Annotated in this window: 42 protein-coding genes (1 of these 42 only partly in view); 2 read left to right on the plus strand and 40 right to left on the minus strand. The window is 47.6% G+C overall.

The genetic code is table 11. The features are described 5' to 3' along the window. Window positions 1-17: 17 nt before the first annotated feature. The 3 genes from L6H65_RS14975 to L6H65_RS14985 form a co-directional block, all read right to left on the minus strand. The gene (locus L6H65_RS14975) at window positions 18-512 is read right to left on the minus strand and encodes an MFS transporter (protein WP_236343409.1); all 495 of its coding nucleotides are present in this window, start codon (window positions 510-512) and stop codon (window positions 18-20) included. Continuing rightward, complete coding sequence (locus L6H65_RS14980; RefSeq protein ID WP_236343410.1) at window positions 488-955, minus strand: MFS transporter; 468 nt, start codon at window positions 953-955, stop codon at window positions 488-490. Before L6H65_RS14980 ends, L6H65_RS14975 begins: the two co-directional genes overlap by 25 nt. A gap of 193 nt (window positions 956-1,148) precedes the next feature. Continuing rightward, on the minus strand, window positions 1,149-2,024 hold the full coding sequence (locus L6H65_RS14985; protein WP_236343411.1) for an AraC family transcriptional regulator: 876 nt from the start codon (window positions 2,022-2,024) through the stop codon (window positions 1,149-1,151). Between the two features lie 145 nt (window positions 2,025-2,169). Here L6H65_RS14985 and L6H65_RS14990 point away from each other — a divergent pair, with 145 nt between their 5' ends. Then, a complete protein-coding gene (locus tag L6H65_RS14990) occupies window positions 2,170-4,233 on the plus strand; it encodes a glycoside hydrolase family 31 protein (protein WP_236343412.1) in 2,064 nt (687 codons plus the stop codon). Window positions 4,234-4,859: 626 nt separating this feature from the next. Here L6H65_RS14990 and L6H65_RS14995 read toward each other — a convergent pair. The 23 genes from L6H65_RS14995 to L6H65_RS15105 form a co-directional block, all read right to left on the minus strand. After that, window positions 4,860-6,194 carry an ABC transporter substrate-binding protein gene (locus tag L6H65_RS14995; RefSeq protein WP_236343413.1) on the minus strand — a complete coding sequence of 445 codons (1,335 nt, stop codon included), beginning with the start codon at window positions 6,192-6,194 and terminating at the stop codon, window positions 4,860-4,862. 54 nt (window positions 6,195-6,248) lie between these two features. Beyond that, window positions 6,249-7,829 (minus strand): response regulator, encoded by a 1,581-nt coding sequence (locus L6H65_RS15000; protein WP_236343414.1) that lies wholly within the window; start codon window positions 7,827-7,829, stop codon window positions 6,249-6,251. Further along, window positions 7,807-9,546: a sensor histidine kinase gene (locus L6H65_RS15005; RefSeq protein ID WP_236343415.1), complete on the minus strand. Its 1,740-nt coding sequence runs from the start codon at window positions 9,544-9,546 to the stop codon at window positions 7,807-7,809. The genes L6H65_RS15000 and L6H65_RS15005 overlap by 23 nt, the downstream gene beginning before the upstream one ends. Window positions 9,547-9,789: 243 nt before the next feature. Next, window positions 9,790-10,461: a bifunctional 2-keto-4-hydroxyglutarate aldolase/2-keto-3-deoxy-6-phosphogluconate aldolase gene (locus L6H65_RS15010; RefSeq protein WP_236343416.1), complete on the minus strand. Its 672-nt coding sequence runs from the start codon at window positions 10,459-10,461 to the stop codon at window positions 9,790-9,792. A 37-nt stretch (window positions 10,462-10,498) separates the two neighbouring features. Then, window positions 10,499-11,473, minus strand: a complete 975-nt coding sequence (locus L6H65_RS15015; RefSeq protein ID WP_236343417.1) for a sugar kinase — start codon at window positions 11,471-11,473, stop codon at window positions 10,499-10,501. After that, window positions 11,473-12,222: a 2-dehydro-3-deoxy-D-gluconate 5-dehydrogenase KduD gene (gene kduD / locus L6H65_RS15020; protein ID WP_236343418.1), complete on the minus strand. Its 750-nt coding sequence runs from the start codon at window positions 12,220-12,222 to the stop codon at window positions 11,473-11,475. The genes L6H65_RS15015 and kduD overlap by 1 nt, the downstream gene beginning before the upstream one ends. A 41-nt stretch (window positions 12,223-12,263) precedes the next feature. Then, window positions 12,264-13,097, minus strand: coding sequence for a 5-dehydro-4-deoxy-D-glucuronate isomerase (gene kduI / locus L6H65_RS15025; protein ID WP_236343419.1), 834 nt, complete (start codon window positions 13,095-13,097; stop codon window positions 12,264-12,266). Between the two features lie 67 nt (window positions 13,098-13,164). Next, window positions 13,165-14,772, minus strand: a complete 1,608-nt coding sequence (locus L6H65_RS15030; protein WP_236343420.1) for a glycoside hydrolase family 43 protein — start codon at window positions 14,770-14,772, stop codon at window positions 13,165-13,167. A 43-nt stretch (window positions 14,773-14,815) separates the two neighbouring features. Further along, window positions 14,816-15,970 (minus strand): AGE family epimerase/isomerase, encoded by a 1,155-nt coding sequence (locus L6H65_RS15035; protein WP_236343421.1) that lies wholly within the window; start codon window positions 15,968-15,970, stop codon window positions 14,816-14,818. A 51-nt stretch (window positions 15,971-16,021) separates the two neighbouring features. Next, complete coding sequence (locus tag L6H65_RS15040) at window positions 16,022-17,971, minus strand: beta-L-arabinofuranosidase domain-containing protein (RefSeq protein WP_236343422.1); 1,950 nt, start codon at window positions 17,969-17,971, stop codon at window positions 16,022-16,024. A gap of 33 nt (window positions 17,972-18,004) precedes the next feature. Next, window positions 18,005-21,106, minus strand: coding sequence for a glycoside hydrolase family 2 TIM barrel-domain containing protein (locus L6H65_RS15045; protein ID WP_236343423.1), 3,102 nt, complete (start codon window positions 21,104-21,106; stop codon window positions 18,005-18,007). A gap of 154 nt (window positions 21,107-21,260) precedes the next feature. Next, a complete protein-coding gene (locus L6H65_RS15050) occupies window positions 21,261-22,097 on the minus strand; it encodes a carbohydrate ABC transporter permease (protein WP_236343424.1) in 837 nt (278 codons plus the stop codon). A gap of 1 nt (window position 22,098) precedes the next feature. Then, window positions 22,099-23,004: a carbohydrate ABC transporter permease gene (locus tag L6H65_RS15055; RefSeq protein ID WP_236343425.1), complete on the minus strand. Its 906-nt coding sequence runs from the start codon at window positions 23,002-23,004 to the stop codon at window positions 22,099-22,101. A gap of 112 nt (window positions 23,005-23,116) precedes the next feature. Beyond that, window positions 23,117-24,451: an ABC transporter substrate-binding protein gene (locus tag L6H65_RS15060; RefSeq protein ID WP_236343426.1), complete on the minus strand. Its 1,335-nt coding sequence runs from the start codon at window positions 24,449-24,451 to the stop codon at window positions 23,117-23,119. Window positions 24,452-24,594: 143 nt separating this feature from the next. After that, window positions 24,595-25,635, minus strand: a complete 1,041-nt coding sequence (locus L6H65_RS15065; protein ID WP_236343427.1) for a dienelactone hydrolase family protein — start codon at window positions 25,633-25,635, stop codon at window positions 24,595-24,597. 72 nt (window positions 25,636-25,707) lie between these two features. After that, window positions 25,708-27,051, minus strand: coding sequence for an extracellular solute-binding protein (locus tag L6H65_RS15070; RefSeq protein WP_236343428.1), 1,344 nt, complete (start codon window positions 27,049-27,051; stop codon window positions 25,708-25,710). Between the two features lie 19 nt (window positions 27,052-27,070). Further along, the gene (locus L6H65_RS15075) at window positions 27,071-27,268 is read right to left on the minus strand and encodes a hypothetical protein (RefSeq protein ID WP_236343429.1); all 198 of its coding nucleotides are present in this window, start codon (window positions 27,266-27,268) and stop codon (window positions 27,071-27,073) included. Between the two features lie 69 nt (window positions 27,269-27,337). Beyond that, on the minus strand, window positions 27,338-28,228 hold the full coding sequence (locus L6H65_RS15080; RefSeq protein ID WP_236343430.1) for a carbohydrate ABC transporter permease: 891 nt from the start codon (window positions 28,226-28,228) through the stop codon (window positions 27,338-27,340). A 32-nt stretch (window positions 28,229-28,260) separates the two neighbouring features. After that, the gene (locus L6H65_RS15085) at window positions 28,261-29,190 is read right to left on the minus strand and encodes an ABC transporter permease (RefSeq protein WP_236343431.1); all 930 of its coding nucleotides are present in this window, start codon (window positions 29,188-29,190) and stop codon (window positions 28,261-28,263) included. A 102-nt stretch (window positions 29,191-29,292) separates the two neighbouring features. Beyond that, window positions 29,293-30,597 (minus strand): ABC transporter substrate-binding protein, encoded by a 1,305-nt coding sequence (locus L6H65_RS15090; RefSeq protein WP_236343432.1) that lies wholly within the window; start codon window positions 30,595-30,597, stop codon window positions 29,293-29,295. A 19-nt stretch (window positions 30,598-30,616) separates the two neighbouring features. Further along, entirely contained in the window at window positions 30,617-32,194 is a 1,578-nt protein-coding gene (locus tag L6H65_RS15095; RefSeq protein ID WP_236343433.1) for a response regulator transcription factor, read from the minus strand. Then, a complete protein-coding gene (locus tag L6H65_RS15100) occupies window positions 32,172-33,968 on the minus strand; it encodes a sensor histidine kinase (protein WP_236343434.1) in 1,797 nt (598 codons plus the stop codon). Before L6H65_RS15100 ends, L6H65_RS15095 begins: the two co-directional genes overlap by 23 nt. Window positions 33,969-34,193: 225 nt before the next feature. After that, window positions 34,194-34,964, minus strand: a complete 771-nt coding sequence (locus tag L6H65_RS15105) for a hydroxypyruvate isomerase family protein (RefSeq protein ID WP_236343435.1) — start codon at window positions 34,962-34,964, stop codon at window positions 34,194-34,196. A 264-nt stretch (window positions 34,965-35,228) separates the two neighbouring features. On the opposite strand from L6H65_RS15105, the gene L6H65_RS15110 reads away from it, so the two are divergent. Then, complete coding sequence (locus L6H65_RS15110; RefSeq protein WP_236343436.1) at window positions 35,229-35,981, plus strand: excalibur calcium-binding domain-containing protein; 753 nt, start codon at window positions 35,229-35,231, stop codon at window positions 35,979-35,981. Between the two features lie 462 nt (window positions 35,982-36,443). Here L6H65_RS15110 and L6H65_RS15115 read toward each other — a convergent pair whose 3' ends face one another. The 14 genes from L6H65_RS15115 to cdaA all read right to left on the minus strand — a co-directional run. Further along, window positions 36,444-38,477 carry a Piwi domain-containing protein gene (locus tag L6H65_RS15115; RefSeq protein WP_236343437.1) on the minus strand — a complete coding sequence of 678 codons (2,034 nt, stop codon included), beginning with the start codon at window positions 38,475-38,477 and terminating at the stop codon, window positions 36,444-36,446. 1,044 nt (window positions 38,478-39,521) lie between these two features. Continuing rightward, on the minus strand, window positions 39,522-40,373 hold the full coding sequence (locus L6H65_RS15120) for a DNA adenine methylase (RefSeq protein WP_236343438.1): 852 nt from the start codon (window positions 40,371-40,373) through the stop codon (window positions 39,522-39,524). Between the two features lie 59 nt (window positions 40,374-40,432). After that, entirely contained in the window at window positions 40,433-42,298 is a 1,866-nt protein-coding gene (locus L6H65_RS15125) for a hypothetical protein (RefSeq protein WP_236343439.1), read from the minus strand. Window positions 42,299-42,969: 671 nt separating this feature from the next. Further along, complete coding sequence (locus tag L6H65_RS15130; RefSeq protein ID WP_236343440.1) at window positions 42,970-44,580, minus strand: Tn7-like element transposition protein TnsE; 1,611 nt, start codon at window positions 44,578-44,580, stop codon at window positions 42,970-42,972. Continuing rightward, window positions 44,568-46,343: a TnsD family Tn7-like transposition protein gene (locus L6H65_RS15135; RefSeq protein ID WP_290370434.1), complete on the minus strand. Its 1,776-nt coding sequence runs from the start codon at window positions 46,341-46,343 to the stop codon at window positions 44,568-44,570. The genes L6H65_RS15130 and L6H65_RS15135 overlap by 13 nt, the downstream gene beginning before the upstream one ends. A 10-nt stretch (window positions 46,344-46,353) precedes the next feature. Beyond that, window positions 46,354-48,024: an ATP-binding protein gene (locus tag L6H65_RS15140; protein WP_236343441.1), complete on the minus strand. Its 1,671-nt coding sequence runs from the start codon at window positions 48,022-48,024 to the stop codon at window positions 46,354-46,356. Further along, window positions 48,021-50,216 (minus strand): TnsB C-terminal domain-containing protein, encoded by a 2,196-nt coding sequence (locus tag L6H65_RS15145; protein WP_236343442.1) that lies wholly within the window; start codon window positions 50,214-50,216, stop codon window positions 48,021-48,023. Before L6H65_RS15145 ends, L6H65_RS15140 begins: the two co-directional genes overlap by 4 nt. A gap of 5 nt (window positions 50,217-50,221) precedes the next feature. Continuing rightward, the gene (locus L6H65_RS15150) at window positions 50,222-51,049 is read right to left on the minus strand and encodes a TnsA endonuclease N-terminal domain-containing protein (RefSeq protein ID WP_236343443.1); all 828 of its coding nucleotides are present in this window, start codon (window positions 51,047-51,049) and stop codon (window positions 50,222-50,224) included. A gap of 422 nt (window positions 51,050-51,471) precedes the next feature. After that, on the minus strand, window positions 51,472-51,816 hold the full coding sequence (locus tag L6H65_RS15155) for a helix-turn-helix domain-containing protein (RefSeq protein WP_236343444.1): 345 nt from the start codon (window positions 51,814-51,816) through the stop codon (window positions 51,472-51,474). 216 nt (window positions 51,817-52,032) lie between these two features. After that, entirely contained in the window at window positions 52,033-53,865 is a 1,833-nt protein-coding gene (glmS, locus tag L6H65_RS15160; protein WP_236343445.1) for a glutamine--fructose-6-phosphate transaminase (isomerizing), read from the minus strand. A gap of 37 nt (window positions 53,866-53,902) precedes the next feature. Continuing rightward, window positions 53,903-54,214 carry a hypothetical protein gene (locus tag L6H65_RS15165; protein ID WP_236343446.1) on the minus strand — a complete coding sequence of 104 codons (312 nt, stop codon included), beginning with the start codon at window positions 54,212-54,214 and terminating at the stop codon, window positions 53,903-53,905. Between the two features lie 374 nt (window positions 54,215-54,588). Beyond that, a complete protein-coding gene (gene glmM / locus L6H65_RS15170; protein WP_236343447.1) occupies window positions 54,589-55,935 on the minus strand; it encodes a phosphoglucosamine mutase in 1,347 nt (448 codons plus the stop codon). Between the two features lie 132 nt (window positions 55,936-56,067). Further along, window positions 56,068-57,543: a CdaR family protein gene (locus L6H65_RS15175; RefSeq protein WP_236343448.1), complete on the minus strand. Its 1,476-nt coding sequence runs from the start codon at window positions 57,541-57,543 to the stop codon at window positions 56,068-56,070. Further along, a protein-coding gene (gene cdaA, locus L6H65_RS15180) for a diadenylate cyclase CdaA (RefSeq protein WP_236343449.1) crosses the window boundary here: on the minus strand, window positions 57,536-57,671 show its 3' portion. The gene runs 704 nt beyond the window's last position; the window shows 136 of its 840 coding nt (coding positions 705-840); its start codon lies beyond the right edge, outside the window — the gene reads right to left on this strand; the stop codon is at window positions 57,536-57,538. The genes L6H65_RS15175 and cdaA overlap by 8 nt, the downstream gene beginning before the upstream one ends.

Raw genomic sequence — 57,671 nt, forward strand, 5'->3', positions numbered from 1 at the left:
CCTTTTACCAGTTTCTATCAAGCAACATCGCGAATAGACTTCATAAAAACCGTGAACAGAATCGCTGCCGTCAATAGCAGCAAGCCGTTTACAAGCAGTACGTTGGAGGCGCTGTACACATCGGCCAAATACGAACACACCGCAATGCCGATCGGCGGAGCAACCGTTGTGATCGAGCTGATCATAGCGAACACCCGCCCCTGTATATGCTCGTCTATCCGCATTCGCAGCAGAGTGGTAGCGAGTACGGTGCAATACGAGAACAGGAAACCGTGAACCAGAATGAGGGGCATGCCAAGCCAAGCCGACGGGATAAAGGATAAGCTAATAAACACCGGGCCAAGAAGCAGCATTCCTCCTAAAATAACCAACCCTCTTTTTGTAAACCGCTGATCCCATTTCATAATCATTGCAGCGCCAACGATATAACCAATCGGGATACATGCCTCGAAGAGACCGAACTGGAAGCTTGTCGCATTCCATTCTTTCACCAGCATGACCTGCACCAGCATAAGCGAGGACGCTCCATACGGTTCTGCTCTATCGGACTGGGAAAATGGCCGGCAGCCATCACTAAAATCCCCGATAGCAGCAAAGTTGCCGCGCAAATGCAAACCGCTGCTCCGCCGCCAATCCAGGCGACAAGTATGCCGCCGATTGACATCCCCGCAATACGGGCAATATTATCAGCAATGCTTAGCATTCCGGAAGCTTTTTGAATATGCTGCTTGCCTACGATGTGAATAATGGAAGATTGCAAGGCTGGAGCCTGAAATAAAGTGATAAAAGAGGTTACTCCCGTAAGAATAAAAATAATAATAATCGTTGTCCCCGGCACAAATATACAAACTGCAATGCCTAGCACCGTAATCGCGCGCAGAAAGTCAGAGAGATACATAATCTTCCTGCGATCCATCCGATCAACAAAGGTACCTGCGAAAGACCCGAAAAACAACCCCGTTCTCACATTAAAGTGATCACGGGGTTGTTTCTGAAACCGATAACGGCTTATTGAAATGCATAGCCCTCATATTTGATTGTACACAAACTATTATACATCGCGAAAACTTCATTCGTAAATCGTTATCATTTATACACCGGAACGTCTACATCTTAGCCAAATCCGCTATTCTCGCGCTGTTCATTGCTCAGTCTGTTGTATGTTTATTCCGATATCGCAGCGGCGTCGTGCCCAGCACTTTTTTAAACAGGTTAATGAAATAGGAAGCATTATCAAAGCCTACTTGATTGCCGATATGCTCTACGGACAGGTCCGTCTTCTCCAGCAGCCGGCAGGCTTGCTTCACTCTTCTTGCAGTCAGGTACTCTGTAATGCTCGTTCCGGTCTCCTCGCGAAATATCCGGGATACATAGTTTCTCGATAAATGCAGCTCTTTGGCCAGCCTGTCCAAATCGAACTTTTCATGATAATGATTTTCCACCCAGCTCATAATCTTATCGGCGTAGCGGGAGGGGCGATTTCCTCTTGGCTGCTTGTCCTCGTCCGAGCGCAACGATCCATTGTCCGGCAAATAATTGATCATCTGCAGGAACAAAATCGCCAGCTCCTCGTCTTCCCCGCCCCTCCCCTGCTGCAGCGCCCTTTCATATTGGTCAAATATGAACTCCATTCCGCTGGCTCCGGATTCTAAATCATACACATGCGCTATATTTGAACGATTGCACAGCGTATGATACCGCAGCTTACGATAGGGGAACGGCTGTAATTGCTTGTCTATTAATCGCGGGTCCGCATAAAAGATGGAACGGATATACGGGCGCTCAGGAGCCACATCCGCATAAACTTGATGAAGCTGGTACGGCTGAAAGCAAAAAAACATGCCTCTTCTAATCTCGAACGTTTGCTGATTGACCACAATGGAGCCGGCTCCTTCGTGGACAAGCAGAAACTCCCAGCACTGATGCCAATGATAATAGCCTTTGAAATGGTCCTCAATATGAATGCGGTAATCCCACAGCACGGAATTGGGCTCTAAATTAACGGGCTCGAACAGTTTGCTCATAGTTCCTCCATGTTGGATAATAGACAAACATTTTTTGATACCCTAACACAATTTATCGGGTTAATAAATCGTTATACTGATAATAAATAACGTTAAACTTACTTGCAAGCACACATTGTAATTATACTCGGAAAAGAGGTTTGACATGGAAAACCTATTAAACGGCATTTGGAAATATCGTTACGGCGCCCCTGAACAGCATACGCCGCTTCTGTATCGGGAGAAAGCGATAAGCCATGAACCATTACAGCGTCTTCACTGTGAAGGAGTTGCTCCGTTCTCCGATGAGCAAATTATTGCGAAAGAAACTGCTCGCGGGATTACGGTCGAGCTTCCGCTGAAGAGTGAGGAGCATATTTACGGATTCGGGCTGCAACTGCACCGCGTCGATCATACAGGCCGCAAAAAGGTGCTTCGTGTGAACAGTGACCCCGTTGCGGATACAGGCGACAGCCATGCTCCGGTTCCCTTCTATGTCTCCACAGCCGGTTATGGCGTGTATGTGGACACATCCAGATACGCAACGTTCTACTGCGGCACAAACCTGCGCAAAGGCGACTCGGAGCATAAGAAGCTTGAGAACAAAGAGGTCGGCACTTCCGAAATTGAGCTGTACGGATATCAGGTTTCCGAGGGCGACCGCACAGTCGTGATCGATATTCCTGCTGCACGCGGAATCGATATTTACTTTTTTGAAGGTCCTGATCTGACAGCCGCTGTCCAGCGGTATAACCTGTTCTCGGGAGGCGGCTGTCTGCCGCCGCTATGGGGACTGGGCATGTGGTACCGGGCATATAGCGCCGCGAGTAAGGAGGATGTGACGCGGCTTGCGCATACTTTCCCGAACGATCAAATGCCAGTAGATGTATTCGGCTTTGAGCCCGGCTGGCAGTCCAGAGCTTATTCCTGCTCATTCGTATGGGATAACAATCGGTTTCCCGAACACGAATCCATGCTCGGCGAATTGTATGATCTGAACTATCGCGTTAACCTGTGGGAGCATGTTTTCGTACATCCAAGCTCTCCAATATACGAAGGGTTGAAAGAGTTTTCCGGCGATTACGAGGTTTGGGAAGGCCTTGTTCCCGATTTAGCCGAGCCGGAATCGAAAACTATTTTCTCCGAGCATCATCTTAAAGAATTCGCAGCCAAAGGAATATCCGGCTTTAAGCTCGATGAGTGCGACAGCTCTGATTTTGTCCATTCCAGCTGGTCTTTCCCGGATACGACTGAGTTCCCTTCCGGCATGGATGGGGAACAGATGCACAATCAATTAGGAACGCTGTATCAATCGGCCATTCTCGCTCCGTATGAAACGCTGGGCGTACGAACGTTGTCCCAGGTCCGCTCTTCTGGAGCATTGGCTTCGCCATATCCGTTCGTGCTGTATAGTGATCTATACGATCATAAAGTTTTTATTCGCGGCGTTGTAAATTGCGGATTCTCAGGACTGCTCTGGTCGCCGGAGGTGCGTCAGGCGGAGTCGGCCGAGGACTTGATTCGGAGAATACAAACGACAGTGTTCTCCCCGATGGCGCTGCTTAACTGCTGGAGAATTCCGAATCCGCCATGGATGCAGGTGGACCGTGAGAAAAATATTAACGGCGAATTTCTGGACAACTACGAACAGATTCGCGATATTTGCCGCTCCTTATTCGAAATTCGCATGTCGCTCATCCCGTATCTCTATACAGCGTATGCGCGCTACCATTATGAAGGGCGTCCGCCGTTCAGAGCGCTCGTCATGGATTATCCGAATGACCCGAACGTATATGAGATCGATGACGCCTATATGATGGGCGATTACATGCTGGTTGCGCCAATGGTTGAGGGTGAAACGGAACGAAGCGTTTATTTGCCAGTGGGGACCTGGCACTGCTTCTGGACGAACGAAACGTATGCCGGCAGTCAACATTATTGCGTATCGCCAGGACTGGAGCGCATTCCGGTATTCGTTAAAGACGGAACCCTGCTGCCTCTCGCCCAGCCGCTACAGCATGTTGCCGATGACGCAGTATTCGATATTTCGTTCCGCAGCTTCGGCGACAACGCCACAACGTGTATGCTCTACGAGGACGACGGCAAGACCTATGAATTCCGTGAAGGCTGCTACAATTGGGTTCAGGTGACTGCGCTGTCAGAAGGCAATTACGAAATCAATCGAACCGGAAACTATACGGGACAGCGTTACAGTTTTAACAAGGATTGAACATAACGGCAAGGGAATGTTTCTTCCGATCACTGTTGGGAATGTTTCTTCCGATCGCTGTTGTTCCCGGGATTCTTGAATTGGGGTTGTTGATGGTGGAATCCCGGGAACAAAGGCGAGCGCTTGCGCTTCTCCAGAAACATTCCCCTTATCTATATTATGAACCCCCAATCCCTTTAAACAGGCTGCCCATCGCGGCTATGCCGTAACGCGTTTTCTTTTGCAGGAAATGGCTTGCACCGGGAGTGGCAGCAACGGTTGAAGCATCATAGAAACATACCATAGTCGAATAACCGAGGTTGTTGAGGAAGTCCAATGGATGTGGACCAATAAACTCCAACTATACCTGCAAGAAGTCGCTCATAGCTGCAAAAATACATCTCCTGCATCAAATAGAGCTGCTCACAGACGGAGTAACTGCAAAAATACATTAAATATCGCCAAAACCTAGCGCATTCGATACTTTTCTGGTTTTTTGATGTACTTTTGCAAGTGAATGGCTTGAAATGGTCCATACTGGGCATGTTACCTGTATTTTTGCTGCAATGGAGGTGAAAGCAACGGCGGCTGGAGCAGCAATACGGTGGGAAATAACAAAACTGCCAACCCCTCTTCTATTATTGCGTTCACTGTTGAATGGCTTTCACCTGTTTGTCATATTCCGCGTCGGCCCGCTTCATATAATCGTATACGTCCCCGTCTTTTATAACGAGATCCTGCAGCAGCTTATAGAACCAGTTGCGGAATTCCGGAGGAATTTGATTCTCGCCCCACCAGTTGTTAATCGCTAGTGATTTGTGTACATTCGGATCAGCCATGACGCGCAATACTTCCTGCATTTGCTCGCCTACTTCGTAGGTGATTTTTTCTTTTGTCGTTGGAATCGCGTTTGTCGTTTTGAGATATTTTGCATATTGTTCAGGCTCAAGGAAGAACCGAATAAACTTTTTCATTGCTTCCGTTTTGTCGGCATCCTTCATGGCATCCGTTGACAAGGACCAGCCGATCGGAGAGGGAAGTCCGACTATGTTGGTCTTGCCTTGCCGGTCAGGAACCGGATACCAGCCGAACTCAAAGTCAGGGTCTGCTTGTTCAATTTGTCCGAACATCCATGGACCAGAGAACAATTGCGCGGCTTTGCCTGAAATAAGCATAGATGCAATCTGGTTGTCTGCTGTGCTTAACCAATCCTTATTCACATAGTTGGCAAACAGCTCTTTATAATCTGTAATGGCTTGCACTACATTCGCATCCGTGAAGCTTACTTGCTTGGATGTACGCTTGGAATTCCAGTCCGGGTCGTTCGCGTATAGTTGATCGATCAGAAATTTATTCGTCCAGAAGCCCATATGAAAGATATCTTTGCCGCCGATTGCAATCGGCGTTATGCCGGATGCTTTCAGCTTTTCCTGGATCGCTAGAAACTCGTCATAGGTTTGCGGCAGTTTCGTAATGCCCGCAGCCTCATAGGCCTGCTTGCTATAAATGAGGCCATGCGGTGCTTGGGTGTAAATGGGCACATTGTACGCTTTGCCGTCAACCGTCGGCAGATTCTCGAATAAACGTTGCAGATCAGACGGCAGCTCTGCAATTTTGCCTGCGTCTGCAAATATTTTTGTATCTCGAATTTCGACCAGATCGGGGAATTCGCCGACCGCATCTTTTATTTTCAACCAATCCAGGTAGGATGACGATGTTGTTTCGCTTATATCTACAATTTGGATAGCCGGATTTGCTTCCATAAACGCTTTAATGGCATATTCTATTGCTTCTTTCGTACCCCGGTCGCCACTCGCGTAACCGATCGTGAATAAAACTTCCTTCTGCTCGATGCCGGTGCTGCCGTTATCGCCCCCATCAGGGCCGGAACCATTATTCCCCTTGTTGCCGCTTGCGCATGCCGATAGGATCAATGTCAGCGATATGGCGGCAGCGAATATTTTCAACCAAACTTTGCCCATAATGAAAACCTCTCCTCTGCGGAGCACCTGTTGATGTTGCCGGACGGACGTTCTTTACCCTCTCGCATCTTGACGATAATCATTCGGAACCTTGCCCATATGCTTCTTGAACATATCGCTGAAATGTCTGGCGTTGCTATATCCAACTTGCTCGGCAATTTCATAAATCATCCTGTCCGTTTGCGTCAGCAGGCGAACCGCCTCTTTCATGCGAATATCGGTTACGTATTGCTTGAAATTTGTTTTCGTATGCTTTTTGAAGAAGCTGCTAAAGTAATAGGGGTTCATGAAGGCGATGCTTGCGACAGATTCCAGCGTAATTTCCTCATTATAATGATCATGAATATATTGGACAACCTTCGCCATGAGCAGCTTCCCCTGATTGCCGGCCTGATCGTCCAGACCAAGGTGAAACTCATCCAGCACACGGATGATTTCCGCCTTAAGCTCTTCATAGGTTTCATATTCCGCCAGCTTGTTCTGAAGCTCATGCATATCAATGGCAGCGCTGGAGAGCGCCCCAGTCTTCGTGAACGCTTGCATAATCGACATGACGGACGAAAAGCATGCAGCAAGCGTAAGACTCCGGCTCGGATAGGACGCCAGACGAATCGTATCAAACAGCCCGGCCAAAGAGACTTCCGCCTCCTTCCATAACCTGCTTGTCAGATGACGGATCACTTCTTGCTGACCATTATAAATTTGTTGTTCAAGCGATTGCTTCTGCTCGACAGGCTTATACACATATACATCGTTCAACCCGTCAAAAAATTTCCGCTCAAGCGCCTGCTCGGCTTGCCCATATGCAGCAGAAAGCGACAACAGCTCATCAGCCGGAGCGGATATGCCAATCGATACATTCAGCTTCAGAAAGGAACGGATTTTCCCCAAAATATCACGGGCTAAAATGTTCGCTTTCGTTAGCTCTCTGCTTAAGTACACATACCGGTTATTTTTCATGAAAATATGCCCGATGCCCGAAGAGACAACAACCTCTTGAAGGATATTGCTTACTGCAAATTCGACCAGCTTCGCCTCATGATCCGTCCATCTCTCGGAACGATTGCTCCTGTAATCCAACTCGACAATGCCAAGGCAATACTGCTCGTACGGAATCCATTGTTTCGCCAATCGATATTCATTGGTTTGCGGCGACAGTTTGCCTCTTGCAAGCAAGGCCAATATTTCTTGAATCTCTTTATCCCGATTTTTATGCTCCAGCTGCTGCAGCTTTCCTTTACGTATTTCTTCCTCTTGACGCTTATTGAAATAATCGATCGTCTTATTCAACACCTCATCGAGCTTCGATTTCTCAACAGGCTTAACGATATAATCAACGGCTCCGTAAGTAATCGCGTCGCGGGCATAATTAAAATCCTGATAGGCGCTAATGAAGATGACTTTGATCGGCAAATTGTTTTCCTTAATTTTTTTTATAATTTCAATCCCGGTCATATGGGGCATGCTAATATCGCTAATGACAATGTCCGGCCGCTGCGTGTCAATCAGATTCATAAGCTCTCGCCCATCCGAGGCTTGTCCTACGATTTCCATGCTGTACGAAGGCCAGTCAATCATTTTGCGCAATCCTTTAATAATCCACGGTTCGTCATCAGCCAAGATTACTCGCAGCATCGTTATCCTCCTTAATGGGAAATCGCAGCTGAATCGATGTGCCGACATGCTTCCTGCTGCTGATGGCAAGGCCGTATTCTTCCCCGCATGCGGAACGAATTCGTTCATGCACATTTTTGAGCCCTACACTTTTGGTCGGTTTGGCGGGATCGGCCAACGCGCGATGAAGACGCTCCACTGTCTCTGCGTCCATTCCGATGCCATCATCAAACACCGTCACTAGTAGCTGATCCTCTTGTCTTTCTATCGTAATGCCAACGGTCCCCTTCCCTTTAGGCTGAAGGCCGTGCTGAATCGCGTTTTCAACAATCGGCTGCAAGGACAGTTTGAGAATGTGCCAATTCATATTTACGTTATCCATGCTATCTATTTTTAGCTCAAAGCGTTGTTCATACCGAACATCAATAATATAAAAATAATCTTGCAAATGCTGCAATTCTTTATGCATCGGAACCCAATCTTCGCCATAATCAATGACATATTTGAGCTGTTTCGACAAGGACAGGATCATATCGCCTACCTCGTCGGCATCATGATGGATGGCGTTCATCCGTATAACCTCAAGCGTATTATATAAATAATGAGGCCGTATTTGACTTTTCAACGCATACAGCTCTGCCTGTTTTTGTTTAATCTCGGCCACATAGACCTCATCGATAAACGATTTCAATCGCTCCACCATTCGATTGAAGCCATGAACGAGCCTGCCCAGCTCATCATTGGACCGGACCTTGACATTAGCGGCCAGATTGCCCGATTCAACCTTCGTCATCTGGATCGTCAACGCCCGAATCGGCCCTGCCAACCGACGGGAAAACCACCCGCCCATAATGATAAGAACTAACGAACAGATCACAATGGCGATGTACACAGCATCCCGCGTAGTGCCGATTTGATTGTACAGGCTTTGCTTATTTACGTTTACAGTCACTTTGCCTTGCAGAAATGGGATTTCTTCGCTTAACACAAGCATATCATTGCTTGTTTCGCTCCATCCTTGCAATTCCGTATTGCTGAAAAAAACTTCGTTCGCGTTGTTAATGATATATATTTCATCATGCTCGCCTAAATTTAGTTCCTTATAAAATTGGTCGAAAATCGCCGGGTCGATGTCAAAAAACAACGTCCCGACAACCTTAGGTTGATTCGTGAGAAGCCCGGATGTATCGATTAAATTTCGTCCCACCGTGATGACCGACTTTTCAGACTTCATGAAATAAGTTTCTTCATGGGTCGGAATGATTGCCAATTGCTTCGGCTCCTTATTTAAAACCTGCATCCACTGCTCCAAAGGCAGCAGATCGGGCAAAAATGCCTGATTAATTTTCCCTTGATAAAATATTTGCTGATCCGAGGCGCGAACAAAATAAACGCTTCTAATATAAGGATCACTATATAATACCGTTTTCAGAAACGCTTCAACCGGAATTTGATTAATTTGTCCTAATACATCGACTTGATGCGACTGATCGATATCGTTCTGAGATCTGTACATCAGCTTGGAAGTTTCATTGTACTCTTTGAAAGCAGCGTTGATATTAAAGCCCATGTACATAATCATCTGCCGCAAATTGTTTTCCGTATACCGTTCAACATGGCCTGTAAAGGTTTGAACAGAAAAGTAGCTGAGCGCAAACAACGGTATAAGCCCTACTACTATAAAAGAGGCGGAAAATTTGAAAAACACACTGTTCCACTGCAGCTTCCATCTGCTCACCGGCTGTTCCCTCCTCTTACTGCATGTATCATTATTATAACCGGAAATGACTCGACATTCGTCCCTATTCTGGCGTTCGGCTGTCCATAACCGGTTTCAATCAACTGCAAACAGGGCATTGCATCTATGCGCTGCCCTGATCGTGCCGGCTGTAAGTAAAAAGCCCATGAAAAATCACGGGCCCTCCGAACCTGCAAGCTTATAAGCCGCAGCGCAAGGTAAACTCTACTCTGTTGACTGCCACTAGCTCAACTCCCGTTTCGCTTCCTGATACGCCTCTGTATACGCCCGCGCTTTCTCGATAACCAGCTCATAATTACTATGTTGGACCGCTTCCTTCGTCAGGTCCGAGCCGATGCCTACCGCAAAGGCCCCGGCCGCGAGCCAATCCTTCAAATTCGAGAGGTTCACTCCGCCTGTCGGCATCAAGCTTACTTGCGGCAGCGGACCTTGTATCGCAGCGATAATGGATGGATTGTACAAATTTCCGGGAAATAATTTCACCACATCCACACCCAGCTCCAGCGCTTCTGTCATCTCCTTGATCGTCATCGCGCCAGGCATCACCGGCACCCGGTACCGGTTGCACAGCAGAACCGTTTCCTTATGAAGCGCCGGCGATACAATGAACTCGGCGCCCGCCAATATGCAGGCTCGCGCCGTCTCGGAGTCGAGCACCGTGCCCGCGCCGATCACCGCGTAATTCGCCGCCTTGGGATCGCTGCTCTGATATTCCTTCACAAGCGTCTCGATTGCTTGCAGCGCACGGGGCGTCGTCATCGTAACCTCGATCACCCGAATGCCGCCGAGCACCGCATGCCGGGAAAGCTGAACCGCTTCCTCCGCAGAGTTGCCGCGAATGACGGCTACAACGCCCGCAGCCTTTATTTGTTCAAGCAGATCATACTTCCGCATCGCCTTCGTCTCACACTCCTTTCCATCTTGTCCTCGTCTATCTTTCGATATGCCCGGTACGGTTTAAGATCGCCTCGACCTCGCTCCAGAGAGGCAGAGCCTCCCAATCGCCAGGCTCCTGCACGACCAGCGAGCCGACGATGCTTCCGAGCTTCAGCGCTTCAACGGGAGACAAGCCTTTAGTGATCCCCGCCAGAAATCCTGCTGCGAATCCATCGCCGGCTCCGACAGGGTCTACCAGCCAATTAATGTGCTCAAACGGCCTTCGATGCAGCTCCCCGCCTTGAACGAGCCAATTTTCGTTCCCTGCGCTTTTGATGACCGTCATTCCGGGCAGCCTCCTGACGTTCGCAAGCAGCGTCTCCTCATCATCCGTATCGTAGATCAGCCCCAGCTCATCATAGCCAGGCAGGAAATAATCAGCGGACTGCGCCAGCTCCTGAATGATCGGGCGCGCCTGCTCGACCGTCCACAGCTTCAATCTCAGGTTAGGATCGAAGCTGATGCGAACGCCTGCTTGCTTGGCGATGCGGATCGCTTCCCGCACCGTATCCAGACACGATGAGCCTAGCGCGGCGGTAATGCCGGTAATATGCAAAATCCCGGCATTCGCAATATATTCGGCATCCAGCAGCTCAGGCGTCATTCGGCTTGCGGCAGAGCCGCTGCGGTAGTAGTAAACGGACAGCTTCCCGCGCGCCGATTCTCGCAGCATTAACCCTGTCGGAGCCTCTTTCGTCTTGACAGCGCGGGAGACATCTACCCCTTCGCCCCGTATGCCCTTGAGAATCCCGCGTCCCATCGGGTCATCGCCAAGCATGCTGAACCAGCCGCAGCGGCAGCCAAGCCTCGCCAGCCCGATAGCCAGATTGCTCTCCGCGCCACCAAACGACTGCGCCAGCTCGCGGCCGCTGCCCAGCCCGCGACCGTCTCCCTCCGCGTACATCAATGCCATACTCTCGCCAAAAGTGACAACGTCCAGCTGCTGCAGCTCCCCTTTAAGGCCAGCCATTAGCGCGCCATCCATCCACCGTCCACGTTTAGAACGTGGCCGTTCATATAATCCGATGCAGCCGAAGCAAGGAACACAACCGGTCCCATCAAGTCTTCCGGCAGCCCCCAGCGGCCTGCGGGGATCCGTTCCGTGATCGCCTTGTAACGATTGGCATCCGCTGCAATCGGCGCCGTATTGTTCGTCGTCATATATCCCGGCGCGATCGCGTTTACTTGAATGCCGCCGGAAGCCCACTCGTTCGCCAGCGCCTTCGTAATGCCCGCAATCCCGTGCTTGCTCGCGGTATAGCCGGGGACGTTGATGCCCCCTTGGTAAGATAACATCGATGCAATGTTAATGATCTTGCCGCTTCCCCGCTCCAGCATATGGCTGCCGACCAATTGGCATAAGAAGAAGGCGGAATTCAAATTCAGATCGATGACGTCATACCAGTCTTTTCTTTCATGGCTGACAGCAGGAGCACGGCGAATCATCCCGGCGTTATTCACAAGCACATCAATTCGTCCGAAGATGCCCAGCGCTTCTGTTACTGCCGATTCCAGCTTGTCCGCATCGCTTAGATCAGCGGATATTTGTTCAATCCGGCCGCCAGCCTCCCGAACCAGCCGAACGGTTTCATCGCAATTGGATGAAGCCACCGCAATAATACTGGCGCCCGCCTCCGCAAGCCCGAGCGCCATGCCTTGTCCAAGACCGCCCGAAGCGCCTGTAACAAGCGCTACTTTCCCGTCCAATCGAAACAACATTCCCGCTCATCCTCCAATCGAATACTGCCAATAATTACATTTTATTTTAGAGCTGTCATAGCAACGGCATCCATATCCTCGAACGTCTGATTCTCTCCAGCCATTCCCCAAATAAAGGTGTAATTGCTCGTTCCTACACCGCTGTGAATCGACCAGCTCGGAGAAATAACCGCTTGCTCGTTTCGAACGACCAGATGACGAGTCTCCTGCGGCTCACCCATGAGGTGGAAAACGACACTCTCCTCGTTCATATCAAAGTAAAGATATACTTCCGACCTGCGGTTATGCGTATGGCAAGGCATCGTATTCCACATATTGTTCGGCTTCAGCAGCGTCATGCCCATGACCAGCTGGCAGCTTTGAATGCCGCCTGTATGAATATATTTATAAATCGTGCGCTCATTGGAGTTCGCCGGACTGCCCAAATGCACCGGAGCCGCTTCACTGATTGCCGCTTTTTCCGTCGGATAAGCATGATGAGCCGGGGTTGAATTCAAATAAAACTTGGCAGGCTGAAGCGCATCATCGCTCGCCATCACGACCTCCCGGCTTCCTAAACCGATGTACAAACAATCTTTGGACGCCATTTCGTATACCGTACCGTCAACCGTAATCGTCCCTTTGCCCCCGATATTGATAATGCCTACCTCTCTCCGTTCCAGGAAAGTGTCAGCGCCAATCGTATGCTTATCGGCTTCAAGCTTGACGGGCTGATGAACAGGGACTGCTCCGCCCACGATAAACCGGTCTACATGGGAATAGTACAAGGTTAAAGCATCTGCCTTGAACAACGATGCAATCAAGTACTCCTCGCGCAAGCGCTCTGTATCGAAGCTCTTGGATTGCTGCGGATGGGATGCATAACGAATTTCCATTTGAAAACGCTCCTTTTTCATGTGCTGTTTTGTTTACTGCTGATAACGATCTCGCTGCAGCATGCAGCTATAATTCCGTAGGATTCTCGTTATATTCGAAATAATCGAAATCTGCATGCTTCCGGAAGCCGGTCAAGTCTTGGCAGCATAAGCCGACGAGAGCCCCCGTGAACCAGCCCTCCTTGCACGCTTCATCAGATAACGTGCTAGCGTCGAGAACCGGTCCGATCCCCACAAACGCCTCTTCGCCTTCCGTTGAATAGAAAAATTGAAGCTTATCGTGATCCACCTCAGCGCGAAGCCATATCCGCTCCGCGTTATCCGGCAAAGAAACGTACCCGGCCGGCTCCGCGTAGCCATTGTTGACAGCGGACAAAATGCTGATGCACCGTCCCAAATCCTCATGAAACGTCACATGCAAATAATAATAATTGTGCGTGTCGTACAGGCAGATTAAGCCGGCCATTTGCTTGAAGCTCACCGGATCGAATTCGAGGCATGTGCTTGCTGTGAATTTGAGTTCTTGCCAGCGTCTTGCGATAAGGCTCTGCCTGTATTTCGAGCCGAGCCCTTCCCGGCCGTACAGTCTGAGATGCCCTTTCCTCTCCGCAAGCGAATAAAAGGTGCTGTCGAGCGGAATGCGCAACGACTGAAAATGTATATCCAGCTGCTCGCTGTCGAAATCGTCGCGCGCCGGTCTGCTCGGGAACGGGTGCGGCGGAAGATGGGGAGCTTCCACCTCTGCATCCGGCAGAACAGTGCCATTCGCCAACCGAAGCCAGCCGTCCTCAGTCCACTCGACCTTCTGGATAGCCGTTTCCCGGCCAAGCGTATATTTACGGTTGCCGTTCTCCATCCGGTTCTCCAGCGCCCGTCCGCAGAGGTGAACCATATACCAATCGCCATTCCCCGTTTCAACAAGATCGCCGTGGCCGGATTTCTGCAGCAGCAGGTCCGGATGATCCCTGGCTGTCAGCAAGGAATTGCCCCCATACGCTTCGTATGGCCCGAACAGACTTTTCGACCTTAGCATCGACTGCCCGTGGCCTTCGCCCGTTCCCGTGTCCGCCGCGAACAAATAATAATAGCCGTTCCGCTTGTAAATATGCGGGCCTTCGAGAAACGTCTCGGCGCTCGCATATATCGTAACCGCTTCGCCGATCATGCGCTGTTCCTGCACGGAGTATTCCTGAATGACAAGCTGCCCCTTGTACCGCTTCGTTACGCGGTGATCCGTGACCATGCTGACGATATATTTGCGTCCGTCGTCATCATGGAACAACGAAGGATCGAAGCCGTAGCTGTTCAAATAAATCGGCTCGGACCATTCTCCCCGGATGTCCGTTGCCGTCACCAGATAGTTGGGGGTGTCGTACATCGGGACATAAAAGGAATTAACGACGGTATAGACCAGGTAATAGATGCCGTCATGGTAAGTCAGGCAAGGAGCCCAAACTCCCTGCGAAGCGCCGATTCCTCTTAGGTCCAGTTGAGAGACGCGGTTCAGCGGACGGGTAATAAGCTCCCAATGAACGAGATCTCTGGAATGATGGATTTGCACACCGGGAAACCATTCAAATGTAGACGTAGCAATGTAATAATCTCCGTCTACTCGAATAATGGACGGATCGGGATTGAAGCCTCTCAGAATCGGGTTGCGTATCTTGTTGTTCAAAGCCTTGTCCTCCCTTTCTTATTCGTATCCCCGCAATTAGCGTCTACCACAAATAAAGGTCGTTGCCTTTCAGCTTGAAGATCGCTTCCATGAAGTAATAATCTCCGTAAATAATGGCGTGATGATGCGTCTCGGCAAAATAGGCTCCCGTACCATAGAGCAGAATATGATCCGTATCGGCCGACCAGTCGATCCGCGATTCATCCAGCGTTCTCAGCAGCTTCAACGCCGCCGACACGAACGAGCGGCTTTCATGTCCGCCGACGGCCTTGGCGATTTCGATGAACCCGCATGCAGCGATTGCTGCTGCCGTATCATCCGCGAGCCGAGGCTCCTCTGGCTGCCTGAAATCGACTGGGATGATGCCGTCCTCGGGTATGTTGGCGATGAAATAATGCGCAACCCGCTTCGCTGCCTGCAAATACTCGTCCTTTCCGGTATGCATATAACTCATCATGAATCCGTACAGCGCCCACGTCTGCCCGCGCGTCCAGGAAGATCCTTCCTCATGGCCCTGGCCGCCGTAAGTCTTGACCACCCCTCCGTTGAAAGGGTCGAACTCGACAATATGGTTGACGGAGCCGTCCGGACGGACAAAGGCCGATATCGCCGTATCCGCATGCTTGACCGCAATTTGCTTGAAGCGCGGATCTCCCGTTTCTTCCGATGCCCAATAGAGTAGAGGGAGGTTCAACAAACAGTCGATAATGGCCCAGCCTCTCGTATCCTCGTCCTTTAAGTCGTTCCATGCGCGTATGAAGCCGCCCGCGAGATTGAAACGGCCTGCCAACAGGGTTGCAGCATGGAGCGCCCGCTTCCGGGATTCCAGATTGCCGGTCACTTTGTAATTCGCGACGCTGGTAGGCTGCCACATAAATCCGACGTCATGATGCAGGCCGTAAAACTCCTCAAAGCACCGGTCCATCTTGGCTTCGGAAATTTGCGCAATCTCCTTGTATTTCTCGTTGCCGGTTTCATGATGCATGAGCCATAACATGCCTCCCCAAAAACCGTTCGTCCACCAGTTAATGCCATCTGCCGCAGCGCCCGTCGTATTATCGACCGCCCGGTCGTCATGCACGCCGTTAACCGTTGTATAAGGAATTTTGTTCCGAGAACGCTCGCTGACCGCATCCATCTTCGCCGTCAATTTCGTTATAACGCTCTCCAGCCATTGTCGTTCAGTATCGTTTAGCACGAGCTGATCCTGCCTTTCATTGTGGATTTGCTTCTTCATGGTGATGCAGTATCATATCGGGACAACGGGAAAATAAACCGTGTACCGCTCATCCTTGATCTCATGCAGCGGAATGAACCGGAAGTTGCTGCTCTGTCCATAAGTCCGGTAATATCCGGCATTCCACCAGCTATGGTTGCGCTCCCGATCAGGTGTCAATACCGACTCCGGCTTGCCGATTTCGCCGGTCAACTGCCGCTCTTCCTCTATCAGGCCAGCCAGTACAACGGGTCCATCGACGAAGGCGACCCGATCCGGCGCTCCCGGCAATGGTTCGGCCACGAGCGATTTGGGGAACTGAACCGTGATCGTATCTCCATCACTCCAGTAGCGCCGCAGCTCGTAGAACCCCGCGCCGCCGGGGACATCATCCCGACCTGCGCCATTTACCGTCACAACAGCTTTGCCGCTTATCCACCAAGGGAGGCGCAATTTGAGCGTAAACTCCGCTGCTTTGGCCGTTGACACTGTTACCCGATAGCTGAAGCAGTCCGGACGGCTTGCGGGAATTGGCAGCTTATCTACCTCCGTGATGGCTTTCATCCCTGTGACCGACCATTTGTTCAGCGGATACAAGCCATGCTGCCCGTCCTGCGCAATCTCAATGCCGATCTCGCCCCCGTCCTGCTCGAAGGTCAAGGCAGACGGAATCCATTGCGTAATGGCAATGCCCTGCGCGTCCCGCATATAGATTTGTGTTTCGTAAGCCGCGTTGGCCTGCACAAGCGTGCCGTGGCAGCACCAGAAATGCTGCGTTTCCGAGCCCCATACTTTGCGGCTGCCGGGACCGACGCCGAGAAAATAAGAGATCATCCCCGTGTCCTCGTGCTGATGAGCCAGCACACCGTTCACAAACCGCCGCTCCCAATAGTCGGCATAGGCGCTGTCTCCTGTCCAGCGCAGCAGCATATGGGCGAGCCTCATCATGTTGTAATTGCAGCAATGCTCCTGCCCCGCTCCCAGCCTGGCCGCCATCCTCTCAGGCGGCAGCCATAGCTCGCCATCGTCTCCCGCGCCTGTGCATAAATAGCCCCGTGTCGTGACGGCACAGCTCCAGAACGCATCTACAATGCGACGAAAACGCTCGTCGCCGGTCACTTCATACACGCGGGCCGCACCCAATATTTCCGGTATTTGCGTATTGGCATGCTTGTTGCTTAGCACATCCTCCCCGGCCAGCAGCCGGTCGAACAACCTGCGGCGCTCGTATCGGAGCATCAGCAGCCTGTGCGCCTCCTCGCCGGTCGCACCATATAAGTCAGCCCATGTCTCCAGCATCCCCCCGGTTTCCATATCGAGCAGCTCATCGAGCTGCTCCCGCGAGAAATGTCCGGTCCACTTGTCGAACCATGACGCCATCCCTTTCATAATGTGAAGCGCCTGTTCGCTACCCGCCAGTTGGTACATTTCGAACAGTCCCATCAACAGCTTGTGAATCGTATAATGCGGCGCCCAGACCCATTTGCCGTTCACAAGCCGGTTCATAAACGATTCGGGAAACGCCGCCAGCCATTGACCGCCGCTGGCCTTCTGGCATTTCGCAAGCTCCGCCACGATCGTATCGGCCTTCGCCTTCACCATCGCATCCTTCGTTTGCGCGTAGATGCGCGCCGCAGCCGACAGCCAATGCCCCATGAAATGGCCTCTGAGCTCGCAGGTGACCGATTCCCAGCCCCAATGCCAATGCTCGGGGCCTTCCATACTGGTCGTAGAAGCGGTTGTTGTCCCTCCATTGCCGCTGTAGCTCCACAATCCAGCCTCCATATAGAAGCTGCGGAGCAGGTTTTGATTCGTCAAGCTCATCACATAGGACTTGTTAAGCTGAAAGCGGTCTGACAGCGGTCCTTCGCTTAGTTGGGCCGTTCCGGGTTTCATATCCCTGAATATCGGGATCATATCGCTCACCTCGCTCTTGTCATACTGAGTGCCCTGCACCGCGCGCGTCGGGGCGGTACATTTCATTATCCAGCCGCGATAAATCCGGATGCGCTACAATTAGCATTCGTCTTCCTTGAAGACGGGCGTCAAGCTCAGTTCAAACGAAAACTCCTTCTCCTGCAGCCTGTAATTTTCATGCAGCTCCGGACCGCAGGAGTTGGAGCCGATGCCGCTCATTTTATAATCCAGATGCACAATCGTTTCCTTACGCGGACGCAGCTCGTAGTTGTGCCCTGCGGCTGCCAAATCCTCCGGCTTATAATGCAAAGCCTGGAACGAAAACGGCATCGGGGCCGTACATTTGATGCCCATGCCCTGTCTGTTCGAGACGATCGCCCATTCCGTACCGTAATGCGATCCGTTCTCCTGCGGCTTGATGTAATTTTCGAACATGTCGTCCACGGACAGCTCGTACTTGCCCATACGCGCGCTTAGTCTCTTGTCCGTATAGCTTTCGTGCGGACCATATCCGAAATATTCGACCTCTTCCGTTCCTGCCGGCATTGTCAGTTGGAGGCCGAAGCGCGGCAGAAACGGCAAATCCTCGCGCACCTTGGCATCAGTGCGAACCGATATGCCGCCGTCATGGCCGAAGCGCCAGACCGCCGTCCCGTTCATGAGCGGATATCGGGTATATCCTCCGAGCGAGTAATGCACCGTAATCTCCACGCCCCCGCCCGGGGACACTGTCCACTCGCAGCGGTACACCTTCATCGACGCCCTGTCGTACCCCTCCGTGATCCATTTTGCTTTTATTTGCTGATCATTATCGGTCGGGGCCCGCCATATATTCCACCTGGCAGGAGCGGCAAGCATAGAGACACCATGTCTCGATATGCCGATGAGCGTACCATTGTACAAATCAAACGTATGACGGAAGTCAAAGCCCTCCATGACGAGCAAATGCCCCTCCGCAATGACATCCATCGGATGGCCGTGCAGCGGATGGCCGTGCAGCGGATGGCCGTGCATATGATTGCTGTGCATCTGATTGCTGTGCAACGGATGGCCGTGCAGCGACTCCGGCGGCTCCGGCTGTACAGACGGCAGCTCAAATTGTGCAAACGCAATTTCGTAGCCCGGCTCGGACCAGCGGGTTTCCCGCTTCTGCCGGCAGGACAAGGTAAGGAAATAACGCCCTTCCTCCTGCGGAAGCGAGTACGGAAGCACAAGCGTTTGCTGCCCGCCGTGCGGCGCGGCGTCGAGCTGCCCGACATGCCCTTGCTGAATGATTGCACCGTCCTTCTCTACCTTCCAATGCAGCGCCAGATGGGACAGATCGATGAAATCATACAAATTCGTCAAGCGCACCCGCCCGCTCGCAAGCTCCTTGGCATCGAATCTGACAGGGGCGATGACTTGTTTCAATTCCAGCAGCCCTGTATGCGGAACCCGGTCCGGGGAGACCAATCCGTCGATGCAAAAATTGCCGTCATTCGGCTGGTCCCCGAAATCGCCTCCATATGCGAAATAGCTATTGCCGTCCGCCGTCTCGGTTTTGATTCCATGATCGCACCATTCCCAGACACAGCCGCCCATCAGCTTCGGATATTTATAAATGACATTCCAGTAATCCTGCAAATCTCCGGGACCATTGCCCATCGCATGGCTGTATTCGCACAGGAACAACGGCTTTGCCGCCGAATCTTTCTTGGCGTATTCCTCAATAAACGTTACCGACTCATACATATGGCTTTCCAAATCAAGGTCGTCAACATGGGTGCTGCCTTTGTAACGGACCGCCGCTCCTTCGTAATGGACAAGCCTTGACGAATCGCGCGCGCGCGTCCACCGGGCCATCGCGAGATGGTTGACGCCATAACCCGCCTCGTTTCCGAGCGACCAGATAATGACACAGGAGAAGTTTTTGTCCCGCTCGACCAAGCGCTCGGCTCTGTCTACAAACGCTGCTTCCCATTCCGTATTGTCCGACAGTCTGTTGAGCGCGCCGTCGGCGTACTTCTCCGCCGAGCTCATGCCGTGCGCCTCCAAATCCGCCTCGTCGATCATATAAAACCCGTATTCGTCGCACAGCTCAAGAAATCTGGGATCGTTCGGATAATGAGCCGTGCGGATCGTATTGATGTTGTGCCGCTTCATTAAATTCAAATCCTGGACCATATGGCTGAGCGGAATTGCCGCGCCAAGCTCCGGATGGGACTCATGGCGGTTGACTCCTTTCAGTTTTACCGCTCGCCCGTTGATGAGGAACACCCCGTCCTGGACCCGGATTTGCCGGAAGCCGACCCTGAACACCAGCACTTCTTCACCGGCAAAGACATTAACGCTGTACAAATACGGCTGCTCTGCATTCCATAGCGTCGGCTCCGTGATCCGAATTTCAATAGTCCCGGAGCCATCGATGACAGCGGCTGCGGCGCCAACCGTTTCACCGCTGGCATCTTTCACCTCAACGGCAACCTCCCGGGAGCCCGTTGTTTCTACCTCGCACCGCAGCTTGCCGATATCGAAATTGTCCGAAAGCTCCTGTCTGATGAAGACGTCCCGAACATGCGCCTTGTCTCTTGCGAGCAAATAAACGTCACGGAATATGCCCGAATACCGCCACATATCCTGGTCCTCCATATAAGTACCATCGCACCATTTCAGCACCATGACGGCAATGCGATTGTCGCCTGTTCTCAAATAAGGGGTGACGTTAAATTCGGACGGATTTCGGCTTCCCTGGCTGTAACCGACGAACGCGCCGTTTATCCATAAGTAAAAGCACGAATTCACCCCTTCGAAGACGATATAGTTCTCCTTGTCCTTCCAGGCTTCCGTCACTTTGAACGTTCTGACGTAAAGTCCCGCAGGGTTGTTGTCCGGTACAAACGGAGGATCGCAAGGAATCGGATAGTTCGTATTCGTGTAGTGCAGTTGGTCGTATCCGTTCGTCTGCCAGCAGGACGGTACAACCAAATCATCCCATCCGCTTACATCCGCATCCGCCTCAAAAAAGTTGTCCTCTGCATCCTTCACGCTGGCATGGTAACGAAACTTCCAGGCTCCGTTCAACGTACGGTAAAACGGCGAACGGGAGCGCTTGCGCGAAGCAGCGGAAAGGGTATCCGCGTAAGGAATATAGTAGGCTCTCGCCTGTTCCCGATTGGCATGCAGCAGCTTCTCGTTCTCCCAATATCTCTCGATTGAAATCACAACAATTCGCTCCTTCTTGATACAGATGGCCCATTATGGACATTACGCCAATCCAGCCCGTTCAGCTTGGCAAGCAGCTTCGACACTGACCAAGCTGCTAGATGGCTATGGCCCTCGCTTGAATGAGCAAGGGCCGTTTGTTAATATGATTGAATTATCCTTTAATCGCCCCGGACGATACGCCTTTTACGAAATATTTCTGAAGGGTGAGGAATGCGATAAGAACCGGAATAAGCGACATCGTCGTACCTGCAAAGATCATATCCCAGCGGGAGGAAAATTCTCCGACGTAATAGAACAGCTCGACGATCATCGTTTTCGGCTCGCCGGATGGCAGCACCAGCATCGGCAGAAGGAAATCGTTCCAGATGCCGAGTCCCTGCAGGACGACCATACTGGCGGTAACAGGTCCCAGTAGCGGAAATACAATTTTCCAGAAAATCCCTATCCTGGAGCATCCGTCGATTTCGGCGGATTCCTCTATCTCGCGAGGAACGCCCTTCAGAAAGCTTGTGTACAACAGGACGCCAAAACCTACAGAGCCGGCAATATAGATCATGATCGGGCCGGCCAGAGTGCCGAACAGCCCCATCGCTTTCATTTGCCTGAACAACGGAATCATATACACCTGGAATGGAATCATCATGCCGAACAGAAAATAGACGTAGACGCCATTGGTCCATTTGTTTGCTGTGCGTTCGATTCCATATGCCGCCATCGGAATAATGAACACCATCAAAGCAATGGAGACGACCGTCAGCACCGCGCTGTTGAAGATCGCTTTGGGGTAATCCGTTTCGGTCAGCAAATATTTAAAGCTGTCCAAGTAGACAGCAGCTGGGAACGCAATTGCGTCCCGTAAAATTTCGCCGTTCGTCTTGAACGCAGACATCAGATTGAAGAAGATCGGGAAGGCAAATATAACGGCAATGATCAACGTTACCAAGAATAAGACAATGTCGCTAACCTTTATCTTTTTACGTTTTTTCATGTTACATTTGCACCTCTCTTTTGCGAAGCAGCTTGATTTGAATAAGCGAAACAATCAGAATAATCGCAAATAGTACGAGGGAAAGCGCCGTGCCGAAGCCCTGTCTGCCTTCTCCGAATGCAACTCTGTAAATGATGTAAGTCAATGTTTCGGTTGAAAAGCCGGGACCTCCGTTCGTCATGACGGCAATTTGATCAAACAGCTTGAGCGATCCGATCATGGACAGCATGACACATACCGTTGTCGCACCGGCAAGCAGCGGGAACGTAATATGAATAAATTGCTTCCATCTGCCGGCCCCGTCGATGCTTGCAGCTTCCAGCAGCTCCTGGGGGATGCCTTGCAGCCCGGCCAAATAAATAATCATGTAGTAACCGGCCGCTTTCCAGACCGTTGATAAAATAATCGCCCACAATGCAAAATCCGGATCACCCAACCAATCCAGCTTCCATGACCCAAGCCCGATCTTCTCCAGCAATTGATTGAAAACGCCAAAATTGTAATTGAGAATGATCATCCAAATAAAGCCCATAATAATACCGCTCATCAACACCGGGAAATAAAAGATGCTGCGAAACAAATTGCGGCACCAACGCACCTTGTCAACGAGAATAGCCAATCCCAGCGCTACGATGTTCTCAAGGATAACAAGCGCCACGGCCAGAATGATTGTATTTTTCAGCGCATTATGAACACGCGTGCTTTCCCAAATCTCTTTGAAGTTCTCAAAGCCGATATAACGAACTTCCGGATTAATTCCATCCCATGAGGTAAAGCTTAAATTAATGCTGCTTAATGTCGGCCATATTACAAATATGGTATATAGCAAAAACGAGGGTAATATAAACCAAAAGGTGTAAGTAAGCCACCACTTCTTCTTTTTTTTCTTTACTATAGTGGCGTTCATGGTCTTCTCCTGCCTTCCATGTAAACTGTCCCCGGTGAATAAGATAACCTCCGCCATAAGGCGGGGTTATCTTATCATGCATCGGTTCTTCCGAGCGGTTTAGCAGCTGCTGCTATTGCTGATTTGCTTTGACATTGTTGTCGTATTCAACATCTGCTTGTTTCATGTAATCCGTGACATCGCCATTTTTCATGACAAGGTCCTGCAGCAATTTGTAGAACCAGTTGCGGAATTGAGGCGGAATCGCATTTTCACCGTACCATTGGTTAATCATCATCGATTTCTTAATGTCCGGGTTCGCAACAGCGTCCAGAACCTGCTGCATCACTTCATTGGTCTTAATGTCAACCTTCGCGGCAATGGAAGGAATGCTGCCGGCCTTCTCTGAGTAAGGAGCGTATTGAGCCGGGTCAAAGAAGAAGTTGATGAACTTTTTGAACGCATCCACCTTGTCCGCGTCTTTGGCCGCTTCCGCAGACAGCGACCAGCCTGCCAGAGTAGGCAGACCGTTGATCACAAGGTTGCCTTTACGGTCAGGGAGCGGATAGAACCCAAATTCAAAGCTCGGATCAGCTTCCATGATTTGTCCGATCATCCAAGGGCCGGAGAACAGCTGAGCCGCTTTGCCGGATACGAGAATCGATGCAGTCTGGTTGTCGGCCGTGCTAAGCCAGCCCTTATCGACATAGTTCGTGAACAGTTCCTTGTAATCCGTAATGGCCTGAACAAACTGCGCGTCCGTAAAGCTTGCTGTCTTGGCCGTGCGCTTGGAGTTCCAATCTGGATCTTCGGCAAACACATTTGTGATCAGGAAGTAGTTGGCCCAGAAGCCCATGTGGAACAAGTCTTTACCGCCAACGACGATTGGAGAAATACCTGATGCCTTAAGCTTCTTCTGAATTTCAAGAAACTCGTCGTACGTTTTCGGCAGCTCCGTTACACCTGCATCAGCATACGCTTTCTTGCTGTACAGAATGCCGTTAGGCGCATTGGCGGAAAGCGGAGCGTTGTAATATTTCCCATCATAAGCGGGAAGAAATGTAAACAGGCTGTGCAGCTCTTCCGGAAGCTCGGCCAGCTTGCCGGCATCCGCAAACACCTTCGTATCGCGCATTTCGATAACATCCGGGAATTCGCCTACCGCATCTTTTGTTTTCAGCCAATCCAGATAAGAATCGCTTGTCGTTTCGCTAAGGTTTTTGATCTTAATGTTTGGATACGCTTTCATGAATGCGTCAATTACATCTTCTGTTGCTTTTTTGCCTGACGGATCGCCTGTGGCGTAACCGATTGAAATGGTTACCTCTTTCTGGTCGCCCGATGGATCAGCAGGCGGAGTATTCGTTGACGTATTGCTTGGCTTGTTGTTGTTTCCACTGCAGGCAGCCAATATCATCGATAGGGCAAGTAGGGTGGTGAACAACTGCAGAAACGATTTTCTTTTCATCTTTTTATGCCTCCCTTTCTTTTCGAACCATTTGGATTGAATGGCTTGATTTAAGACTACCATTTCGAATTTTTTTGTTGAATGCAGTTTTTTAAGGCTCGTATGCGGTGATTTTAAGAAGCTTATGTGAAGCTTTCATGCGGTCAAGACATGTCCTTCACGCCTTGCGACAGCGCCCTGAGCAGCCACGGAATTGATTTGTCTCCCGCTATCTCATGGCTTCCGGGATGAATGTCGTACCCGAATCGTTCGCTGGCTCCCCAGCCCGCGTAAGTCTCTTCCAGCTGCGACAGAGCCTGCCGCACATGCTCGACCGGAAATAACGGGTCCTTCTCCCCCGATTCCACGAACAGGGAGCGCGGGGCTATGAGTCCGGCCAGATCCGGCTGCTCCGCACTTAGCAGAATGCCGGGCAAATAGTTGTCAATACAGTGGTGCATAGCTAGAATGCTGCCCTTGAAGGTGTTCGTCCAGCCACACAGCACAGCAGCCTTCACACGTTCATCCAATCCGGAGGCGAAAGCGGCGATCAGGCTCCCCCCGGAAAAGCCGAAGGCGCCGATCCGCTCGGCGTCCGCATCCTCGCGCCCCGATATATAGTCGATAGCCCGCATCGCTTCGAACACACGCATGCCTGCCAGCGTTCTGCCGTACATCAGCAGCTGCGCGGACAGTGTGCCGCATGAGCTGTAATTGGGGGTAGTTCTCAGCTCCTCGGCGATGCGCCGGGCTCCGAAGCCCATAATTTCCGGAATGACAACGAGCATCCCCGCCCTGACCAATTGGACGGCGAACCGATTGTGAATGCCTGGGTCCCCCAGCTCCGCTCCTGCAGGGTCCAATCCGACCGCATCATAATACCCGTTTCCGTGGCCGTGACAGGCAAGAACCACGGGCCAAGGTCCTGTCCCCGCCTTCGGAACCAGCACCAGAACCGGCACATGGACGGCCTCCATCGTCGTATAAGCGATCCGCTCCAGCATGAAACCCCCGTAATCTGTGCGATCCAACAGAACCGCAGCAAGCGGATGCTCCCGCTCGGGGAATTCGCCCAGTGCCCGCTTCAGCGCATTTCGCAGTTGCTCCCGCCGCTCTATCGGAAGAAGATGCTCCCGCTTCAGTTTTACCCGCGCTTCGGTGTCCTCATATACCCGCTTTAGAAAAGCATCCATTGACCAATCCATCTTCATCCCCACCTCAGTAAGAAAGCCCTTCCATCCAGAAGGATGAGAAAGGCTTTCAGAGTTTCAATACACTTACTTATTGACGAAATCGTCAATTTGCTTTTGAACCTCCGCAATGATTTTGTCCAAGCCGGACGCTTTTTGTCTTTCAATGTAGCTGTTTATCGCCTGATCCACATCGCCTTTAACAATGCCGACCAATAGCAGCTTGCCGTCTTCAGCAATCAATTGATCGCGTGCGGCCAGCTCTGTTTTAATATTGTCGGTAATCGGCACAAGACCGGCCGTCGGCGATACTAATATGTTCGGACGTGTGGCAAACTCTCTAGACGCTTTAATCGCATCGGCGGAACGACCGACAGTCGGACGTGTAAATTCATCTCTAAGGAATCCCCAGTTGAACCAATTTTGCCAAAGCGGTTTGGACGGATCTTCACCCGGGGCAAATCCGATAACCCCATTGCCGTCAACGGTATAGGTCTTATCCTTAATGCCATAAAAGAACAAATCGTATACCTCCCGATCCGTCGACAACAGATCCATGAACATGAGCATCCGTTCCGGATTCGCGGCATTCTTGTTAAGGGCAATCGCATTGTTCATTTGCGAATCACGGATATATTTATTGTCGGGATAAACGACGACCGCAGCATTTTCCGCATTTTTATCCGTAAAGTTCACGGCATCATAAAGCGCGCCAAGCGTGTTTTTCTGAGCGAAGACAGTGGCGTTCTCAAACGGCATATTCGTCTTGTCATTCAGGGTGTTGCTGGAAATAATCCCGGCATCATACCATTTCTTCGCAAGCGTCACCGCTTCTTTGAACAGCGGCGTCTGTTCGATCGGCATCACTTTAAGCGCCGGGTCGTTCAGGTCAATGTACAAGGAATGGAAGCCAAGATCGATGTACTCGTATTTGGAAACCAGAAAAGCGCCAACGCTTCCCTCCGGAGCATTCATGTTCTGATAAAATACCGGCATTCCGGGCTTAGCCTTGTTAATAGCGGTCAGAAATTTATCGATTCCTTCAATCGTAGTCAGATCGCCGGGATCTACATTCAACTTCTCCGCAATATCTTTGCGGTATTGAAATACCGGCTTCGATGTTTTGATTTCCGTCCATGGCAGCGCCATCAGCTTGCCGTTTATACTCGCCGAAGACAGCATGTTTTTGTCCGAGTATATCTTGTACAGACCAGGGGCATACTTGGGTGCAAGCTCGCTCAGGTCCAGAAAAGCTCCCTTGTTCACCATTTGCGAATATCCATACCAGTCGGCCGTGAAAGCGGCATCGTACTGGTCGCCGGAAGAAGCCAGCATCGTTAACTTGGACTGATAGTCGCCGAACGGAACAAAGTTGATCTCAAACTTGGCATTTAACCGATCCTTTGTTTTCTCATAAAGCGCCTGAAGCACTTCGTTCTTGGCAACCTTGTCATCGCCGGGGAAAAATTTTCAACGTAACTTCTTTCAGGTCGGCCGGCGAAGCAGTCTCGCCCGTGGATTTATTCGCATCCTTGTCCGAGTTTCCGGAGGTTGAAGCCCCATTGTTGTTAGAGGCGCATGTCGCCAACAGTCCGGCCAGCAATACTAGCATTAAACCGAGCGCCGCTTGTTTTCTCATTATTGCCATTGTAATCCTCCCCATCATCATTCAAATTTGTGCATTGCTATGAACAACGGCTCCCGAGGCTGCAAGTGATCAGCCTTTGACGGCGCCGATTGTCAACCCTTTGATGAAGTAACGCTGAATAAACGGATAAAGAAACACAATTGGACCAATGGTTACTATACAGATCGCCATCTTAATTCCTTCCGACGGCAGCCGTCCCCCGGTGGCTCGGATGATTTCGGCCCCTTGCGCCGATGTGGCAATGAACTGAACATTGGACTGTATCGTCCGCAGCAGAAGCTGCAGGGGCTGCAGTTCGACCTTGTTTAACAGCGTAAGTCCAAGCCACCAGTCGTTCCAATACATCAGGGAGATGAACAAACCGATCGTCGCGAGCGCCGGCTTCGCCAAAGGAACGATGATCGACAAAAATATTCGGAACTCGCCCGCTCCGTCTATTTTGGCAGACTCGCTTATTTCCTCCGGGATGGTCTGAAAGAAGCTGCGGAGCAAGAAAACGTTCCAGGCCATGCACAAGTAAGGCACAATCAAGGCGAGCAAATTGTCCTGCAAGCCCAAATATTTCACACAGACGATATACCAGGGAACGATTCCTCCGTTAATCAAGATCGTAATCAGCGTATAGACATTCAGCGCTTTTCTTAGCTTGAACCGTTTAAGAGACAATGGATAAGCCAACATGGCCGTAATAGCGAGACTGGCAATCGTGCCGATAACGGTAACGATGATGGAAATTTTATAAGCTTCAATCAATCGCCCCGCATCCAGAAAAAGCACACGGTAAGCGGATAGATCAAACTCGCGGGGGAAAATATTATAGCCGTGTTGAAGGATTGATTCCTCACTTGTAAAGGAGCTGCTTAACACCAATAAGAATGGGGTTACGCAAAACACGGCAAACAAAACAACAATACTGTACATAAGACCGTGGTACATTCGATTGCCTATACGATGCTCCACAATATCCCCTCCCTTGTTGCCGCCTGCGTCGTCTAGAATAACGAAGAATCCTCATTGATACGCTTGGCCAATTTATTGCATAGCATAATAATGATAAAAGCGATTACGGACTGGTAGAAGCCCGCCGCAGACGCCATGCCGATATCTCCATTAAGACGGAGACTGCGGAAGATAAAGGTATCAATGACATCAGCCGTTTGATAAATAGCGGCATTCTCGCCGACAATTGCATAGAACATCCCAAAGTCTGCATTCATGATCCGGCCTACCTGCAGCAAAGTTAACGTGATAATTGTGGGCATGAGGAAGGGCAAGGAAATATATCTGATCTGCTGAAATTTTGACGCGCCGTCAATTTTGGCGGCTTCGTAGTAGGAGGGATCGATCCCGGTCAATGACGCCAAATATAACACCATTCCATAACCCGTCGATTTCCACACATAAAACAAAACGAGAATGATCGGCCATACCCATGGAGTAGCGAACCAATCCACCGAACCGAGCCCGAGACTGGACAGGGTGGTATTCATAACTCCGGTGTCAATGCTGAACAGATTGTAAGCGATTACACCTACGACAATCCAAGAAATAAAGTACGGCAGAAACATGAGCGATTGTGTGATTTTCTTAAAATATTTCCCCGCTACTTCATTGAAAATAAGCGCTATTCCGACTTGAAACAAAATTCCGAAGATGATAAAAAGCGTATTTAAATAAAGCGTGTTCCATGTTGCTCTCAATGCCGAGGAAGTGGACGAGAATAAATACTTGAAGTTTCCATAGATAGGGTCCATCCAGGGACTGCCCAATATGCCGTCGCGAAAGTTAAAATCTTTGAAAGCGACAAGCAGGCCGAACATCGGAAAATAACTGAATAGCATAATCAGCACAACGCCGGGCAGCACCATTAAATAAAGAGATTTGTTTCGGCCAAGTTCGGACAATATACCTTTTGACCTCATTTTTTTGCCCCCTTTCTCCTCTATTGGCTCTTCTTGCTCCTAATTATAGAGGGGGCGCATGGGAGAGAGAATGTTGTTTTTTTAGCGCCGTATGCGCATTTTTTAGATATTGCCCCATTGCTCGTCGGCCTGCTGAAGCAGTTGCTCCATAGTAGGTCTGCCAGTCGCCAGCGAGTATTGCAGCATACCGAGAAACCAATCGACAAACCCTTTAGGCGCTGCGTTCGCCGCCCAATATTGCTGCATGAGCTGAACTTTCACGGCATGCGGATTGTGAGAGATTGCGATCAGCTCCTCCGCAAGATGATTTACAGCCTCATATTCCATTTTGTCCTTGGTTACAGAGAGCGCATGTCCGGCCTGAACATAACGCTTATACTGCTCGGGAGAATAGAAAAACTTCATAAACGCAATGAAAGCGGAACGTTTATGCGGATCTTTCCCAGCTTCCGAGGTCAAAGCGATTCCCTGCAATTGATCAGAACCGGTTATAACGATTCGTCCCTCACGATCAGGAGGGGCAAAAACGCCGATTGCTGCGTTCGGGTTGGTCCGATAAATCGTCTTCAGCGCCTCCGGGCCTGTATACAGCATGCCTGCATTGCCATTTACCAGCTGTGTTGTCGTATCGTTATCCGTCGTATAGAGCCAGCCCGGATTGACATATTTCTTCATCCACAGCTCCCTCATATCCGACATCGCTTGTACAATGCCGGCATCGGTGAAATGAGCCCGATTGGCGGTTGCATCGCGGTTCCAGTGCGGGTTGTCGGAGTACATGGAGGTTCCGAAAAAAAAGTTGGTCCAATACCCCAGATGCCAGACATCTCTGCCGCCGACTACAATCGGACTGACGCCTATAGCCTTTATTTTGGCGCAGATGTTCAAAAATTCGCTCCATGTTGCAGGCTCTTCAGTAATGCCCGCTTGCTGAAAAACTTCTTTATTGTAATAAATGGCCGGGGGCAGGCTGGACGCCAGTTGGGCTGTGTATACTTTGCCGTCAAATCGGGCGGGATGATCGAGCAAATCGGTAATTTCATCGGGCATGGGAGCGATTGCCCCCGCTTTAATATAGGGCTCCGGTTCTTTCAGCTCCAGAAAGTCCGGGAATTCCCCCACCGCATCCAGGTTTTGCAAATAACCCTCATAAGAGAAAACGCCGGCCGAAGACGGCATTGCCCGGATGTGGATGCCCGGATGTTCTGCGTTAAAGGCGTTAACGATCTCCTGAGTCGCTTGACTCGTGTCGGGATCGCCGCCCGAATAAACGAAGGACAGCGTTACCGCTGCGGCAGGAGACGCATCCCTATTATTCTTCGCGCCGCTGTCGGTATAGCAGCCTGTCAATGCAAACGAAAAGAGGATGATTACAACAGCTTGCAGCGGTTTTATGTTAGCCGGCATTTTGCCGCCTCCCCAAGGCTTATTTGAATTGCTGACGGTATTCATTCGGCAGCATGCCGTAATTTTTTTTGAACATTTCGCTGAACTGCCGCGCATTCTGGTACCCTACTTGCTCCGCGATTTCATAAAGCAGACTATCAGATTGAATGAGCAGCCTGACCGCCAAATTCATCCGGATAGCCGTCACATATTGTTTGAAATTTTGTCCGGTATGCTTCTTGAAAAAAACGCTGAAATAAAACGGGTTAATGTAAAATTTCGCCGCTATCGTTTCCAGGTCGACCTCTTTATAATTTTCCTCAATATAGGCCTTGATTTGACGAATCTGTTCCGATTCTTTTCCGTTGCTCCCCTGATGAAGGCAGGCGCGAATGCGCCGCAAGTCGTCGCGGATCATAATAGACATCTGTTGAAACGTCTCTTGGGATTGCAAACGTCCGGCAAGCTCTGCTTCCTCTTGCTTCGTCTCCTCGCCGTCCGAGACGTGTTCACGGATAGCGCGAACGAGCAGAGAGCTGGAAAGCTGAAGCGCATAGGCGCGATTCCCCCAGGCAACCTTGCGGACCATTTCCAGCCAGTCCTCAAGCAGTTCCTCAAAGCGATTCGTTTGGGGAGAGTAGAATTCGCGAAGCAATTGTTTTTCCAATTCTCCCCGATCCTCTCCTCTGTGCGCGGGAGGGTTCGGCTTATCCGCAGGAGCGACCAGACTGCCCGCGCCCAGAAAAAACTTGAGCGCCATGCCTTCCTCCGCCTCTACGCAGCTTCGGCGCAGCTCCTCCAGTGGAACAGCGCTGCCAATGCTCATCGACACACTAATTTTGAGCACGGTTTTATAATGCTCCAAAATACGCTGGGCAAGATTCGTTATGATGACGGACGGCAGATGCCGGATCAACAGATAGACACGCTCTCCTTCCGGCAATGCCCACCCGTCCGCTTCACCTTTAATAAGCTCCTCTGCAAGGTTCTGCATCGCATAATGAAGCAGCTTCCGTTCTCCTTCCCGCCAGCTGCCGGACAGAGGCAGCGAATGATCGATCTCCGCCGCCATAAAGGTGAACAGCATGTCGGGGCCGGGGCCTCTAATCTCGTGGATAATTGCCGAGTTAAGCGGAGACTGTTTATGCTCTAGCCATTTGCTCAGCCCATCCATCAATTCAAGACGCTGCTCGCGATCTTCATAGAAACGGAGCTTGCTGTCGCTTGCAATGGTCCGGGAAACCGATTGAATTTCCGAAACCGTCTGCTCCAGAACGGACTCCAGCTTATGCCGGTCAACAGGTTTGATCAAATATTCGACCGCTCCATAAGATAATGCATCCTTGGCATAGGAGAAATCGCGGTAAGCGCTGATAAAGACAACCTTAGTCCGCTTCTTCAGCTCTTTCAGACGTTTCAGCACTTCGATTCCGTCTATTCCCGGCATTGAAATATCGGTGACTACGATATCGGGATCGTATTCCATAATTGCCCCAAGGAGATCGTCCCCGTTGCTCGCTTCTCCGACAATTTGCAATCCGAGCTCATTCCAATCCACCAACATCGATAACCCGCGCAAAATTGCGGGCTCATCATCAGCCAGAAATACGCTTAGCATATCGATCAATCTCCCTTACTATCGGAATTCTAATCTGGATGGTAGTCCCCCTGGAAGGGGTGCTTTCAAGATGTATGCCGCCATCGCCGCCAAACAACGATTGAATGCGGTCATGCACATTTTTAAGCCCGATACCCGTCTGTTTGCCATTCCTGCGTGCTGCTCCTTGTCCTTGCTCCAGCCTCTCCCTTAGCGATCCCAGCTGTTGCTCATCCATACCGACGCCATCGTCAATAATCCAAATCGACAATAAATTGCCGTCTTCAGCCTCGATTTGCAGTCTGATTTGCCCGCCTTCCCGCTTCTTCAAAATGCCGTGGAGGACGGCGTTCTCCACCAAAGGTTGTATAGACAGCTTAGGAACGCCCCACTTCATGGAGACCTCCGAACCAATATGAATCTGCAATCCGACCCGCTCCTCAAAGCGAACTTGAATCAGATCGAAATAATTCCGGACATTCGCAACTTCTTCCTCCAGCGTCACCATGCTTTCCCCGTAATCAAGCACATATTGCAGCTGGTTGGACAATACGTGGATCATGTCAGCGACCGGCATAGCACCCTGGCTAACGGCGCTCATGCGAATGACTTCGAGCGTATTGTACAGGTAGTGCGGACGGATTTGGCTTTTGAGCGCATTCAGCTCAGACTGCTTTTGCCTCAGCTCCGCAGCGTATGCCTCCTCTATAAACCGGTTCAACTGATCCGCCAATCGATTCATTCCACGGTTCAACAGGCCAAGCTCATCCTGAGACTTGACAGGAAGGGCGACATTGAAATCGCCTGACTCCATCTTTCTCATTTGTTTTATGATCTCTCTTATCGGACGGGAGAACCTTCGGGAAAATACGATTGCAAGCAGCAATAAAAACAACATGCAGACCGATGCGACAACGATCACCAAAAATTTGAATGGCTCAATTGTGGCGAGGAAGCCTGTACGGGCATAACTTCCGACCAGCTTTTGATCGGTGCCCGCAATGTCCATCGCGATAAGATGCCTGTTGTCCTTTTCTGCGGCGGAACGCTCCTCCTCAAGAGAAACCGATGTGCCGATCCGCTGCTCATTATTGCTGTAGTTGACAATATGATCGTCGCTCAGAATCATAATTTCATCATTCGGGCTTAAATGCAGCTCCGAACTAATTGCATTGAAGTTATCGACGCTTACGTCATAGATGAAGGTTCCCAGAACAGTCGGATGCTCGTTCAACAGGGTAGATTTATCAATCAAGTTTCGGGAGAAAGTCATCACCAGCCGGTTGGAATTAACAAAATAGGTTTCTTGATGAGCGGGATACAGATACAAGCCTTTAGGATTTCGTTCAAGTTCCGAGGTCAAATCCGCATAAGGAAACTGACCGGGTACAAATTGTTTGGCACGGCGGGAACGATGGATGATCTCCATACTTGACTGCGGAATAAAGTAAGCGTTTTCAATATAGGGGTCCGAACTAAGCGCAAATACGAGCCAGTTATCAATACTATGATTACGATTCCCTCTGGCGGCCTGGCTCAGGCGGTCGTACCAGTTGACGTCGTACATCATCTTGGATATATCATTATAGTCGGTCAATATTTGGCTCGAATTTTTGGCGATATAAAGCGACATCTGTTCCAGATTATTAATATTGAAGCGCTCGGATTGAGTAAAATAAGCGTCCATCAAAAAATAACCGAGAACGATGAGCGGCATGAATCCAACCAACACGAAAGAAAAAACGAATTTGACAAAAATGCTTCTTTTCATTGCATCGTTTGGAAACCATCGCATTTGCTCTCACACCTTAATGTCGGAATTATCGTTTTCTGAAAGAGGGTAACTTTAAATTTATCATCCGGGAACCGCCGGTTACAGGCAGTTTTTTAAGATCATTGTCTGGTTTTTTAACTTAAAACGCCTCCAAGCCACTGTATGTGTGGGATGGAGGCGTCGCCGAGAAACTAATCACAGACCATATGTCCACTGCAGGATGAGCGTCTTAAACCGTTGAAGCCTCTAGAGAGAACACCTATCAAGTGCGTATTTAATCCCCTTTAGCGGTTCATCCTTCGGAAAATATTCCAGACCTATATAACCGTTGTAGCCGGCATCTTCTAGCGTTTGGAATATAGCTGGATAATAGATCTCGCCCGAATACAGCTCGTTTCTGCCTGGATGTCCCGCAGCATGAACGTGACCGATGGAATTCAAGTTTTCCGTTAGAGTTGGAATTAAATTTCCTTCTGTTATTTGCTGATGATAAATATCGAACAAAAGCTTTACGTTAGGACTCCCCACCTCCTCGATAATCGAGAAGGCCTCGGAGGATTTCGACAAGAAATAGCCCGGATGATCAACATGCACGTTGAGCGGTTCCACCAATAGCGTAATCCCGGCCTTTTCCAGGAGGGGAGTGCATGCTTTAAGACCGTCTACTATGCACTTTCGCTGTACCTCCCGAGGAAATCCGTTATCATTGCCAGTCTGCGTAATCAGGGAAGAGCAGACTAAAAATTGTGCCGCTTCAATCGACTCCATAAGACCTTCGATATATGCATTCCGGGCTGAGGGATCAACCAGACTCACAAACTTTGTGCAAAAGGCATAGACTTTCAAACCGAGTTCTTCCTTCTTTGCCTTGATTGCATTCAAGTCCTTGTCCCACCAAGTCCAAAACTCGAAGGTATCGATGCCAATAGAATGAATCGTCTCCAAGCTCTCGTGCAAAGGACGGCCACGCAATACGGCGTCGATACAAACGGACAGGTTCAACACCCACACCTCCATGATGTTTTCTTTTTTCTTGGCAGGATGCTAGCCTGCGACGCTAACAACAATATAATATCCGCAGCTCTAATGTCCACAACATTATCTAACTCGCAACCGGCATCTATCTACAGATTACAGACTTTGTCTCATTAAACTCAGAGCAAGGTCAGCTAGAAAGCAAAAAGAGACACTTGCCAGTATACCCAATTCCTCCTATTATTAAGTTTGTCGAGAACATAGCGAAAGAGATTTCATAAAACAATCTAAAATCTAAGAAGAGAGATGAAAAAAATGTGGATGTTTATTGGCCTCATATCATTACTGGTTGCAATAATCTTTGTTATTATAGCGGCTATATCTGCAATAATAAAGAATAATAAAGCCAAGAAAAACTTTATTATTTCCGGTATTGCATTCGTAGTTTTCTTTGTTGCAGTTGCGGCTAGCTCAGATCCAGCGTCACAAGAAGTTACAAAGAAAGAAGAACCACATGTAAAGGAAAACGTTATTCCAAAAAAAGAAACTGAAATAAACGAATCGGTCGCAGTGGATTCACAATCCGCAATTGTAAATACCACGCCTAAAAAAGAACCAACCGAAGCAGAGTGGCAAGCCAGTTATAGAGAGATCCTACTAAAAGAGGCCAGCAGATATCTTGAATTGACCCATAAAAAAACAATAACCGCTGCAAGCAAAGCAGCGTCGGTTAAAGTTTTAAAGAAATATACCGAAAAACTTACTGGCGAAGACGAAGAAAAATTCGAAAAATTAACTTCATTGATCCAGAAAGATAATTTTGATAAAGCTAAACAATTATATTTATCTTTAGGTGGAAAAAAATCGATTTTTGCTGCACCGAATAAAAAAGCAGCAAATACTAAAGAGTCAACTACGAAAAAAGAAACTGTGAAGAATAACGTTACATATAAGAATTGTACACAAGTAAAAGCTGCTGGAGCTGCACCACTTCATAAAGGTGATCCGGGGTACAGCCGGAAGCTTGATAAAGATGGCGACGGAGTAGCATGTGAATGATAGCATTAAAGCAGAAGGGAAATCGATCATGAAGTAGGGCTGTTTGTAAACATTAAAAAAAGACCCTAAGCTGCAAGCTGGTTCCGGTACGCTATCGGAGCCAGCTTGTTTAGTTTCAATTGAATACGCTCGTAACTATAATCTATAATCATGAATAAAGGCATGAATGCGCTCTTAAAAAACGGCTATAGCGAGTTGTCCGCTATAATTCCCCAAAAACGACTAATGGCTTCGCCCCCTGAAAACAAAGGGCGAAGCCACTAGTCATAAATTGTTCGATGTAATCCTAAACTGTCTTATTTTCATTATAATCAGCAGAGCGAGCTGTTCGCGAATAATAAAGTTGGAAACCATCAGTTGCCGATGAGTCTGGCTATGTAATTACGGCGCATAGGTAGGTCTCGAAAATAAGTTGGAAACCGGCGGCTTAGTAAATCGCTGATTCGTCTTTATATTACGTTACTATACAAAATGAAGTGTATCGCCGGAATCAGTTGGAAGCCATTGTCGGTTGAAAAAGGTCGAGCTTAAATCAGCATAATGAGTTGTAATAGGGAGCCGACATTTTAACAGTGATCCGATATGCATAAATGACAGATTGTATATGTCCTGAATGATCGCTTCCATTGGTAGGCTCCCCTTTTTCTTTACGATCTTAATGGGTTGTGCGGTTCCGACACGTGGATGCGGATTCGTAGCAATGAGATATGCTAAATTATCTTTAACATAACAGAGTCCTGATTTGGTCTCCCACCCTTGCTTATCGACGTTTAGTGCCATCCGCCGGTTTGTTTTCTTAATAATCTCTACCATGTCATACTCTACATCAAGACTGTTCATTACCTCATCTAGGCTGTTTAAATCCTCCCGGCAGAAACCGTCCCGATGAAATGTAATGTGCCTCGGCTTTTCATTATAATGGCTCTGATATTGATCCAGTGCTGAATATACAATTTGACACATTGTCTCATGACGAATTTTCTCGCCTGCTTCACTAGATGTATTCGCTCTGCTCGATAAGACTCTGCCGTCCTTGCCAACGACCTGAACAATGCCAGCAGAATGCCTTCCCCCTTCATGGGAGACATCAAGTCCGATAAAACAGTCGGAAGATAGGGATGAACTTAGCACCCAAGGCTGAATACCCGATTTTGAATATAGTCCAAGAAGTAGATTTCCAATGATATAGTCGTCCGCTTTTTGAAGGGTTTCCATTGTTATAAATTGAGTAGGTACGGCGGCGTTTCCTCCGAATTCCTTTTTTATTGCGTCGTACCACATCCCTGCAATTTTCTCAGTGATAATTACGAGGGTTAGTTCTTGAAATGAACTTTTTGTAAGCTCCTTAAGCAGTACGGCAAACTGGTGCGGATTCGTAAAATCGATTGTTTTATTACGATATGAGCCTGATTTCTTCATTATGGAAAGTGAAACGCCCCATTTGTAGGACAATGCACTTAACTTTTCATTAAATGCTGTTATGGCGTCAAGTTTCGTATCGATTAATTCAGGATACACAAGTAAATTAATCGATACAGCTTGTGGTGCAACAACGCCGCCTTTGTCAAGACCCGATTTAAGCTGCGATTGTATAATACCTTTTCCGAATGCTAAGTTCGGGTTTAGTAACTGTTTTACGTTATATCCATTTTGCTGAACCAGCAACTTCGATTTGGAAAAAGCAAGCTTATCGTTTCGCGCCAGGATTTTCTGTATCTCTTCTAATAGAATCTTAATTTTTTGATTTGCGTTTTGTTTATAGACATCCGATGTTTGGCGTACCACGGCAGTAGGAAGAGACTCAAAGGTTAGCTCTTTTTGCAACATTGCAGGAGCATATGCAGCACGAAGACCATTATTCATTTTTAGATAAACAACTGGCATCTTCGGATCGAGTTTTTCAACCTTCCATGCTTGTTTTCTTTCCTTTACGAAATAATCAATTACCGATTGATTAAGTTCCGGTATTACATCACTAATTGTAGCTTCTGATACTTCCTCGAGTTGATAATGTAAATTGTTATATTTATCAACTACTCGTTCACCTTTAATAATTGCATTCGACTTCATCAAATCATATATAGATTCGTTCGTTCTGAAACTATGATGTAGATCGAATCCGATTGTGATTGTACCTCTGATATTAATTGTAACATCACATTGGATCACCCTATGGATTGAAACGCCTTGTACGACTTTTTCAGCTTTCAGCCATGTAAACCTACGACTTCCAGCAGCTATTTCATTTCTTGGCTGAATACTCTCAAGCCTGCGTAGAATAAGTCGCTCTAATATTTCACGTTCAGTTGGAATCGAAGGGTTTATTGGTCGGCATTCATAATTAGTGAACGTGTAGTCTCCCCAATCTTTAATAGGCTCCCAGCTTGCAATAAACTGTTCATAAAAATCGATAACTTGCGACTTATTTAACCTCCGTAAAGCAGAGCATGCTTGCCCGTTTTCATTATGTTGTTCAAATACATTACGGACAGGCATTGTATATAAATGAATCGTAAGATCATTTGTATTCGTATCTGATTCCCATTCTGTAAGAATATGATGTGTTGTTAAGGTGTTTGTGCTAATCTCTGTTCACTCTCCTTTATCTGTATAATTACATCTGCCATCTCTTAACTATACAATATATCCCAATGCACTTCTATCCCTATCATACTTAATGAATGCTCGTCTTTATATTAACGGCGAAAAAATAAAAGTGGACCGATATCATGTTATTGCTAGATGTCTATATATGATACCATTCGTATCTATTTCCAAAGATATTATCAATACACGAGAAATAAAGTTGGTAACTGTCCCCATTAATATTATCATCATTGTCTGCCTTACACGGCAGTACTTTTTTATATCCATTTACCTTATGGATGATTTTTCATTGATATGAAGGATATAGTTGATTCATGTCGAAATTCTGGAGATCAAGAAATTTTTGAAATCTCCTTTTTTCCAAAACTAAAAAAGTTTTTGACAATTAAAGAATTAAACGTTATCGATCTTATTGTAACTTCGATATTCAGGATATGTACAATTCATATCATCAGTCGAAACTACACGAGTTGGGCGTAACGACCGCCTATGGCCAACTTTTCTTCTTTCATGGTAACACCCCGCATTTTCGGTAATGTTATCATGATTGCACTTTTCTCATTTGATTTTCGGATAAATCTGACTTTCTCACCGAGGTTCAACTCTATCAGCTCCAGAAAACAAAAATACCCCGTAATTAGTTACAATTACGGGGTTCAAGCTCATGATGTCTGTTATTCGGAGTAAATGCTGAAGCACCCAGCTAGTCTAATACTTTATTTTCACTGAACAACGAGCTGTACGAAGAAAATAAAGTTGTAGACTGGAGTTGTTGATTTGACGCGGTTTTTGAGTTTGAAAATCGTCAGCTTTTGAGAAATAAGTTTTAGACTTACACTTAGGAGATTATTCTAAAAACCTAAATACAAAAAAATAAAGTGTTAGACTCTTAAAAAAATATGGATCCAAATCTCAAATTTGAATCCACTCGATCTACACAATCTGTAAAAACTCTCGAAACTTTCCTGTCTCTGTTTTATTTGAAAAAAACATGAATTCTTGTCCTTTAGTAGGGGTTGCTATTGAATAATTTAAATAATATTTTGTATGAAGCTGTTTATGATAAAGTTCTTCAATTTGATTAGCAATATCATAGGTTAGTATCCAGTATCTGTTCCTCATCTTTGTTTGTATAATCTTCGCCAACTCAACATGGTCTTCATGCGAATAAAAATTTGTATATAAATCAGGCCCCCTATCATAGTACGGCGGATCAAAAAAGGTAAGCGAGTATCGCGTTTTCTTAATCTCCTCCTCAATAAAATCCTTTGCATCATAATTACAAACCTTTATTTGATTAGAAAAAGAGGCAATTAGTCTAATTCTTTTAGTAATAGCTTCTTTGTTAAACCGACAATCTAACTTATCAGTTTTATCTTGGTTCTTACCACCGATGACACCTGCTTTAATAATTCCTGATCTGTTAGTTCGATTCATGAAAAGTGTTGAAAAGGCCAAAGATAACTCATCAATACTATCTTTTTGTTTTTGAATTTCTCGTTGAATGTACCATTCATTCATATTAATTGGAGTATCTTGTATAAGTTGAATTAATCTTTCTGGTTGAGTAACAATTATATTCCATAAAGCATAAATTCCTCGATCATAATCATTAATAATTATTTTTTTGACATCTTGATTAATAAGCAAGCGAAGAGCAACAGCAGCCCCTCCCGCAAATGGCTCTATATATGTTGATATATTGTTTATATTCACAAGATGCTTGATGTAATTATAAGTTTTATCTTTACCACCTGGATATCTTAATGGAGATAGGATGGCCATGGTTGTGATCACCTCAATGTAATAATAGCAGACTTCATTCCTGCTTGGCCAGCGAAAACTCAGACTAACAGTAAGTAGTTATGGAACAATACTAAGAGCGGTGTAATTCTTAAATTTACTCTTTCCACTAATTCATCATACATGGCAGCATAACTACTATGAGTTATTAGATTTAAATAATCATATAATTTATCAGATTCTATAGAACCCAATAAATTCTTGATAGCTTGATACCTTAGCTTGTTATCACCATTACATATCTGAGTCAGTAACGTCCTTTCAGATAAATGTTCAATTAAGAAATTTAAATTCTGTTTAGGGTTACCATGGTTTCTAAGACTTTTGTCTTTTATCACTTTTTCTATAGATAACTCTAACAACTGCCTCACTGATGAAGCAATCATGTATCTATAGTCCTGAGCATTCTCTAGCGATTGAATCTCATTGATTAACATATTAACAGTATGATTTATATTGATATTCACTTCGCCATCAGTAAATGCAGCAAGTGACTTGAAAAACTCATTCTTAGGTTGATTAATTTTGATGCCTTTGCTGGATAGAGAAACGTTAATTTCAATGCTCTTCGAAACAGAGTATCCGTTATTTTCTAATTTAACCTGTATGGCATAAGTTCCGATCTGTGCATCTCCAGAAAAAATGTGATTCTCTTTTATTAAGTTCCCATCCGAATTAAAGATTACTCTGTCCTTTAAATCTTCCCCATTAGAATCAGTTGCAACTTCAACTAATTCTATTAAGTCGTAATCATTATATAATTTCAGGGATTTTTTAGTGGATTTTAAGTTTAAAACGAGAGAATACGTCCCAGTTCCACTGCCTGCTCCACCTGTTCCAGCGCCAGCTCCGCCAGCTCCGCCAGCTCCACCACCAGCTCCGCCTGTTCCACCACCAGCTCCGCCTGTTCCACCACCAGCTCCGCCTGTTCCACCACCAGCTCCGCCTGTTCCACCACCAGCTCCGCCTGTTCCACCACCAGTTCCGCCTGCTCCACCACCAGCTCCGCCTGCTCCACCACCAGCTCCGCCTGCTCCACCACCAGCTCCGCTTGTTCCGCCGCCAGCTCCGCTCTCATCATCAGAACCTGTATCGATATTAATTGGTAGAATATTCACAAAAAAATTGCTAGCTAATTCAGCAGTATACACATCTCCAACTGTCGCTTTATTTGAAATAAAAAATTCAACCATTTCGCAAACCTTATCAAAATTTTTTGGGTTATCCAAATCAACCTTTATACCACGCTCTAAATTAAATATTCTAGTTCTAATATCTAGAAAGCCAAATATACGTTCGAATGTGGTAGCGTAACCTTCGTTTTTTATTTTTCCATAGAGTTCTTTATTATTTGGATCGGCTTCAAGTTTTCTGTAGATCATATTCCCTAAGTTGAATTGTTGTCCAATAAATTGAGCAGTAAATGTATCTTTTTCGTTGGAACTCCATGTAATCTGACCTGCACCTGACTGTTCCCCAGAATGAAGTTTTATTACATGATTTGCCATCGCTTCAGGATCTGAATAAACTTTAGTATAGAGAGATAAACCTTCAACATCGACACTATGCTTTACTTTTTCTATAAAACGATAAGTACTTGGATACTTTGCTTTTATAAGTTCTGCTGTATCATTCATTAGCAGTTTTAATGCTGTCAATCTTCTATTTCCGTCATAAACAATGTATTCATCGTTAGTATGTAGTACGATAAAATCCTCCAGAACCCCTCCAGTTTCTATAATATCCTGAATAAGCGCTTCTAATTTTTTAGGGCCCACTTTTTTCAACTCAAAAAAAGTTAAGATGGCCTCTTCTTCACTATTTACATGTTTGGGAAACCTAGGGTTTGTCTTTGATAATGTTAATTCAGCCGCAAACATCTCTTTGGCTATTGGCCGTTCATACATTAATGCTTCCTCCTAACATACTAGTACTATTTCACTATATTATTCGACATTGTTCCACATGTTCCTTTATTATCCACCTGTTTTCAGATTAGTTTCTCATTGATTCTGTATGCCCATCCCTTAAGGTAACCTGCTACATTTAACCATTTTTCTGAACTAATCCATCCATTAGATGCTTTATTTCATATTCCATTACCTTAGGAGTAATATCGTGCAAAGGTTGTACTACAAGCGTCGAGATAGAAAAACCATCCGGCCGCGCAACCTCAATAATGTTTTTCCCGTAGGCTCGGTCCATCACACCGTGAAGGCACTTTAAGCTGCTTTATAGAGTAATGTACAGGAAAAAGGACGCTGTAAGCCGCATGATCGACGCCGGAACGGTAGCTATCCATTGCTCGAATGCAGCCATACACCAATATTGCAGCAGATGATAACCGTAAACTTACGCGCATTATCTTCGTTATCGGCACCTTATACTGCAGATTTAACTTCCTCTGGCGTCAGAATCAATTGAAGGATGGACAGGATCGTGGTAGGCTTTTTCATGGAGTCGCCACCTTTCGGTTGAGTTTGTGTGGGTACAAACATTTTACCGAGTTGGCGACTCTTTTTCTTACATTTAGTGAATAATCAACAGGCATGAATTAAAAATATACTAGGATAGACTTTCAGTGTAATTTGCTTATTAGTCGATTTGCCCACTCCTTAACACTGTCATTTTGGTAATGCTTAACCTTTTCAATATTCAAATCCCTACAACGATTGAGTACATATTGATCCCAATGGCCACCTTTTTGGACCAATCCATCGAGAAGTTGTTTAATGTTTCGCTCAATTACCTTAAATGAGGATTGATTCATGGGACGGAGAATGAGTGTGGAAATGGACCAATTATCCGGTCTTGCAACTTCGACAATATAAGATGTTGAGGCTCTATTAGTCAACTGTACAATGGCACACGTCCGACGAGAGCCATCTATGCAAACAGAGAAACGCCTGCCGGGCGGCACTCTTACTACTGACATTCTCACGTTTACAGAAACCGTCTTCTTCAACATCTCAATCATCTGGAAAAATGGCTCTAAGCCAATTGCTTCAGAGGCCGGAATCGTTTCAAGTGTCTGAAAATCGATAGGAGGGGTATCTCCGCCAACCACGGAATCCTGTGTACTGACTTCCTTAGAAGCAGCTGCGTGTTTTCCACCACGTCCAGTCGAAACGATGACTTCATTTCCTGTATTCGAATGCCTTACACTTGAACGACGAGTTTCCACTACAGGATAATTGGCAAACCGCATTATTGTAGGAGAGGTTTCTAAAATATCTTGATTTGAATCCTCTTTGGCGTTGTCACTTTGATCGTTCAGCACAAAATCAGTGTTTTTAGAGCCTGGAATCATACGAATCGTTTTGTCGCCTGAGCTCCATTCGCGACGTTTCTTGGAGGGGTGCCAAAAGAGAATCTCATTTGATGGGTGCTGAAATCCGCCTATGGCAATAATCTCTTTGACCAACACGTAATCGATAAATTGCACTCCGCGAGTATGCATTTCAATAGGGCCTAAGGGCGGAAGATCAATGTTTAGAGGAACACCTTTCTTCAAAGTAGCAGTTGGATTATAGGGTGAACTTTTAACAGCCTGACCGAACATATTTTGATAAACGGAGTCCCACAATGACCGTATCATCGGGTCTGAGTAGATCCATGATAGATGGCGAACATTACTATCTGTAGCCAGTTTAGCTGGAACCCGATTACTCAAGTCGAAATGTAATGTTTCTCCCTGCCAATAGCTATTATCGATTAACAAGTCCAAGCCATGGGGTTGGAGCAAATAGTAGGCTAAGTACCTCGAGTTAATGAACAAGGCCCTTATTAATTCAATAACCGGTATACAGTATGTGAGACCATTCGTTTGGTACTGAATGATATTTTGCAACCCAAGCTCTGGATTTTTGCCAAAATCAATCAAACGCTTAGGCAACTTAAAGCCGTTCGTCACAGTCCCTTGGTTGAAGGCATCTATGGTAAAGTGGAATGCCGAACCATTCATTGGTCTAATCTGGTCATACGCCCCGTTCGAATAAATTTGACCAATGCGTAGATAAGGTATCGTGCCCCAGGGGTATGACACTACTTTTATCCCCTCGGCTAATGTTTTGAATGCTAGTCGAATCCGCCAATTTCCCTTATAATCCATAAACGGTGATCCGAACCAAACTAATTCCGCCTCGTGATTCTCCGGAAAAGGCCAAGATCTCAATGTCAATGCTGCCATGAAGATATCTCCTCTGATGATGTGAATAGGGGCAAAAGTCGGCTTTGACCGATGCATCGTTCAATCTCACCCGATACTTCTTGGGAGTAGTCCGATCTTAGTCCTGCAAGCTTCTCCAGCTTCCATCGTTTTATCGGCCACTCTCCTGAAAATCGTTCCGTAGCCCATCGTACTCTGCGTATCTGAAACTGTGATACGGATTCTATATAGATAGATAAAATACTCATCGTTACAGGGAGCTTATGTTGATTCTTCTCCAGCCAGCTAAGTCTGCCAATCCGCTTGCCGATCAGTGCAATCGTAATGCGAATAGGCTTTGAGATGAAGTCAGCCATAATTGCTTTACATTCCTGTTCAACCTCCCAGCTTAGCTCCAAATCACGCCTTTCCCAGTCTACGCGAATGAAGAGGGAATTCCTTGAACTAATCGAAGGAGAGGCAGTTCTAGCTCTCTTAGCATGCTTTGGTTTGAGTGGAACATCGCGTTCAGTCAATTTTCCGTTAGCATATTTGATAACTGTATTCGTATTCACTCCAAGCATCTCTGCGGCAGCACGATAGGAAAGCCCTTCTCGGATACATTGATTAAGCTTGTCTGACCATACAGAACCGAATGACTTGATTCTTCCTCGATAAAACTTGTCGACCTCTGTTCGATCAGGACCTCGGCGAGAGTAGGAGAAGCCGCATGAACACATGAAGGTCCCGACTGGCCGCCCTGTATCTGAGCAACGTGTGATATCACATTGCGTAACAACTAATTTCATATAATGATCAGCTGCCTTATTGAGACAAGGCCATGGATCTTTTCCAAATGGTGCGTTTATACCGTCCGTACGATCAAGAAATTCACGAAAAGATCCAAATAAAAAGCGAATTAGAAGCAGCTGTCGTAAAGGATGAATGACTCGTCGCGCTGTCCTCGTTGATTGCTCCAACCACGTATAACTGCTTTCTGTTGGGTCACTATCGAGTAGATCTAATAACTCCCGACTATAGAAAAGCACAAGCTGCTCACAAAGCTTTTGTTGGCGGATATGTGATGCCACCGTAACGTATCCCTTTTCTGCTAATCGAGGGTGGATAACCTGTCTTAAATCATATAAAGCCAGCAACTCGTCTTGCTGAACGAGCAAATAAATATCTTCAGCAATATCTGATAGGCGATTAATTAGCTTATCAGGTAAAACTTCAATGACTGGGGTTGAACGAAACATATGTCTGGAAATCGGCAAAACATTTAAACCATGCCTATTCGACAACGGATCTGTTAGTTTATGTAGAATTCTCCGATGATGAAGACAGAAATACACGCCTGGCAATTGATGAATTCGATGCCAATAGGGCTCACCGAAACTTTGAATGTCTTGATCATAACAGGAGGGGCATAACAGCAATCTATCGCTCCGATCAATCGTGCTTGCTGTTATTCCTACTAAAGCATGAATACCCGAGCCGTCCACGCTTCTCATCAGGCCTTTAACACGCTCCGCCCGTTTTGCCGGTAAAAAGGGGGCATAATACGGATAGAATGTGTGCCTATTAATCCATTCATCAACACTTAAAGCCTGTGAAACGCTTCTTCTCGATAGTGCATCAAGATGGCTTGGAAGGTCAATTGTAGGGATTACGTTGTCCGTCCCGAAAACTTCCCGTAGTGTCCATTTGGGACTCGTATTATTTGATCTTAAGTGATACCGGGAGATCACACTATACAATAGCTCGTCTGTGTATGGAATTGGGAGAGCGCACCATTCATTCAACTTTCATCACCTATCCGAGAAACTCCATTGGATTTTTAATATAACCCGTAGCTTTCAACGAATCATAGGCAGACAACTTCTTCTTACGGCCTTGGGAAACGATGACGCGTAAATCATTTGGTTCCGACGGCATAACCTTTGGCTTACTCTTGCTATGCTGTTGCGCTGAGTTACTCACCAAAGCAACTTGCTTCTGTAATGCGAATTTTAGCGCTTCTTTATGAAGGTCTATCTCATCCAACTCATGAAGGTGAACTTTTGTTACCTCTTCAGCCGCTTGAGAAGCAATTACTTGAGCCACACCAGCCTCGATTAACCAGGCACTGACCTCGTTTATCGTCTGTTCAGTGACGTCATAGCCAAGTTCTGTGCGAATCAATTCTAACCGTTCTGCTTGTCGTTGTTCAGCTTCAATGCGATCCAAGTAATCATCAATGGAAACACTGTCATAAATGTCAGCGAATTTCTGAATCTGCGCTTTCTTACCGGAACGCAGAGCTTCTAGAGCTGGCCTAATCAAGGTGAGTCGATCCTTTGCCACGGAGCGAATTAGCCCAGGCGTAACTGACTCAATTTCTTTATCTAAGGCTCTCCATTGCGTTAGCATGAATAACTTAATGGCAATATCCGATATTCCTTGTGACTCTTCATACATGACATCAATGAATTCTTGATCCAACTCGACTTTCTTGTCCGTCCACTGGTACTTCCACAACCCTTGTAGCAGCCAGGTCCATTCCTCATCATTCTTAAAGTGATGCCATGTTGCATCTCCTTGACCGCTGTTACGCCTAGCATTACGAAACTCGCCGTTCAGTGCAGGAAGGGCTTTATAAGTTCCGACAAGAATAACCGGCAGCCCAATGGTGTTAACTAATTGAACAAAGAAATTGAGCATTTGAGCAGCACGATCATCCTTGGCTTCTTGAAGATTCTGAATTTCATCAATGACAAGCACCCCAAGACAATGAACTGCCGCAGCTTGTGCCATCAGAGGCAGTAACTCATCCGGATTTTTGGTTACATTTTTCTTGTAATATTTTGTTCCAACGAGGCTGTCTACTGCTAACAAGAAATTAAGACATAGCCCCCTTATGGATCCATCGTGAGGGCAATCCATCTTCAACCAAACAATTTGGAAAGGAGCAGGCATGTCCTGCCCTCTATATTTGCGGTGCAGAATGACTTGCGGATACATTTGTAGGATTCGCAACAAACTGCTGGACTTGCCAATCCCGGATATGCCAACTAAGGCAAATCCAGCAGAGGTTGGAGTATTCACTGGGTAACCACTTGTATTGCCCTGCATAATGAGATCATAGGCGTCCTTGCGAGCTCTGAAAGCGTAATTTGGAGTCAGAGGGTTACGACCTACATAACCGTCACGAATAAGCCTTGAAATGCTCTGCTGAAGCTCCAAATGTCTGGATAACGGTCGAAAGAAGTCGCGTGATATACGTTGAACACAGTGCAACCGGAGATGAACGGGAAGGTCACGCTCCGAGGCATTGAAGATTGGCTTGGACGCCAATTTGTTCACAACCGTCTTATCATCCCAAATCGGTGGGAGAGCTTCGAGCAGTGGGTTATTTCGATAATCTTCAAGAAGCGGATCTTGGTAATCGGCTTCTACAAACTCGCCGCGGCTGAAATGGAATAACGGGACATCAAATTCGCTCATTCATCATCACCATCTTCAAGCAAATAAGCTTTTATTTTAGATAACTTGTCCGCTGGAGGAACATAGACTTGTTTAATCTCTGCCTTGTCGTCGCGTTTCAATGGAACTACGTTGTTTGTTGGATTGCTTGGTGTAGAGACTTTTTCAGACAACTGGAATGCTTCTTGTTCACGATTAGACGCTTTCTCGTTAGAACGCCGCTGTCTAGTGCCTTTAACACGCTTACTGTTACTTTCCTCGCTTTGCAGAATAGCTGCATCCGTTTTCTTAGTTGCCTCATCAACGATAGCCTTTGTTTGTGCATCGAGCTCAATTTTGGATAGCATGTTGTTTACTTCCTGATGTCGTCCTTGGTACCGCTCAATCTCGTGCAAATCTTCGACTTCCTCAATTCTCTTATTGAGGTATCGCTCTTCACGTTCTAGTAGAATACAACTCTCGAACAGGTGCCCTTCGTCTAACCATAAATAGATTTCATTCGTTGATCGAGGATCGTAGCAGACCTTTACCCGCCAAGTCTTGCCTGCTCTTGCCTTTACAAACCATTGTTCACGCATAGCCAATTCACAACTATAGTGCATACCCTTGAACTGAATACCTGCAGCAGTAACTGTTGCCTCACCTTGATACATTAGATTTAGCTTAACGATATGCTCCGGTTGTTTCTTAAGCCTTCCGTTGCGATTGATGATTCCCCAGTGCCACAAGTCTCTTGGAATAGGAGGTACTTCGTCAGCCACCATAAACTCATTCCTGTCATACCACAGCATGTGATGATCATTATTATGATAAAGGACAGTTTGAATCATAATTTTTGTAAACTCTCGAAGCGTTAACTTTGCATCCAAACGATAATCTCGTTGTCCACGTTCTCTATAGCGCTCTTTTATCGCTCCAGGAATGAATTGAATGCTCCTCAAGTTCGCCAATCTGAACTGTTGTTCAACGATGCCTTTCCAGTCGGCACGATACGGAGGGGCATTTTCCACATCAACACCAAGCACATCAATTAAGTGACTGGGTTTCTCCCCTTCAAGTTCTCCACGATCTGCTGTCAGTTTTTGCGGTAAATGACTGGATACCCATTCCTCAGGATAAATTTCGATCCCATATTGCGCACAGAACTTCACCTTATCAGTTGTCGTATTAGCTAAAGCCATCATGGCACCAATCCAACTTGGACCTTCAAGCCCAATATAAATACCAGCAATATACCGGCTAAAGACGTCAATAACGATATAAATAATAGGACGTCCAATGATCCACTCCCGGCGGTACTCACTGACCAAATAAACATCCGCAACAGTCGCGTCAATCTGAAATCTAGATCCTGGACCAAAGCTTTCAATCGTGGAGCTTCCTAGAATTGGCCGATAATCTAAAGCGTAACGTTTTTCTCCAAGCCGACTTTTTAGTGTATCCTCTAAGTTCATTTCTTTCCTGAACCAGTACCTGTACTGTCCAAAACTCGGCAACTTCTCAGGAGGGGGAAGGATCGGCACCAACGCTTGTCCATCTTGGCGAAATCCGGTAGCAAAAAACTTCTCCAGAGTTTTTTGGAATGCATGTTTGAGAGGTGCTTTCTGTTTATTGTTATAGAACAATCGGATGCCCGATCGTAGTAATTGTTTTGTCTCCTCGTCGATATTTACACCAACGGGCTCATCTTCAAATTTTCGTGGACGGCCTCGCTTCACATCACCTGGTAATCTCTCAGTTCCATAACTACCACTGTTATTGAAGTGCGGCAGAAGAGCATTTTTCATCTTTCCTCCTTGCCAGTATCTTCGTAAGTAGCGGTAAATTGTGCTTTTATGTAATCCAGTTTGCTCTTGTGATTCTCGCACTCGTGAACCTCGAAAATTCTTATCGAAACAAGCCGGTTCATCCAGAACGATTTCTTTGATCGCGTCCCACGATTTATCTCGAAGGCTCAAATACACATCATTTATGCCTTGATCCAATAACGGAATATTTCCATTTATCCATTCTACAAACTTGCAAAGATTAGATTCGAAGCCTGCCACGTATTCCAAATAAGTTTTCATTAATGGGAATGCCTTATCATCTTCCATTGCAATACTGAAGACCACGTCGTTAGAAGGGGAGATCCATAAAATACGTTCTAAATGCCGATCCTCTGAAGCGGACGATATCCATTCCACGACCATATTTTCACAAATCGCCTGCATTACAATCACCCGCCTTTTGCTTCAAGTCTATATTCAGGAGTCGCTATCTTAAACTCTTTCGCAGGAAGGGTCGGAACGATTCTTTCATTCATATTTAGAGACCACTTTTTACGTGCGACAAAATGACGGAACAATGCAAGAGACGTTCCAACTTCTAGTCCTAATCGTTCGTCGCAAGCTAAACAAGCCTTCGATATTGCCTCCCCGTCGTTTAAACGGGCAGCGAGCATTTGTTCTAAATTACGCATAGTAAACACACCCAGATCAGATACATCCTCGTTGTGATACTCCTTATGGACCCACTCAATATTTCTAATCAGTACATCCGGTAAATCGTGATCGATAATAATGCCCCAGTTTATATGACGCGTTTCCCAATAGACCCGCTCAATTTCAAACTTGGCTATCGTTCGCTCATCTTCCATTTCACTAAAGGGCTTCACAGTCCTTGCACAATCTTTGTCCCCGTAAGTGATCAGAAAATCCGTAGACATCACAATAGGAACGCCCGTCTTTGGATCGCGCGGATGATTTACTCCGATCTTTTCTGCAATCATCAAGGTTTCCTCAAGTGGCAGTAAAGGAAACTGCTCACGGATATCCGAAACCTCATCTGCATAGTCAAGAAGATAACAATAATCACGCTCGATATCCGAAAGAAGCTCGTGTCTTCGGCCTGTCGTCCAGCCTACGCCACGAGTTGCTCTGCCCTCCGATGGAACGTCCTGAATCTTGAGCCAAGGAAGATAGTCCTTACCGGTACCTTGACCTCTACCTTCCTTGATCATCTTTTCGATTTTCGTTTCGGATAGTTGCCTTTTTCGTTTTGCCATTCATTCACCTCAGTTGTTAGTAGGCTCATCCGAATGTCTCAGATCCTCTAAAATGGTTTCTTTCGCAGTCTGTCGCTGTTTCCTTAAAGTCACCAACCTTTGAAACTCCAGATAATACGCTTCGAGCTTCGCTGTATGAACAGGTATGTGATCTATCCGTATGCATATGACAGAATCCCCATTATCCAATAAGACATCTATCTGATCTGTCTGCTCCTCGTAACTTCTTACAGATACAGGCCAGCCTCCAATGAGCTCCGCTTGCTTAAACCACTGATGTCGAACAGCCTTAGAACAAGAATATATCCTCCCATCAAACCATATCCCGCTTGGAGTTACGATTCCTATGGCCAACTTTTCTTCTTTCATGGTAACACCCCGCATTTTCGGTAATGTTATCATGATTGCACTTTTCGGATTTTTTAATCCGTAAACGGATATTTATTTTTCCTTAGCTTGATATGTATGATTTCAAACAATTCATTTTTTTCGCGAGTAGGGAGGGATCGAATACTGTCGAGCAGCCCTAACTCATCATTTGTTACATTGGTTTGATTTGTAGAAGACTCAACATCTTCCGCAAGCAGCCAATTCAAATCGCATTTAAATTTATTTTTTAGTGCAATAATTGTTTCGCATGACGGGAGACAAACACCGCGTTCAATGTCGCTCAGTGTTCCTTGAGAGACCCCAATCCTGACCGAAAACTCTTTTTGATTTAACTCATTTGATTTTCGGATAAATCTGACTTTCTCACCGAGGTTCAACTCTATCAGCTCCAGAAAACAAAAATACCCCGTAATTAGTTACAATTACGGGGTTCAAGCTCATGATGTCTGTTATTCGGAGTAAATGCTGAAGCACCCAGCTAGTCTAATACTTTATTTACTCAGTCTAAAACTTTATTTTCGCAGTCTAACACTTTATTTTTCAGTCTAATACTTTATTTTCACTGAACACGAGCCTTTTCAAACACGAAGCCCCTACTCCACCGTCACGCTCTTCGCCAAATTCCTCGGCTTATCAACATCATGCCCAAGCGCCAGCGACGCATAGTACGCGATCAGTTGCAGCGGAACAACGGACAGCGCTGGCGCCAGGAGCGGCAGCGTCCGTGGAATAGCGAACATCTCATCCACCGATTTGCTCACTTCGCCTTCGTGGCCTGCGTTGATGACAGCAAGCACGTGAGCGCCGCGCGCCTTCACTTCTTTAATATTGCTCAGCGTCTTCTCATACAGCTGTTCCTGCGTAATAAGCGCGATGACTGGAATACCATCCTCGATCAAAGCCAGCGTGCCGTGCTTCAGCTCGCCTGCCGCATAGGCTTCCGAGTGAATATAAGAGATCTCCTTCAGCTTCAGCGAGCCTTCCTGAGCAACAGCGAAGTCCACGCCGCGACCGATGAAGAACAGGTTGCTGTGCTTGGAGATAGACTCTGCTACCTGCTTCAGCACGTTCGCCTGATCAAGAATGCTCTCGACCTGCTCTGGAAGCTGGTTCATCGATGTCAATACGTTCGCGATCCACTTCTCATCTCGCGTCTCCAGCTTCTCAGCCAGATACAGACCGAGCAGATAGAAGGCGATCAATTGCGAGGTGTACGCCTTCGTCGAGGCTACCGCAATCTCCGGTCCAGCTTGCGTAATGATCACATCATCCGCTTCGCGGGCAACAGAGCTGCCTACTACGTTCGTAATCGCCATTACACGCGCGCCATTGCGCTTCGCTTCACGCAGTGCAGCAAGTGTATCTGCAGTCTCGCCCGATTGGCTAACTACGATAACAAGCGTATCCGGCGTAATAATCGGCGAACGGTAGCGATATTCAGAAGCGACATCCGTCTCAACAGGAATACGCGCCAAATCTTCAATGACCGTCTTGCCGACCAGCCCGGCATGGAATGCCGTTCCGCAGGCAACGATCTGAACCTTGCGAATGCCGCGAATCTCTTCAAGCGTCATCCCGATTTCCTTCAGCGCTACTCTGCGTCCATCTTCAGAGATACGGCCCATCATCGTGTCACGGTAAGCCTTCGGCTGCTCATAGATTTCCTTCAGCATAAAATGATCGAATCCGGCTTTTTCTGCCGTTACCAAATCCCAATCGACATGAAATATTTCCTTGGAAATAATTTCGCCTTCAATCGTCATCAGTTCGACGCTATTCATCTTCAGAACAGCCATTTCACCATCGTTCAAAATATACACATCGCGAGTATGCTCAAGAATCGCCGGAATATCCGAGCCGATAAAATTCTCGCCATTGCCAATGCCAATAACGAGCGGGCTTGCGAGTCTGACAGCAACGAGACGATCCGGCTCATACTCAGTCAATACACCCAGCGCGAATGCGCCGCGCATCCGTTTCGCCGCACGCTGTACTGCTTTCACGATATCTCCGTCATATTCATCAGCGACAAGGTGAGAGATGACCTCTGTATCTGTCTCCGATACGAACTTATGGCCTTTCGCTACCAATTCATCCTTCAAATCGAGATAGTTCTCAATAATCCCGTTATGAACGACAGAGAATTTATGCGAATTATCGGTATGCGGATGCGAATTCTCATCCGATGGCTTGCCATGTGTCGCCCAGCGTGTATGACCGATCCCAACGGAACCGCGCAGCGGCTCACCACCAAGCTTCTCTTCCAGTACAGCAAGACGTCCCTTGGACTTGCGCACTTCCAAACCATTTCCCGTAAATACAGCAATGCCTGCGGAGTCGTATCCACGATACTCCAGCTTTCTTAGCCCATCGATCAAAATACCCTGCGAATCACGTTTACCTATATATCCAACTATTCCACACATATTAGAACAGACCTCCGTTTTGGGTGTATTTCCCATTTCAACGGATGCCAGCATCGTACAGTACAAGCTTACTTGGCTCTATGAGGTTTTCTGTCGTTAACGTCAGTATGAAGTCTCGTTCTACGAAGGAAACCAGTCTGCCAGAAGCCGCGCCTTCAGCCGGCATCACAAGCAAACAGGAAGAAAAATTCAAATTCAAATCCATGCGCAAACAACAGCCTTCCATGCTGTTTCTGCCACATTTACTATTCAGCATTTTGCCGACTCCTTGTGCGACCAGTTGCCCAATCGTTTTGAGATCTATCGGCTTACGGTTGAAATGCATAACCGGGAGGTCCCCGCCGAACAATCCGAACACCTCCACCTCGTCAGCTTACCGTCCGCTATCCCCACTGTTCAACCAACAACTAGTGTGACAACTGGCCCGCATAAGCTCTGGCGCTTTTCACTCGACAACATCTTCCCTCGCTTTCCATTTCTGAATCATACTCCCTATCATATTCATTTTCATGCTGAGGTGCAACTACAAATTTTATCAATTTAACGAGCGAAAGAGCATCTGACTATGTATCCTTCCACGCCATGAATCAAACGTCATGACTGCCATTAGCCCCTAAGACTCATACTTATAGCGTCCAAAAGCAAAGACAGTCCCAGAAAGCTGCACCATACCTGCCCTGCTTCCCGGGACTGCCATCCACAACTGATTACATTCAGCTAGCCTTATGCGCCGCCGAGCTGTTCTCTTACCGTATCCGCGATCCGCGCTACGTAAGCCTCCACCTGATCCTTCTCAGGTCCCTCCGCCATGACGCGAATAAGCGACTCCGTACCGGATGCGCGAACGAGAACGCGACCATTATCGCCCAGCTCCCCTTCAACCGCAGCAATAGCGGACTCGATAGCCGGATTGTCCTTATACAGGCTCTTGTCAGCGACACGCACATTGACGAGCACTTGAGGGAACTTCCGCATCAGCGTCTTCTGCTCACTCAGCTTGCGGCCAGAGCCGACAAGCGTATTCACAAGCTGCAGTGCAGTGAGAATGCCATCGCCCGTTGTATTGTAATCGAGAAAAATAACATGACCTGACTGCTCCCCGCCCAAATTAAAGCCGCCGCGACGCATTTCCTCCATCACATAGCGGTCGCCGACTGCGGTCTGCGCCGTTTTGAGACCAATCTTCTGAGCGGCCTTGAAAAATCCGATATTGCTCATAACCGTCGTCACAACAGTATCGCCCTTCAGCTTGCCCTCCCGCTTCATCGCATCGCCGCAAATGCACAGAATGAAATCGCCATCGACTTCCTCGCCGTTCTCATCAATCGCAATGAGACGGTCAGCATCGCCGTCGAACGATAAACCGAGCGCCGCGCCATGCTTCAGCACTTCTTCCCGAACATATTCGGGATGGGTCGAGCCTACGCCATCATTAATGTTCAGACCATTCGGCTCAGCGCCAACCGTGATGACCTCAGCGCCAAGCTCGCGGAATACTGCAGGCGCCAGCGAATAAGCCGCGCCATTCGCGCAATCCAGCACAATCTTCAGCCCTGAGAACGAATGCGATACCGTCGTTTTCAAGAAATCCAGATACTTTCGTCCAGCCCGCTCATCAACTGTCACCGTACCGATATCTCCGCCTTCAGGGCGAGGCAGCTCATCAACGGCCGCATCCATCAATCGCTCGATCTCATTTTCTGTCTCATCAGACAGCTTGAAGCCGTCACCGCCAAAAAACTTAATGCCGTTATCTTCAACCGGATTGTGGGACGCCGAGATCATAACGCCAGCATCTGCCCCCATCTCGCGGATCAGGTAAGCGACTGCTGGCGTCGAGACAACGCCCAATCGAACAACACTGGCGCCGATCGACAGCAGTCCCGCAATAAGTGAAGCCTCCAGCATCGGCCCGGAGATCCGTGTGTCCAGACCGATGACAACTTTAGGCTTATCTGCTTTTCCTGCAAGTACATATCCGCCGCAGCGGCCAATTTTATAAGCAAGCTCAGGCGTCAGCTCACGGTTTGCAACACCGCGAACACCGTCTGTTCCGAAGTATTTACCCATAGTTCTGTTATCCCCTTTGAACGTTATAATTGCCTGTTGATCCTGTTATGTATAGCAAGGAAGCGCCAGACCCGTTATGATCCTTCTCCCGGGCTCCTTGCTCCTATCGCAACAGGCTGCAGCAGCCATGAGTCAGCCGCCGCCTGTACCTGTTCCTGCATCTGTTGAATGATCTGAAGAATTGCCCTCAGCGTCATTGCTCGCTCCATCTCCAGCATTAGCATTCGTTCCGCTTGCAGCATCAGGCACAGGCTCATTCGTCGTCCCATTCCCCTCAGGCGAGCCCCCATTGTTCGAGGAACCACCTTCACCACCATCCTCGACGCCTTCGGCAGGCGCGCCATCGACAGCCTCGCTCTCTCCCGGAGCAGCGACCGCCGTGGCGTCGGTAATCTCTACCGTTACACGAAGCGGAACGGCTGAAGCATAACGAATGAATCTCGGCAGATGAATATCTACCTGCACAACATGAGTGCCGGGACCAAGCCCGTTCAGATCAGCGATAAGCTGCACATCCTTGGGACTGACACCTGCAAGTATATTGGCGGCTCCCTCTATAGGAAGATCGATCGTACCGTTAGTTGGAACGGTTATCGCAGCTTTCAAGCCATCTGACAGACCGATATTCGTCACCGGAAGCTGAGACAACAGCTTCGACTCTGCTTTAACAATACGATAGCTCACAGTGACGGTTCCAGGATCGACGGTCGCAATCCCTTCCTCGGGTTTAATGTCGAGTTCAATCGTACCTGATTGTGTCAGCTTGGACAAGTCAATATTAAGGCCATCGTAAAAATCATACTTATCGAGCACGTCTTGCGGACCATATACCGTGACCTGCTCCACATTCGGCTCAAAGGAAGCGATCGCAAGGCCTGCCGGCAGCGTTCCTGTGAATCCAAACTGCAAAGGCAGCTTCTTGAACGGCTTCGTAATCGGTATTTCGACCTCGACGACACTTGGATTAACGATGGCATCCGTCATCTCCTTGCCATCCTTATCGAGGACGACCAGCTTCACCTTTTTCTGCGTAACCGTCTCTTCTTCACCCTCAACCGAGATCCTTGCGCCTACGAAGCTTACTTCATCCATCCCATCCTCAGGGAGCGTCACATGAACACGATTGTTCGGCTTCACGATCGGAGTTCCGAGCTTATACCCTTTGCCCGGCAAGCCTTCTGTCTTAATACTAACCTCATACTCCTTGGTCAGCATCTGCTCCAGCACGACAGTCACCGTCTGAGGCTCCACACGGACATAATCGATTCCCCTTGGCAAATCCACCTTAACCGGCAGCGTGCTGCTTCCCTCTGCTATGCCGGATACGTCTACCGTCACCTTATAATCATCCGGCGATGCAGACAGCAGGTCAGATTTCGAGCCCGTTACCCTCAGCTTCACAGTCGATGGCTCCAGTAGACGCAGCGTATATTTCCGTTCATCCAGACCCGTAACTTTTATTTTGACAGCGGCGATATCCTGCGTTTCCGTCAGGGATGCCACCGTATTGGGCGACTCAGAATCAAAATGAACAACCGCCCACAGAATCAAGCCGATAATCAATGAAATAATTTTCAAAGAGGTGGGGTGGTTGAGCCATTTATCCATTCTCGCTCCCCCCTTTCCGTCTCCAGAGGGATCGTTTAGTACTGCCGCCCTCCCGCTCCTTCACCCTTGGATTCAATTCCTCGAACAGCTTGGTGATCAGCGACTCTTCCCGAATATCGCGAACAATC

It is taken from the genome of Paenibacillus plantiphilus, assembly GCF_927798095.1.
In the GTDB taxonomy this organism is placed as follows: Bacteria; Bacillota; Bacilli; order Paenibacillales; family Paenibacillaceae; genus Paenibacillus_Z; species Paenibacillus_Z plantiphilus.

Excerpts from the sequence above, each read along its gene's own strand:
- L6H65_RS14985 (WP_236343411.1), bottom strand. The coding sequence starts at position 2,024 with ATGAGCAAACTGTTCGAGCCCGTTAATTTAGAGCCCAATTCCGTGCTG.
- L6H65_RS15055 (WP_236343425.1), bottom strand. The coding sequence starts at position 23,004 with ATGAACGCCACTATAGTAAAGAAAAAAAAGAAGAAGTGGTGGCTTACT.
- L6H65_RS14990 (WP_236343412.1), top strand. The coding sequence starts at position 2,170 with ATGGAAAACCTATTAAACGGCATTTGGAAATATCGTTACGGCGCCCCT.
- kduI (WP_236343419.1), bottom strand. The coding sequence starts at position 13,097 with ATGGAAATTCGTTATGCATCCCATCCGCAGCAATCCAAGAGCTTCGAT.
- L6H65_RS15065 (WP_236343427.1), bottom strand. The coding sequence starts at position 25,635 with ATGGATTGGTCAATGGATGCTTTTCTAAAGCGGGTATATGAGGACACC.
- L6H65_RS15015 (WP_236343417.1), bottom strand. The coding sequence starts at position 11,473 with ATGGCTGGCCTTAAAGGGGAGCTGCAGCAGCTGGACGTTGTCACTTTT.
- L6H65_RS14975 (WP_236343409.1), bottom strand. The coding sequence starts at position 512 with ATGCTGGTGCAGGTCATGCTGGTGAAAGAATGGAATGCGACAAGCTTC.
- kduD (WP_236343418.1), bottom strand. The coding sequence starts at position 12,222 with ATGTTGTTTCGATTGGACGGGAAAGTAGCGCTTGTTACAGGCGCTTCG.
- L6H65_RS15010 (WP_236343416.1), bottom strand. The coding sequence starts at position 10,461 with ATGCGGAAGTATGATCTGCTTGAACAAATAAAGGCTGCGGGCGTTGTA.
- L6H65_RS15075 (WP_236343429.1), bottom strand. The coding sequence starts at position 27,268 with ATGGCAATAATGAGAAAACAAGCGGCGCTCGGTTTAATGCTAGTATTG.
- L6H65_RS15150 (WP_236343443.1), bottom strand. The coding sequence starts at position 51,049 with ATGGCAAAACGAAAAAGGCAACTATCCGAAACGAAAATCGAAAAGATG.
- L6H65_RS15110 (WP_236343436.1), top strand. The coding sequence starts at position 35,229 with ATGAAAAAAATGTGGATGTTTATTGGCCTCATATCATTACTGGTTGCA.
- L6H65_RS15085 (WP_236343431.1), bottom strand. The coding sequence starts at position 29,190 with ATGAGGTCAAAAGGTATATTGTCCGAACTTGGCCGAAACAAATCTCTT.
- L6H65_RS15125 (WP_236343439.1), bottom strand. The coding sequence starts at position 42,298 with ATGTATGAACGGCCAATAGCCAAAGAGATGTTTGCGGCTGAATTAACA.
- glmS (WP_236343445.1), bottom strand. The coding sequence starts at position 53,865 with ATGTGTGGAATAGTTGGATATATAGGTAAACGTGATTCGCAGGGTATT.
- L6H65_RS15090 (WP_236343432.1), bottom strand. The coding sequence starts at position 30,597 with ATGCCGGCTAACATAAAACCGCTGCAAGCTGTTGTAATCATCCTCTTT.
- L6H65_RS15140 (WP_236343441.1), bottom strand. The coding sequence starts at position 48,024 with ATGAGCGAATTTGATGTCCCGTTATTCCATTTCAGCCGCGGCGAGTTT.
- L6H65_RS15050 (WP_236343424.1), bottom strand. The coding sequence starts at position 22,097 with ATGAAAAAACGTAAAAAGATAAAGGTTAGCGACATTGTCTTATTCTTG.
- L6H65_RS15145 (WP_236343442.1), bottom strand. The coding sequence starts at position 50,216 with ATGCAGGCGATTTGTGAAAATATGGTCGTGGAATGGATATCGTCCGCT.
- glmM (WP_236343447.1), bottom strand. The coding sequence starts at position 55,935 with ATGGGTAAATACTTCGGAACAGACGGTGTTCGCGGTGTTGCAAACCGT.
- L6H65_RS15100 (WP_236343434.1), bottom strand. The coding sequence starts at position 33,968 with ATGCGATGGTTTCCAAACGATGCAATGAAAAGAAGCATTTTTGTCAAA.
- L6H65_RS15040 (WP_236343422.1), bottom strand. The coding sequence starts at position 17,971 with ATGAAATGTACCGCCCCGACGCGCGCGGTGCAGGGCACTCAGTATGAC.
- L6H65_RS15175 (WP_236343448.1), bottom strand. The coding sequence starts at position 57,543 with ATGGATAAATGGCTCAACCACCCCACCTCTTTGAAAATTATTTCATTG.
- L6H65_RS15000 (WP_236343414.1), bottom strand. The coding sequence starts at position 7,829 with ATGCTGCGAGTAATCTTGGCTGATGACGAACCGTGGATTATTAAAGGA.
- L6H65_RS15120 (WP_236343438.1), bottom strand. The coding sequence starts at position 40,373 with ATGGCCATCCTATCTCCATTAAGATATCCAGGTGGTAAAGATAAAACT.
- L6H65_RS15095 (WP_236343433.1), bottom strand. The coding sequence starts at position 32,194 with ATGCTAAGCGTATTTCTGGCTGATGATGAGCCCGCAATTTTGCGCGGG.
- L6H65_RS15130 (WP_236343440.1), bottom strand. The coding sequence starts at position 44,580 with ATGGCAGCATTGACATTGAGATCTTGGCCTTTTCCGGAGAATCACGAG.
- L6H65_RS15115 (WP_236343437.1), bottom strand. The coding sequence starts at position 38,477 with ATGCCTGTCCGTAATGTATTTGAACAACATAATGAAAACGGGCAAGCA.
- L6H65_RS14995 (WP_236343413.1), bottom strand. The coding sequence starts at position 6,194 with ATGGGCAAAGTTTGGTTGAAAATATTCGCTGCCGCCATATCGCTGACA.
- L6H65_RS15105 (WP_236343435.1), bottom strand. The coding sequence starts at position 34,964 with ATGGAGGTGTGGGTGTTGAACCTGTCCGTTTGTATCGACGCCGTATTG.
- L6H65_RS15060 (WP_236343426.1), bottom strand. The coding sequence starts at position 24,451 with ATGAAAAGAAAATCGTTTCTGCAGTTGTTCACCACCCTACTTGCCCTA.